56 protein-coding genes and 2 tRNA genes (2 of these 58 cut by a window edge) are annotated in these 56,579 nt (G+C 45.9%); 33 read left to right on the top strand and 25 right to left on the bottom strand.

Features of this window, described 5'->3' with window-relative positions:
• From BEL04_RS09740 to BEL04_RS09730, 3 genes are all read right to left on the bottom strand, one after another.
• Positions 1-107, bottom strand: the beginning of a protein-coding gene (locus BEL04_RS09740; protein ID WP_175404040.1) for a phosphatase PAP2 family protein. 667 nt of this gene lie to the left of the window's left edge; the window shows 107 of its 774 coding nt (coding positions 1-107); the start codon lies at positions 105-107; its stop codon lies beyond the left edge, outside the window.
• A gap of 70 nt (positions 108-177) precedes the next feature.
• Positions 178-432 carry a SemiSWEET transporter gene (locus BEL04_RS09735; RefSeq protein ID WP_066002770.1) on the bottom strand — a complete coding sequence of 85 codons (255 nt, stop codon included), beginning with the start codon at positions 430-432 and terminating at the stop codon, positions 178-180.
• 17 nt (positions 433-449) lie between these two features.
• Positions 450-2,195 (bottom strand): amino acid permease, encoded by a 1,746-nt coding sequence (locus tag BEL04_RS09730; RefSeq protein ID WP_066002768.1) that lies wholly within the window; start codon positions 2,193-2,195, stop codon positions 450-452.
• An 80-nt stretch (positions 2,196-2,275) separates the two neighbouring features.
• Here BEL04_RS09730 and BEL04_RS09725 point away from each other — a divergent pair, with 80 nt between their 5' ends.
• A complete protein-coding gene (locus BEL04_RS09725; protein WP_066002763.1) occupies positions 2,276-2,947 on the top strand; it encodes a phosphatase PAP2 family protein in 672 nt (223 codons plus the stop codon).
• On the opposite strand, the gene BEL04_RS24255 is transcribed toward BEL04_RS09725, so the two are convergent.
• From BEL04_RS24255 to BEL04_RS09710, 4 genes are all read right to left on the bottom strand, one after another.
• Complete coding sequence (locus BEL04_RS24255) at positions 2,944-3,117, bottom strand: hypothetical protein (protein WP_175404039.1); 174 nt, start codon at positions 3,115-3,117, stop codon at positions 2,944-2,946. The genes BEL04_RS09725 and BEL04_RS24255 overlap by 4 nt on opposite strands.
• Positions 3,101-3,595, bottom strand: coding sequence for a hypothetical protein (locus BEL04_RS09720; protein WP_139112969.1), 495 nt, complete (start codon positions 3,593-3,595; stop codon positions 3,101-3,103). The genes BEL04_RS24255 and BEL04_RS09720 overlap by 17 nt, the downstream gene beginning before the upstream one ends.
• Positions 3,596-3,852: 257 nt before the next feature.
• The gene (locus tag BEL04_RS09715) at positions 3,853-4,248 is read right to left on the bottom strand and encodes a DUF1634 domain-containing protein (protein ID WP_066002761.1); all 396 of its coding nucleotides are present in this window, start codon (positions 4,246-4,248) and stop codon (positions 3,853-3,855) included.
• The gene (locus BEL04_RS09710) at positions 4,245-5,081 is read right to left on the bottom strand and encodes a sulfite exporter TauE/SafE family protein (RefSeq protein ID WP_066002760.1); all 837 of its coding nucleotides are present in this window, start codon (positions 5,079-5,081) and stop codon (positions 4,245-4,247) included. The genes BEL04_RS09715 and BEL04_RS09710 overlap by 4 nt, the downstream gene beginning before the upstream one ends.
• A gap of 140 nt (positions 5,082-5,221) precedes the next feature.
• Between BEL04_RS09710 and BEL04_RS09705 the strand changes: the two genes are divergently transcribed.
• Entirely contained in the window at positions 5,222-6,589 is a 1,368-nt protein-coding gene (locus BEL04_RS09705) for a pitrilysin family protein (protein WP_066003613.1), read from the top strand.
• 15 nt (positions 6,590-6,604) lie between these two features.
• A complete protein-coding gene (locus tag BEL04_RS09700) occupies positions 6,605-7,909 on the top strand; it encodes a pitrilysin family protein (RefSeq protein WP_066002758.1) in 1,305 nt (434 codons plus the stop codon).
• Between the two features lie 103 nt (positions 7,910-8,012).
• Here BEL04_RS09700 and BEL04_RS09695 read toward each other — a convergent pair whose 3' ends face one another.
• The 3 genes from BEL04_RS09695 to BEL04_RS09685 all read right to left on the bottom strand — a co-directional run bounded on the left by BEL04_RS09695 (position 8,013) and on the right by BEL04_RS09685 (position 15,164).
• Complete coding sequence (locus tag BEL04_RS09695; protein ID WP_066002756.1) at positions 8,013-9,086, bottom strand: hypothetical protein; 1,074 nt, start codon at positions 9,084-9,086, stop codon at positions 8,013-8,015.
• A 13-nt stretch (positions 9,087-9,099) separates the two neighbouring features.
• Positions 9,100-11,685 (bottom strand): TonB-dependent receptor, encoded by a 2,586-nt coding sequence (locus BEL04_RS09690; RefSeq protein ID WP_066002754.1) that lies wholly within the window; start codon positions 11,683-11,685, stop codon positions 9,100-9,102.
• 179 nt (positions 11,686-11,864) lie between these two features.
• Entirely contained in the window at positions 11,865-15,164 is a 3,300-nt protein-coding gene (locus BEL04_RS09685; protein WP_066002753.1) for a TonB-dependent receptor, read from the bottom strand.
• 364 nt (positions 15,165-15,528) lie between these two features.
• Here BEL04_RS09685 and lpdA point away from each other — a divergent pair, with 364 nt between their 5' ends.
• A complete protein-coding gene (lpdA, locus tag BEL04_RS09680) occupies positions 15,529-16,917 on the top strand; it encodes a dihydrolipoyl dehydrogenase (protein ID WP_066002751.1) in 1,389 nt (462 codons plus the stop codon).
• A 107-nt stretch (positions 16,918-17,024) separates the two neighbouring features.
• Positions 17,025-17,864 (top strand): MBL fold metallo-hydrolase, encoded by an 840-nt coding sequence (locus tag BEL04_RS09675; RefSeq protein ID WP_066002749.1) that lies wholly within the window; start codon positions 17,025-17,027, stop codon positions 17,862-17,864.
• Here the strand turns inward: BEL04_RS09675 and BEL04_RS09670 are convergent, their stop codons facing one another.
• Genes BEL04_RS09670 through BEL04_RS09655 form a run of 4 tightly spaced genes read right to left on the bottom strand, consistent with a single transcriptional unit; the run spans position 17,865 to position 21,697 of the window.
• Positions 17,865-18,347, bottom strand: coding sequence for a histidine phosphatase family protein (locus BEL04_RS09670; protein WP_066002747.1), 483 nt, complete (start codon positions 18,345-18,347; stop codon positions 17,865-17,867). It abuts the gene before it with no gap.
• Positions 18,348-18,380: 33 nt separating this feature from the next.
• Positions 18,381-19,007, bottom strand: a complete 627-nt coding sequence (locus BEL04_RS09665) for a porin family protein (protein WP_066002745.1) — start codon at positions 19,005-19,007, stop codon at positions 18,381-18,383.
• A gap of 33 nt (positions 19,008-19,040) precedes the next feature.
• Positions 19,041-20,024: a glycosyltransferase family 9 protein gene (locus BEL04_RS09660; RefSeq protein WP_083227839.1), complete on the bottom strand. Its 984-nt coding sequence runs from the start codon at positions 20,022-20,024 to the stop codon at positions 19,041-19,043.
• Positions 20,021-21,697 (bottom strand): DNA polymerase/3'-5' exonuclease PolX, encoded by a 1,677-nt coding sequence (locus BEL04_RS09655; protein ID WP_066002744.1) that lies wholly within the window; start codon positions 21,695-21,697, stop codon positions 20,021-20,023. The genes BEL04_RS09660 and BEL04_RS09655 overlap by 4 nt, the downstream gene beginning before the upstream one ends.
• Before the next feature lie 479 nt (positions 21,698-22,176).
• On the opposite strand from BEL04_RS09655, the gene BEL04_RS09650 reads away from it, so the two are divergent.
• On the top strand, positions 22,177-22,716 hold the full coding sequence (locus BEL04_RS09650; protein WP_066002743.1) for a hypothetical protein: 540 nt from the start codon (positions 22,177-22,179) through the stop codon (positions 22,714-22,716).
• Positions 22,717-22,819: 103 nt separating this feature from the next.
• Here BEL04_RS09650 and sppA read toward each other — a convergent pair whose 3' ends face one another.
• Complete coding sequence (gene sppA / locus BEL04_RS09645) at positions 22,820-24,583, bottom strand: signal peptide peptidase SppA (protein WP_066002742.1); 1,764 nt, start codon at positions 24,581-24,583, stop codon at positions 22,820-22,822.
• 87 nt (positions 24,584-24,670) lie between these two features.
• On the opposite strand from sppA, the gene folK reads away from it, so the two are divergent.
• From folK to BEL04_RS09630, 3 genes are all read left to right on the top strand, one after another.
• Positions 24,671-25,147, top strand: coding sequence for a 2-amino-4-hydroxy-6-hydroxymethyldihydropteridine diphosphokinase (gene folK, locus BEL04_RS09640; RefSeq protein WP_066002739.1), 477 nt, complete (start codon positions 24,671-24,673; stop codon positions 25,145-25,147).
• A gap of 24 nt (positions 25,148-25,171) precedes the next feature.
• A complete protein-coding gene (locus tag BEL04_RS09635; protein ID WP_066002737.1) occupies positions 25,172-25,549 on the top strand; it encodes an Hpt domain-containing protein in 378 nt (125 codons plus the stop codon).
• Between the two features lie 89 nt (positions 25,550-25,638).
• Complete coding sequence (locus tag BEL04_RS09630; RefSeq protein WP_066002736.1) at positions 25,639-26,553, top strand: hypothetical protein; 915 nt, start codon at positions 25,639-25,641, stop codon at positions 26,551-26,553.
• A 91-nt stretch (positions 26,554-26,644) separates the two neighbouring features.
• Here the strand turns inward: BEL04_RS09630 and purS are convergent, their stop codons facing one another.
• The 3 genes from purS to rho form a co-directional block, all read right to left on the bottom strand.
• The gene (gene purS, locus BEL04_RS09625; RefSeq protein ID WP_066002735.1) at positions 26,645-26,896 is read right to left on the bottom strand and encodes a phosphoribosylformylglycinamidine synthase subunit PurS; all 252 of its coding nucleotides are present in this window, start codon (positions 26,894-26,896) and stop codon (positions 26,645-26,647) included.
• A gap of 2 nt (positions 26,897-26,898) precedes the next feature.
• Positions 26,899-27,606, bottom strand: coding sequence for a CDP-diacylglycerol--serine O-phosphatidyltransferase (gene pssA / locus BEL04_RS09620; protein ID WP_066002732.1), 708 nt, complete (start codon positions 27,604-27,606; stop codon positions 26,899-26,901).
• Positions 27,607-27,706: 100 nt separating this feature from the next.
• Positions 27,707-29,347: a transcription termination factor Rho gene (gene rho / locus BEL04_RS09615; RefSeq protein ID WP_066002730.1), complete on the bottom strand. Its 1,641-nt coding sequence runs from the start codon at positions 29,345-29,347 to the stop codon at positions 27,707-27,709.
• A 267-nt stretch (positions 29,348-29,614) separates the two neighbouring features.
• On the opposite strand from rho, the gene pyrF reads away from it, so the two are divergent.
• From pyrF to BEL04_RS09580, 7 genes are all read left to right on the top strand, one after another.
• The gene (pyrF, locus tag BEL04_RS09610) at positions 29,615-30,448 is read left to right on the top strand and encodes an orotidine-5'-phosphate decarboxylase (protein WP_066002728.1); all 834 of its coding nucleotides are present in this window, start codon (positions 29,615-29,617) and stop codon (positions 30,446-30,448) included.
• A 99-nt stretch (positions 30,449-30,547) separates the two neighbouring features.
• On the top strand, positions 30,548-31,837 hold the full coding sequence (locus tag BEL04_RS09605; RefSeq protein ID WP_066002723.1) for a DUF2851 family protein: 1,290 nt from the start codon (positions 30,548-30,550) through the stop codon (positions 31,835-31,837).
• Positions 31,837-32,058, top strand: a complete 222-nt coding sequence (locus BEL04_RS09600; RefSeq protein ID WP_066002721.1) for a PspC domain-containing protein — start codon at positions 31,837-31,839, stop codon at positions 32,056-32,058. Before BEL04_RS09605 ends, BEL04_RS09600 begins: the two co-directional genes overlap by 1 nt.
• 368 nt (positions 32,059-32,426) lie before the next feature.
• Positions 32,427-33,503, top strand: coding sequence for a hypothetical protein (locus BEL04_RS09595; RefSeq protein ID WP_066002719.1), 1,077 nt, complete (start codon positions 32,427-32,429; stop codon positions 33,501-33,503).
• A gap of 76 nt (positions 33,504-33,579) precedes the next feature.
• The gene (locus BEL04_RS09590) at positions 33,580-34,629 is read left to right on the top strand and encodes a hypothetical protein (RefSeq protein WP_066002717.1); all 1,050 of its coding nucleotides are present in this window, start codon (positions 33,580-33,582) and stop codon (positions 34,627-34,629) included.
• Positions 34,630-34,658: 29 nt separating this feature from the next.
• The gene (locus tag BEL04_RS09585; protein WP_066002716.1) at positions 34,659-35,726 is read left to right on the top strand and encodes a PQQ-binding-like beta-propeller repeat protein; all 1,068 of its coding nucleotides are present in this window, start codon (positions 34,659-34,661) and stop codon (positions 35,724-35,726) included.
• Between the two features lie 27 nt (positions 35,727-35,753).
• Positions 35,754-36,521: a haloacid dehalogenase type II gene (locus BEL04_RS09580; protein WP_066002715.1), complete on the top strand. Its 768-nt coding sequence runs from the start codon at positions 35,754-35,756 to the stop codon at positions 36,519-36,521.
• Between the two features lie 140 nt (positions 36,522-36,661).
• Here the strand turns inward: BEL04_RS09580 and BEL04_RS09575 are convergent, their stop codons facing one another.
• A complete protein-coding gene (locus BEL04_RS09575; protein ID WP_066002714.1) occupies positions 36,662-37,312 on the bottom strand; it encodes an ankyrin repeat domain-containing protein in 651 nt (216 codons plus the stop codon).
• Between the two features lie 95 nt (positions 37,313-37,407).
• Here BEL04_RS09575 and BEL04_RS09570 point away from each other — a divergent pair, with 95 nt between their 5' ends.
• The 8 genes from BEL04_RS09570 (at position 37,408) to BEL04_RS09535 (ending at position 45,046) form a co-directional block, all read left to right on the top strand.
• Complete coding sequence (locus tag BEL04_RS09570) at positions 37,408-39,975, top strand: DNA translocase FtsK (protein WP_066002712.1); 2,568 nt, start codon at positions 37,408-37,410, stop codon at positions 39,973-39,975.
• A gap of 17 nt (positions 39,976-39,992) precedes the next feature.
• Complete coding sequence (locus BEL04_RS09565) at positions 39,993-40,667, top strand: outer membrane lipoprotein carrier protein LolA (RefSeq protein ID WP_066002711.1); 675 nt, start codon at positions 39,993-39,995, stop codon at positions 40,665-40,667.
• A gap of 91 nt (positions 40,668-40,758) precedes the next feature.
• Positions 40,759-41,031 (top strand): hypothetical protein, encoded by a 273-nt coding sequence (locus BEL04_RS09560; protein ID WP_066002709.1) that lies wholly within the window; start codon positions 40,759-40,761, stop codon positions 41,029-41,031.
• A complete protein-coding gene (locus BEL04_RS09555) occupies positions 41,028-41,789 on the top strand; it encodes an MBL fold metallo-hydrolase (RefSeq protein WP_066002708.1) in 762 nt (253 codons plus the stop codon). The genes BEL04_RS09560 and BEL04_RS09555 overlap by 4 nt, the downstream gene beginning before the upstream one ends.
• 12 nt (positions 41,790-41,801) lie before the next feature.
• Positions 41,802-42,140, top strand: a complete 339-nt coding sequence (locus tag BEL04_RS09550) for a hypothetical protein (RefSeq protein WP_066002707.1) — start codon at positions 41,802-41,804, stop codon at positions 42,138-42,140.
• Positions 42,141-42,479, top strand: a complete 339-nt coding sequence (locus BEL04_RS09545; RefSeq protein WP_066002705.1) for a hypothetical protein — start codon at positions 42,141-42,143, stop codon at positions 42,477-42,479.
• Between the two features lie 152 nt (positions 42,480-42,631).
• On the top strand, positions 42,632-43,603 hold the full coding sequence (locus BEL04_RS09540) for a pepsin/retropepsin-like aspartic protease family protein (protein ID WP_066002703.1): 972 nt from the start codon (positions 42,632-42,634) through the stop codon (positions 43,601-43,603).
• 3 nt (positions 43,604-43,606) lie between these two features.
• Positions 43,607-45,046: a glycogen-binding domain-containing protein gene (locus tag BEL04_RS09535; protein ID WP_066002701.1), complete on the top strand. Its 1,440-nt coding sequence runs from the start codon at positions 43,607-43,609 to the stop codon at positions 45,044-45,046.
• A gap of 59 nt (positions 45,047-45,105) precedes the next feature.
• Here the strand turns inward: BEL04_RS09535 and BEL04_RS09530 are convergent, their stop codons facing one another.
• The 3 genes from BEL04_RS09530 to BEL04_RS09520 all read right to left on the bottom strand — a co-directional run bounded on the left by BEL04_RS09530 (position 45,106) and on the right by BEL04_RS09520 (position 46,386).
• Positions 45,106-45,831, bottom strand: coding sequence for a hypothetical protein (locus BEL04_RS09530; protein WP_066002700.1), 726 nt, complete (start codon positions 45,829-45,831; stop codon positions 45,106-45,108).
• Between the two features lie 289 nt (positions 45,832-46,120).
• Positions 46,121-46,204: transfer RNA gene (locus BEL04_RS09525), tRNA-Leu, on the bottom strand.
• A 98-nt stretch (positions 46,205-46,302) separates the two neighbouring features.
• Positions 46,303-46,386 (bottom strand) — tRNA-Leu (locus BEL04_RS09520).
• Positions 46,387-46,507: 121 nt separating this feature from the next.
• On the opposite strand from BEL04_RS09520, the gene BEL04_RS09515 reads away from it, so the two are divergent.
• Together BEL04_RS09515 and BEL04_RS09510 are read left to right on the top strand one after the other, a co-directional pair.
• Positions 46,508-46,945 (top strand): DUF2147 domain-containing protein, encoded by a 438-nt coding sequence (locus tag BEL04_RS09515; RefSeq protein ID WP_371327582.1) that lies wholly within the window; start codon positions 46,508-46,510, stop codon positions 46,943-46,945.
• Positions 46,942-47,988: a YCF48-related protein gene (locus BEL04_RS09510; RefSeq protein WP_066002698.1), complete on the top strand. Its 1,047-nt coding sequence runs from the start codon at positions 46,942-46,944 to the stop codon at positions 47,986-47,988. Before BEL04_RS09515 ends, BEL04_RS09510 begins: the two co-directional genes overlap by 4 nt.
• Here BEL04_RS09510 and BEL04_RS09505 read toward each other — a convergent pair.
• Positions 47,975-48,793 (bottom strand): MBL fold metallo-hydrolase, encoded by an 819-nt coding sequence (locus BEL04_RS09505; protein ID WP_066002697.1) that lies wholly within the window; start codon positions 48,791-48,793, stop codon positions 47,975-47,977. The two genes, BEL04_RS09510 and BEL04_RS09505, sit on opposite strands and share 14 nt — an antisense overlap.
• 73 nt (positions 48,794-48,866) lie before the next feature.
• Between BEL04_RS09505 and BEL04_RS09500 the strand changes: the two genes are divergently transcribed.
• The 7 genes from BEL04_RS09500 to BEL04_RS09470 all read left to right on the top strand — a co-directional run bounded on the left by BEL04_RS09500 (position 48,867) and on the right by BEL04_RS09470 (position 54,690).
• The gene (locus tag BEL04_RS09500; RefSeq protein WP_066002695.1) at positions 48,867-49,520 is read left to right on the top strand and encodes a YceH family protein; all 654 of its coding nucleotides are present in this window, start codon (positions 48,867-48,869) and stop codon (positions 49,518-49,520) included.
• A gap of 106 nt (positions 49,521-49,626) precedes the next feature.
• Positions 49,627-50,391 (top strand): SDR family NAD(P)-dependent oxidoreductase, encoded by a 765-nt coding sequence (locus BEL04_RS09495; protein WP_066002693.1) that lies wholly within the window; start codon positions 49,627-49,629, stop codon positions 50,389-50,391.
• 140 nt (positions 50,392-50,531) lie between these two features.
• Entirely contained in the window at positions 50,532-51,440 is a 909-nt protein-coding gene (locus BEL04_RS09490; RefSeq protein ID WP_066002691.1) for an AraC family transcriptional regulator, read from the top strand.
• Between the two features lie 77 nt (positions 51,441-51,517).
• Positions 51,518-52,480, top strand: a complete 963-nt coding sequence (locus BEL04_RS09485) for a glycoside hydrolase family protein (RefSeq protein ID WP_066002689.1) — start codon at positions 51,518-51,520, stop codon at positions 52,478-52,480.
• A gap of 74 nt (positions 52,481-52,554) precedes the next feature.
• Complete coding sequence (locus BEL04_RS09480) at positions 52,555-52,737, top strand: hypothetical protein (protein WP_066002687.1); 183 nt, start codon at positions 52,555-52,557, stop codon at positions 52,735-52,737.
• A gap of 39 nt (positions 52,738-52,776) precedes the next feature.
• Entirely contained in the window at positions 52,777-53,928 is a 1,152-nt protein-coding gene (locus tag BEL04_RS09475; protein ID WP_083227838.1) for a formylglycine-generating enzyme family protein, read from the top strand.
• Between the two features lie 33 nt (positions 53,929-53,961).
• Positions 53,962-54,690, top strand: a complete 729-nt coding sequence (locus BEL04_RS09470; RefSeq protein WP_066002684.1) for a DUF481 domain-containing protein — start codon at positions 53,962-53,964, stop codon at positions 54,688-54,690.
• On the opposite strand, the gene BEL04_RS09465 is transcribed toward BEL04_RS09470, so the two are convergent.
• Together BEL04_RS09465 and ligD are read right to left on the bottom strand one after the other, a co-directional pair.
• The gene (locus BEL04_RS09465) at positions 54,687-55,970 is read right to left on the bottom strand and encodes an NRAMP family divalent metal transporter (RefSeq protein WP_066002682.1); all 1,284 of its coding nucleotides are present in this window, start codon (positions 55,968-55,970) and stop codon (positions 54,687-54,689) included. The two genes, BEL04_RS09470 and BEL04_RS09465, sit on opposite strands and share 4 nt — an antisense overlap.
• A 56-nt stretch (positions 55,971-56,026) precedes the next feature.
• Positions 56,027-56,579, bottom strand: the 3' end of a protein-coding gene (gene ligD / locus BEL04_RS09460; RefSeq protein ID WP_066002680.1) for a DNA ligase D. It continues 2,135 nt past the right edge of the window; the window shows 553 of its 2,688 coding nt (coding positions 2,136-2,688); its start codon lies beyond the right edge, outside the window; its stop codon occupies positions 56,027-56,029.

The raw sequence follows: 56,579 nt of genomic DNA, 5'->3' as shown, positions 1-56,579 counted from the left end.
TTTACCGTATCGGGGGCGGTAAAAAGGTCTTTTTTAACGCTGTCAACAACCTGGGCCTGTGTATTTAACCCGGCGAAGCATAAGATAATAATTAATAATTTTTTCACAATGACATAATATAGATGTGATAGATACAACTATAAAAGGCAATTTTGTGTTTTTCCTGGAGAGAAATAATTACTTGTATTTAATTTTATAGATGAGGATGGTAACGGCAAACAAAAAAGTAATGGCATTGGCTGTTACTACAGGGTATTGGCCGCTTAAAACGCCATATATCAGCCAAAGCAAAGTACCCAGCGTAAAACAAAAATACATCGACAGCGATATACCCGTAGTATCCTTGGTGCGGATGGTTTTAACAGCCTGCGGTAAAAACGAAACCGTGGTGCCAAAAGCAGCCAGGTAACCAATAGTCTGGATGTAATTCATTTGCGCAAATATACGCTTTATCCCGCTGGGGGAGTGCTTTCTTTGGCCAGTTTACTTTTCTTTACACCGTAGGTAAAATAGATGACGAGACCTATCAACAGCCATATTAAAAAGCGCAGCCAGTTGGTGGTGCCTAATTCTGTCATCAGGTAGAAACACGACATTAAGCCGAGTACCGGGATAAGCGAGAAGTTTTTAAAGTAGCCGGCAACAGCTATGGCTAAAACCAACAAGGCGAAAACAAAATATGGCAGCTTTTCCATAAACACGTGTGTCGCCGAATGGGTGGCATCACCGTCAGAATAGTTTAAAAAGAAATTGCTGAAGAAACCGGGCGCCTGCCATTGCGTGAAGCCTACGGCTACGATGAGCAAAACCGGGATGATGAATTTACCATTGATATAGGGCAGCGTGAACTTGCCGTTGCCTTTTTCGGCCTTGGGTAATATCAAAATGCCACCGCAAACCAGCACGAACGCGAACAAGGTACCTATGCTGCAAAGGGCCGTGGCTATCTCCGAATCTAAAAACAAAGCGGGTATCCCCACCACCAAACCTGTAATTATGGTGGCAAATGACGGCGTTTGGAATTTAGGGTGCAGGCGCGAAAAACGCGGCGGCAATAAACCGTCGCGGCTCATGCTCATCCATATCCGGGGCTGGCCTATCTGAAATACCAGCAACACAGATGTGGTTGCCACAATGGCACTCAAGGCGATGATACCGCCCAGGAAATTCAGCCCGCGCTCATTGAAGGCATTGGCCAGGAAATCGGCTGTATTTAATTTTGAATAATGCACCATGCCGGTTAGTACCAGGGCTACCAGCACATACAGAGCGGTACAGATGATCAGCGAGTAAAACATGCCCCGGGGCAAATCGCGCTGTGGGTTTTTACATTCTTCGGCGGTGGTGGATATCGCATCAAAACCGATATAGGCAAAGAATACGGCCGATACGCCTTTCATCACGCCGGCAAACTTGTTAGGCATAAAAGGTGTCCAGTTGGCAGGGTTCACATAACAAAAACCGATAGCGATTACGGCTACAACCACCAGTAATTTAAAAGCCACCATCAGGTTACTTGCTTTGCGCGATTCGCTGATGCCGATGTAGACCAAATAAGTAATGAACGTGGTGATGGCCAGCGCGGGTATATTTAAAATGACAGGCAACGAACCAATATGCGGTGCATTAACCCATAGCTGGTGCATGTCTGCAAGGTCGGCAGCGCCTTTAAGGTCGTGCTTAGCTACCAGGTCGAGGTATTTGGCATTACTGCTCTTTACATCAAAAAAGCTGTTACTTAAAAAGCCGGGTATCTTTAAACCGATGTTATGCAGAAAACTCGTCAGGTTGCCCGACCATGAAATGGCCACGGTAATATTGCCCACGGCATATTCCATCACCAGATCCCAGCCGATGATCCAGGCAATAATTTCGCCAAAAGCGGCGTACGAGTAAGTATACGCACTGCCCGACATCGGTATACGCGATGCGAACTCCGCATAACAAAGCGCTGCAAAACCGCAGGCTATGGCGCAGATAATGAACAGGACGATCACACCAGGGCCGCCATCAAAACAAGCCTGGCCTACCGTACTAAAAATACCGGCACCTATAACTGCCGCTATACCCAGCGCGGTAAGGTCGCGCACGGTTAAAACTTTATTGAGCGATATGCCATGGCCATCGTCGAGCCCGGATTTGGAATCAGCGACTATTTTTTCGATAGATTTTTTGCGGAAGATATTTGTCGGCATGAGGTCGGTTTTAAGCTAAAACCAAACATAACCAAAAAATTTTATATTGATAACTAAGCATTACTAATTAACTTGCGCCCATGAAAACCAGCATCTATACAGTCCTGCGGCAGATACGAGTGTTTTTTATTTCATACCTGTGTATTTTGCTGCCTTGTCTGATCATTAAACTGCTCTTTACCAAATCGCAGATCTATTTTACTGTAAACAGCTGGCATTTTGATTTTGGCGATGTTTTTTTTGCCTGGTATACCCACATGGGCGATGGTTTAACCTGTGTGATCATTACCCTGTTGTTGCTGTTGTTTAATTACCGGTGGGGCTTTTTAATGGGTACCAGTTATGCGGTAACTTCCATACTGGCGCAGGTGCTGAAATTTATGTTCGATGCGCCGAGGCCGATTATCTATTTTAAGGATCAGGTAAGCCGTATGTACCTGGTAAAGGGCGTCGAGATGCTCGAAACACATAGCTTTCCATCGGGGCATAGCATATCTGCATTTTCGACGGCGGTGATCCTAACCTATATAACGCCCAAAAAAAGCTGGGGAATACTCTTTCTGGGCGCTGCGTTTTTGGTTGCCTACTCGCGTGTTTACCTGAGCGAACACTTTTTTGAAGATGTTACCGTAGGCTCGGCGGTGGGTGTGTTCGTTACCATCTTTTGGATAACCTGGATCGAGGGCAAAGCTTTCCTGCACTCAAAAAAGTGGAACGATGGTTTACTGCCGCGTAAAAGGCGAAACGATTAGGTTGCCAGGTTGGGCCTTCGCCTGAAGAATACGACCGCACCTGTTATGATCAATAATATACCGGCACTAACAATCACGGTAACTACCGGGAAATGACTGGGCGCGGTAATATACTGATCGGCCGTAGTTAATTCGGGCGATACGTTGATCGAACTAAAAAACGCCTTCATTTCCCATGGCCAGGTCTTTCCTGAAATCATCGTACAGATACTCAAAAGTATAACTCACGTTTTTGGTATAAACCAGGGTAAAGTGGCGCAATTGGCTACCGCTGCCGGTATCAACCTGCAAAACAAAATCGCGGGCGGTAAGCTTGCCTACGGTAGTATCATGGTCATTTACGATACTGCCCTGGGATAAGCTCTGCTGTACTTTTTTAACGTACTCTTTAAATACGTTATCCAGCCCATTGGGATTTTTTACGCTTTGCTGCGATGGGGGGTTAATACTGCGGATAACCAGCATCGACCCGTAACTGCCGTTAGCGGATAAGATATCCTGACCGCCGGAGCTGGTCCGGGTAAATTCAACCGGCAGCGACACCGTTACCAGGCTATCAATCTTAACCGGTTTTAAGTAATAGTTTTTTTGTGCATTTGCCTGCGCTGCAAACAAAATTATGCTGAAATACAGAATTAGCTTCTTCATAAAAAAATGTTTTGTGTTGGGCGACAACACCCATGTACTTGTAAGTTTTTTTATTCTTGTGAGGTTGTACATGGCTGCCTCACCGGTGTGATAACTCCAAAAACCGAACCAGAAGAAGGCGGAATGCGAATTTGCGAGGGTGACGACTACAAAACCGGCGAAATAGTGATGGCGATTTTAAGCTGTAAGCGGCTCAAAACAAGCGGTATATGCAAAAAAGTAGAGTGGTAAATTATGCTTTGTAAAAATATTGTGCCTTAACTGCCAAAACCACCAAACATACTGAACATGATGATGGCCAAAACCAGTACTGTTATGGCTACATAGAGGTAATCCTTCTCTAAAAAAAAACCGATGGCCGAAAATAATACCCGCATAATCGGCGTGGCGATGAGCAGCATAATGCCTAACTGTATAATGGCCCGGCCCTTGATGGCTAAAACGCCTTGTAACAAGGGCCATACCTCGCGGGTAAAATCGGGTTGAAGCTTGAAGGTAGAATAATCGCTGATATTGTGCCCGTGCCGGAACAGATAGATCACACCGCCGATAGTCACAACGATCATGGATAGCAGTACGCCCCATCGCAACAACGAGCCTATCAGCTGCTGGATATCTTTATCTTTAATCGATCCGCCCTCAGTTTCTTTCATATCCCTCCCGTTATTCCTTTATAAATCATCTGCACGGCCAGTATGCTCACAATCACAGCAAAAAAGTACCGTAGCCAGTTCGACTGTGCGTGCACCAGTATTTTCGAGCCTGTAAACGCACCCAGCAATACGCCTATAACAACCGGCATTGCCAGGCCCGGTTCGATATACCCGCGCTGCAGGTAAACCACTGCGCTTGCGGCAGCGGTAACACCTATCATAAAATTGCTGGTGGTGGTGGATACCTTGAACGGGATACGCATAATCCCGTCCATAGCCACAACTTTTAAAGCTCCTGATCCTATCCCTAACAAGCCCGACATTACACCCGCAAAAATCATCATGACAAAACCGCCTGCCACGTTGCGCACGCCATAAGTGATTTCGGTATTGTCGGCTGCCGGGTAGCTGCTGTTAAGCTTTAATTTTTGCGATAGGGGGCTTGGCTCGTTATTAATATATCCTGCCTTTTTTCGCAACGACATGATAGCCGAGAAGATGAGCACTGAACCAAACAAAATCGCTATGTATTTAACGGGAAGATATTTAGCTATCACTGCGCCGGTAATGGCCCCGCTGGTAGTGGCTATCTCCAAAAACATGCCCAGGCGCATGTTAGTGATACCCTGCCTTACATAAGCCACCGCCGAACCTGATGAGGTGGCGATAACCGACACCAAAGCGGCTCCAATGGCATAATGAATATCGACATGAAGCAGGATAGTAAGCAGGGGGATAATAACCACCGCGCCGCCCAAACCTGTTAGCGAACCAACAAGGCCCGCGGCGTAGGCGCCAATTAAAATAATAACAGTTAACACAAGAACCGACATGATCGGGGATTTGAGCGACTAAAGTAGCAATAAATTTCAGGCTTAAACAACATGGCAGCATTTAACATTTTGTAACATTTGCCATGCATATTTTTTTTATGGCCGATTTGTTATATTTATCGGCTGATGACCGAAAATTTATGATCAAAAAACTTTGCTGTTCTGCCGTTTTATGCCTGGGGGTTATCTTCGCGCAAGCGCAATCCAGGCTCCCGTCGAATATTTTCCTGAAAAAGCTGTCCAACGGGCTTGATGTGCTGGTTGTCGAAGATAACAGTGTGCCCCTGGCAACTATCGTGATAACGTGTAAAAACGGCGCTTATACCGAGTCGCCCGAGTTTAATGGCCTGAGCCACCTGTACGAGCACATGTTTTTTAAGGCCAATAAGGATTATGCCAGCCAAACTGATTTTATGAACCGGGTTAGCGAGCTTGGGATGGATTTTAACGGCGCTACTACAGTTGAAAATGTGCGCTATTACTTCACCCTTCCCAAAAAGAACCTGAAACAAGGGCTGAGATTTATGAATTCGGCTATACGGTACCCCAGTTTTAATGCCGACGAGATGGCCCGCGAAAATGTGGTGGTCGACGGCGAATTTCAGCAGGATGAGTCGAGCCCGTTCTATGCGCTCGATAACGCCATGGATCATCACATGTGGGGCGATCTGTACAGCCGTAAAAATACCATCGGCGATCACAATGTCATCCGCTCGGCCACGCCGGCCATGATGGATTCGATCAAAAACAAATACTACTATCCCAATAACTCGATGCTGACCGTTGCCGGCGATGTTAACCATGAAGATGTTTTCCGCGAGGCTGAAAATATTTATGGCGATTGGGCGCCTTCGCAGTTCGATCCGTTCAAAAAATGGCCTGTCCCGGAGTTTAAACCATTAAAGAAAACAGATTATTTTGTAGTCGAATCGAACCTGGCGCAGGTACCCGTAATTGAAATGGAGTGGCAGGGGCCGGATACGCGCAATGATATACCATCTACCTACGCCGCCGACGTTTTTTCGTACATTTTGAACCAGAACTCATCAACTTTAAGCAAAGCGCTGACGCAATCGGGCCTGGCGCTGCAGGTTAATATTGGTTACTTAACATTGGAGCATGTTGGCCCTATTAACCTTACCGTTGTGCCTAATCCCGCCAAGGTTAAAGAATGCCTTGCCGAGGTGAAGCGCCAGATAGCACTGTTCGACAGCCCGGACTATGTGACCGACGAACAGGTGGAAACAGCCAAACGTAAACTGGAGATACGGCAATCGTTCGAGCAGGAAGTTACTTCGGATTTTGTAGAAGTGTTGTCGTTCTGGTGGGCATCGGCTTCCATCGATTACTTCACCACTTATGTTGAGAACCTGAAAAAAGTGACCAAGGCCGACCTCCGCTCGTACGTAGGCAAATACATCAAAAATAAACCGTATTGCGCCGGTTTGCTGGTAAGCCCGCAAATGAACGCCGAGCTTAAACCGCAGGAGTTTTTTACCGATAAATAATACACCAGCTATAAAATGAAACAACTGATATTGACTATAAGCCTGTGGCTGATAAGCGCTGCGATGTTATTTGCACAACAGCACACCACATCTTTTGATGTTGATGGCATCAAGGTAATCTTTAAACCAACGGTTAAAGATGTGATCAGCGTACGGATGTACTTTAGGGGCGGGGTTGCCAACTACAGCGCCGAACAGGCCGGCATTGAGGGACTGGCAGTGGCCGGCACCACCGAATGCGGTACCCGGAAATACGACGCCAATAAATTCAGGGATCGGGCTGATGAGTATGGTATTGAGATCGGAGGCTCTACCGATTACGACTACAGCGATATAAACATGATTTGTGTATCGAAATACTTCGATCAGGGCTGGGACCTTTTCAGTGAGGCGGTGATGCATCCGGTGTACGACGATAACGAACTACAGCTTTTAAAAAACAAGGTCATCGCAGGTATCAAACAGGAACAAACCGACCCTGATGCGCATATAGCGCAACTGGTGATGAGGAACGCTTTTAAGGGTACTATTTATGCAGCCAATCCTAAAGGGACAGAATCGACAGTTTTAGCATTGCCAGCGAGTGTCATCAAAACTTATTATGAAAAACTGCTGAACAAAAACCGTATGTTTATTGTGGTGGCTGGCCGCATATCAAAAGACAACCTGGTTGCGAAAATTAAAGCTTCGTTTGCCAATATCCCCTCAATGCCATATCAACCGCCAACTTATGAGCCGCCTGTAATAGAAGGTAACAATGTGCTTGCCGAAGACAAGGCCTTGGCAACAAATTACGTGAGCGCGGTAATGAATGCCCCCCGGATGACCAGTCCCGATTATACTGCATTCCACCTGGGGATGTCGGGCCTGAGCGGAACGCTGTTCGCCGAGATACGCACCAAACGCAATCTGTCGTACGCGCCGGGGGCTTATGCCGCCAATCAGCAGATGCCTTATGCGGTGATGTATGTAAGTACGCTCTCGCCGGGGGAAGCTGTTTCGGTCATGATGGAAGAATTGAACCGTATCAAAGCGTCTGGGGTTACCGCATCGGGCCTGAAAGAGTTGAAAAGCAGTTATATTACCTCGAGTTATGTTAAACAGCAGGAATCGAACGCGATAACCGGTAACCTGGGCCAGGCCGAAATTATGGGCGATTGGAACTTATTCGAAACAGCTCCCGATAAGGTTGAAGAAGTTACAGCCGACCAGATATTAAAAGCTCTTAACAAATATATTGTAGGCGTACGCTGGAGCTACCTGGGCGATGTTAAGCTGGCTAACGAAGCAGCGGCGGCTTTCAAAATCCCGGTAAAATAATTATAAACCCTGGCCGGATTAAACCACTTATGTCTGAAAACAAGAGAGCCCGCGGAAAAATTCCGCGGGCTCTCTTGTTTGATAGTTATCTGAATAAGTACAGTTATTTAAGTATCCAGTTTGTGCCGTCGTACACATAAGTTCCGGTGACGTTGGATACGGTACCGGTATATACAGCGTAAGTAACACGGTATGGATTATTTACAACCGGGCTTGGTACTTTAGCTTTTAACATAAAAATGATGGCGGCTTTAAGGTCGGCATCGGTCCAGTAAGTAGTTGATGTCGGGCTCTGGATGTTAAAGTCGCCAAATGATACTACGTTGGCCCTGGCTGCAGCGGTACCCATGGTAGCATTTGCAAGCACAGCATAATCGGCTTTGCCAAAAATTACGGTGATAATCGGTATCCAAACACCATTTTGTTTGATGAACGATACCTGGTCGCGATCAACCCAGCTGGCGCCGTTCCACATCAAAGCCAAAACTTTTTGATAAGTAGTAGCATAACGGTAGCTGATGTATTTATAATCGCCAACATTGTTTACCGCTGTGCTAACCGTTAAATCGTTAGCCAGGAAAGAGCTTAACCAGGTTGGGATCTGTTTCAGATCGGCGGTGTTGAATGTATTGGTTAACCCACGGCCAACAGATGCGTATTGTCCCGGCGAAACGGTATAGATTTTGGTCCAGCTGCCGTTCAGGAACAAAAACGAATCGGTAGTTATCGATCCGGTGGTGTAACCTGATTCGAAATAATTGTAGGTTAAAACAGCAAGCTGATTATTTGCCGGAGTAGGATACTTGTACGCCAAAAATGCAAGAACCTGCGTTGCCGAAAGATTTGTTAATGTGGTATTACCGGCATAAGCATAGTCAGAAGGTACCAGGGTATAAGCCACGTGGCTGTATGTACTATCGGGCACAATAGGCTGCGACGCAGGTAAGGCGAAACTTACGTTTAATACCGAACCTTCGGGATAGGCATTATAAGTGGTATTAGCGGCAAGTATAGCCGGAATAGCCGTCTTTGCATCGGCGGTTGATTTAAAGGTATTGCTTAAGCTAACATTTACGGTTTGAGGCTGCGCATCAAGGTCCTTATATGTTTTGCTCAACGGATCGCACGAAGCAAATGCTATAGCGACGAATGCTAACAGATATATAATTTTTTTCATGGTCGTAATATTTTTAGAGTTTAACCTTTAACGTAGCTGTATAAGTCCTTCCGATACCGTAGTAAACACCGAAGCCTGGAGTTAACGGGCTTGGATTCGGGTTATTGGCATTCGGTGAGATATCATACGCATCAGAGAAGTATTTGGTATCTAAAACATTGTTCACGTTACCGATAAACGTAGCTTCAAAGCCATCTATTTTTAAACGGAACACTACGTTCAGATCCAAAAGACCATAGTTTGGTAATTTATAAGGGTTATAACCAGCAAAAGTTACCGGTATTGGGTTGAAGCTGGTAGTATAGTTACCGTAGTAATTATAAGTTCCGCCAATTTTAACTGACGACAAAACGTTTACGTCGGCACCGGCCGAAGCGGTAGTTTGTGCAGCGTCGCCCACTTTGGTGCCCTGTATCATTATACCCGGGATGGTGGTGGTAGTAGCTTTGCCGGTTGTTGGCGAGTTACCGTTGATGGTAATTGGGCCGGTGTTGGTTAAATAATGCCAGTCGCCCACCGATAACATGGTCCTCAGGGTTAAACCTTTAAACGGGCGGTACCTTGAATCAAACTCAACCCCCTGGTGCAATTCGTTCAAGCCGGTAATGTTGGCTGTTAACAATTGGCCGGTGGTAGCATCCACAACATCTTTTGGTGGTACCGAACGGTCTTTATAGGTTGCGCGGTAAAGATTGATATTGGCAGTAAACTCCGAACTGCGGAAACCGTAACCTAACTCATAGCTCAATAATTTTTCAGGAGATGCGCTGGGGTTTACGTCGTTTTTAAAATCCAGGAAGATGGTTGATACCAGCGGCGCTCTTTGTAAGTAACCGATGTTAGCATACACGTTACTGTGGCTGTCGAAGTTATAGTTCAAACCGCCTTTTGTCTGGTAACCCCAAAAGTTAACAAAATTGGTTTTGTAAGCAGGGTCGTTAGCCTGATAGCTGAAATAATCAATGCGTTGGTTGCCGGTATTGGTGGCGGCTAAAGCTATAAACGCCGAAAGGTCATTTTTAGCATACTCTGTTTGTAAGAACAGGCCTTCTGAGGCTATGTTATAAACATAGTTCTGATCGAACCTGTCGCCAACTTTCAGGTGGTAGTTAGGGTTTTTAACGTCCTGCTGGAATGGGTCGAGCATGTATTGACCGCCTAATAAATTTTGTACCTGGTTGTAATGCGCTGCAGTATAATAGCGCAGGTCGGCCCCTGCAAGGATATCAAAGTCGCCTAATTTTTTGCTGTATTTGCTGGTTGCTCCATACTGCTGGTGGTTATTCACCACGTTTTGGATGTAGTATTTCGAAGCACCGTCAACAGTTGATTCGTTGTATTGCTGAATGGCTGCGAAATCTATCGGCGAGTATGCACCGGCTACGCGCGGAACATCGGTCGAATTGTAGTTGTAAGGTTGCAAATACCTCGCAGCGCCCGCTCCGAACGAAGCGTAAAGTGTGCTCGAAAGGCTGGAGGTTTCGTTGATCACCCAGCTGTGCGTTAACGAAGCAAGAGGTTTGTTATAGTAGTTGATCTCGGCACTGGTCAGTGTACCGTTCAGGTAGCCCCAATCCGGGTTGAAGCGGATACCGTCGGGCGAGTTTCTGTATGCATTAACCGAAGCTTCTGTAAAACGCTGTCCGTGAGATTGTGCCGCTCCCAGTATATTAAATGATAAGTTTTGATGCGGGGTCAGTACCTTCGAAATATTTAAAAAGTAGCTGTAGCCGGTGTAGTACAGGCCGAATGCTTTTCCATCGCCCGATCTTTTGGCCAGCAGGAATGATGCTGCCCAGCCTTTATTGCTTAAACCTGTGGATAATGATAATGATGTTTTTTGGTCGCCGTAGCTGCCAATCGACTCGATAAACGAGCCGCCTTTTTGTGCATCGGTACTGCGGGTAATGATACCAATGGTACCGCCCAGCGAAGGTACGGCCAGTTTTGAAGCACCTATACCACGCTGTACCTGTATTGATGAAGTAACATCGATCAAACCGGCCCAGTCGCTCCAGTAAATTTTACCGGCTTCAACATCGTTGGCAGGAATGCCGTTGATCATTAAAGCCACGTTATTATTGCTAAAGCCCCTGATGCTGATACGCGAGTCGCCAAAACCGCCACCGGTTTCTGTTGCCATTACGCCCGGGGTTTCTTTTAATAACTCGGGCAGCTCCTGGCTGCCTGCTTTTTCTTCAAGATATTCGGCGTTAACTGTCGATACCGCGATAGGTGTTTTTCTGTCGATGGCCACATCGCTTGTAACGGTAACTTCATTCATTGTTGAAGAGTTTGCCACGAGGTTGATCTCACCGAGATCTTTTTTCTCGCCGATAACCACTTCTTTGGTAATGTAGCCTATGTATGATATCACAAGAGTTGATGTACCATCGGCCGGAACATTGATCTTGAAAGTACCATTTAACGCTACCGATGTGGCCTTGCTTGTTCCCTTAACTAAAACCGAAGCTCCGATAAGGGCCTCTTTAGTTTGGGAGTCAAGTACCTTACCGGTAACCTTAACTTCGGTACCCTGCGCAAACGCATGGCACACGGTAATTAATAAAGTAAATAAAATAAGTAAATGCTTCCTCATGCTGTTTTTTTAATTTGATAATGGAATGAACACTTTTTTGCAAATATACCAACCACGAATATAGCTAATATTAAGATAATGTTAACAATGTCAGCGGTTGAAAATAAATTAGCGATAAAGCAAAAAACCCGGCTTTTGGCCGGGTTTTTTGCTTTGTAATATTTTGGTTAGTTAAATAATTAATTAAATATGTAACGGATACCAAATTGTGCTTGCCAGCGTGAGAACTGACTTGAATCGTTTTTGTATGAAACAGTTACCGGTACAAGGTTGGTTTTATCCAGGTAAGGGAACGAGTAAGTTGGCCTTCCGGTTGTAGCGTCAATACCTTTGTACGACAACACAGTTACGCCACCGCTAAATGCGCCGTTGATTGCCGATACTTGCGACAGGCCCCAGTTTGGATCAAGGAAGTTGCCCAGGTTGATGATATCAAAGGTAAAGCGCAGGGTGTTTCTGCTTTTGCCCGATTTGATGTAGAAATCCTGGGTAAGGTTCAGGTTATACAACTGGAAGTAAGGCAATATAGCACCGTTTCTTTCGGCAAACTGACCTCTGTGTTTGCTCAGGTACGGATCCTGGCTGATGAATTTATCTAACTGGCTCCATTCTTGTGCAGCTGTACGGGTATCACCCACAAAATCGGGCACTAAAAGAATGTCAGACGAGGTTTGAGGGATAAACATCAAATCGTTGCTTGCGCCGTCGCCGTTAGGGTCGCCGCTGGTTAAATACGAGATAGCACCGTTGTTAGCGCTTTCCATAGTTAACCCGATCGAAGTAGCGAAGTTTTTAGCATACTCTTTACGGTAAGCTAACGAAGCGATGATGCGGTTAGGCTGTACGAAAGAGCTGTTAGAAATGTTATCGGCATTTGGGTTACCGGCTACATAGCGGGTGCTCCAGATGGTAGATGCGGTCGAACCGCCGTCGTTAACATCTTTCGATTGACTGTAGGTATAAGCCGCGTTGGCATAGAAACCGTTGAGGAAGTTTTTCTGCAATTGGGCAGTTACAAAGTATGAGTAACCGGCGCTGGTATTGGTCATGTAATACAAGCCGGTGATTTTAGGGTTAGCTGCGCTTAAAGTACCAGAGCCGGTTGTGTTTGATGCGTTGTAACGGATCTGGCCTTCGGTACCTGGCAGGGTTACAAAACCATCAGACAATACCAGGTTTTTGTGGTAGATGGCGTTGATATCCTTGGTATAAGCGGCTTCGATAGTACCGATGAAACCACCAGGTAATTTTTGGTCGATAGCCAAGTTAGTTCTCCAGATCTCCGGCAATTTCAGGTTAGGATCGGCAATATCCAATTCGTACGAAGTATTGGCAGCGCCTGCACCCGGGGCCGGGCGGTTTGCATCAACGTTAGGGTTGAAGATTAACCTCGGATCGGCTGGTGTTGCAGATTTGGTAACCTGGTACGAGCCGAATAACACACCGTTGTTTGAAGCCTGGTTAGATATCCACACAAACGGAACAGCGCCGGCAAATATACCCGACCCACCACGGATCTGGGTTGATTGGTCGCCTTTAACATCCCAGTTAAAACCTACACGCGGAGATACCAGTAATTTGTTGCTTGGCAACACGGCCGGGTCAACATGGGTACCGCCCTGGAAGGTTAACGGAGGTACGTTGGCATTTTGTTGCAGGGTAGTTGGGAAAACATCATAATCGGCACGGATACCGTAAGTTAACTTGAAGTTATCGTTAACCTGGAATTTATCCTGTACGTAAGCAGCGTAAACTGCGCCTTTGATACGGGCATAAGGGAAAGAGCCATCAGGCAAAGCCGAATAGCGGTAGGTGTATGATGCTGCAGGCAAGCCATTTTCGAAATCTGAGAATGAGTTGTACGCATAAACACCGTTATATTGGGTAGCGAAGCCGTTTACATAGCTTTGGATCTGGTCGTTGGTACCGATGGTGATCTCGTGTTTACCGGCATAGATGGTAAAGTCGTCCGAGAACTGCCAGATATTTGAGCTTAACAAGTTACCGGCAGTAAACTGCTCGTAACCGAACGAAGTAGCTGTACCGCTGGCAGCCGAAGTTACCACGCCGGTATTGGTTGAAGTACCGTTACCAATATCAACCATCGGAATCGTGGTGCTGCTTAATGAAGAACGGAAATCGCGCAAAGCCGAATAACCTGCTGTTAACCTGTTCGACATGGTATTGCTTACACGGGTATCCAACTCTAAAATGCCTATATTAAAGTTGTTGTTGATACGGTAGCCTGAACCAAAGTAAGGAAGGCCTGTTGTACCTGCAAAGCGCGAAGATGAACCATAGAAGGTTGAACTGGTGCTTGGCGGTTGATCTTTATACGACTTTAAGTAGAAGTATTTAGCACTTAACGTGTTGTTTTTATTGATGTTCCAATCCAGTTTTGTGGTCAACTTATCGCTGTAGGTTTGATAGTTAAAACCCTGGTATGGTCCCGGATCGTAATTGTAAGTTGTTTTTAGGTATTGTGTCAACGCATCCAGGTCGGTGGCTTTTACCTGCGAAACGTTAGAACCACTTTGGCCGGAGTTAGCCACAAAGCTGTGTGCAGGGGCGCTGATGCGCTCTTGCTCGCCCGATACAAACAGGAATAATTTGTTAGGGAGGATAGCGCCACCAATTGAAGCACCTACGGTATGGTAGGTAAACGGAGTAACGGTAATGCCTGTTGTACCAGCCTGGTAACCGGTTAAGCTTGTACCGCGCACATAGTAATAAGCGGTGGCTTTTAACTGGTTGGTACCCGATTTTACTACCGTGTTAACACCGGCGCCGGTAAAGTTACCCTGACGAACGTCGTAAGGGGCAATATCAACCTGGATCTGGTCGATCGCATCCAGCGAAATTGGCTGTGAACTGGTTTGACCGCCTAAAGTAGTTGATAAACCGAACGAGTTGTTGAACAAAGCACCGTCAACAGTGATGTTGTTGTATAAACCGCTGCGGCCGCCAAAGCTCAGGCCGTTGGCAGAAGGGGTTAATTTGGTATAGTCCTGCAGCGAACGGTTAATGGTAGGTAAAGCCTCTATTTGGGCGCGGGTAACGGTTTCGCGTGCACCGGTACGCGATGAGTTGATCACCTTACCGCCGGCACCTGCTACGGTAACCTCTTTTAAGGTGGTAGAGTTATCTTCCAGTTTGGTGTTCAGGGTTAAATCCTGGCCGATTGAAAGGGTAATGTTGTCCTGGGTGTAATCTTTAAAACCGATAAATGAAATTTTAAAAGTATACGGGCCACCAACCCTTAAGTTTGCCAAGTTGTAACGTCCGTCGGCACGGGTAGCTGCCGAATAAACGGTACCTGTTGGAAGGTGGGTGACAATCACCGTTGCCCCGGGCAACGTGCCACCTTTGCTATCGGTAACAACACCATGGATGGATGCTGTAGTAACACCCTGGGCAAATAAATTGCTCGTGGATGCCGCGCCGATAATGAAAAGACATAAAAGTAAAAACTTTCTCATACCTGCTTGTTTAAGTTAAATTAATGAAGTCAAAATTTGTCACAAATATAACTATCAGTAACACAGCTATTGTTAAGTTAATGTTAACAATTCGAGGTTTTTTATCAACATGATCGCAATAATTAGCATGTCTGGTTTGGGTTTCTGCAAAAAAGAGGTGCGAAATTGAAATTATTGTAAAATAAACAATTAATAACTGCAAAAACGGTAGTGTTTAAATTGTTGCTAACCAGTTGCATTTTACCGGGGTTATTGCCCGAATTTCACCCCAGTATCATACTTGGTTTTAATAGGTGCCTGATTGTTTACCATATCCATGTTTTTATTTAGCTTTGGCGGTAAATCGTAAAAGGATATCAGAATTATGAACTATGATCTAATTGTTATAGGCAGCGGTCCCGGCGGGTATGTTGCTGCAATACGCGCATCGCAACTGGGCCTGAAAACTGCCATTGTTGAAAAAGAATCATTAGGCGGTATATGTTTAAACTGGGGATGTATCCCAACCAAGGCTTTGCTGAAAAGCGCGCAGGTATTTGAGTACATCAATCATGCTGCCGATTACGGTATCAAAGTAGCGGGCGGCGAAGTTGATTTCGAATCGGTGATCAAACGCAGCCGTGGTGTTGCCGACGGCATGAGCAAGGGCGTTCAGTTTTTGATGAAAAAGAACAAGATCGATGTGTTGATGGGTTTTGGTAAACTAAAAGGCAAAGGCACGGTTGAAGTTAAGGGTACCGACGGTACAGCGAAAGAGTTTACCGCCAAACATATCATACTGGCTACCGGCGGCCGCTCGCGCGAGTTGCCTAACCTTAAACAGGACAATAAAAAGATCATCGGCTATCGCCAGGCCATGGTGTTGCCTAAGGCGCCTGCATCAATGGTGGTTGTAGGCTCGGGCGCCATTGGTATCGAGTTTGCTTACTTTTACAACGCTATCGGTACCAATGTTACTGTGGTTGAGTTTTTAGATAACATCGTTCCGCTTGAGGATGAGGACGTATCAAAACAACTGGCACGTAACCTCAAAAAGCAAGGCATCAACATCATGACCAGCTCTACCGTCGAATCTGTCGATACCTCGGGCGATGGCTGTAAAGTGAACATCAAAACGGCTACCGGCGATATCCAGTTGGAGTGCGACGTCGTTCTTTCGGCTGTGGGTATCTCAACCAATATCGAAGGTATCGGCCTTGAAGAGGTTGGAGTGAAGACTGACAAAGGCAAAGTTTTAGTCGACGATTTTTACCAAACCAACATTGAAGGCGTTTATGCCATCGGCGATATCGTCAAAGGCCAGGCGCTGGCACACGTTGCATCTGCCGAAGGCATCATCTGCGTTGAAAAGATTGCCGGTCATAATCCTGAGCCATTGAACTACAACAACATCCCCGGCTGTACTTACTGTTCGCCCGAAATTGCTTCGGTAGGCTATACCGAAAAAGCGGCTAAAGAAGCCGGTTACGAATTGAAGATCGGTAAGTTCCCGTTCTCGGCATCGGGCAAGGCAAGCGCTGCCGGTGCTAAAGACGGCTTTGTGAAAGTGATCTTCGACGCCAAGTACGGCGAGTTTTTGGGCGCGCACCTCATCGGTATGAATGTTACCGAAATGATTGCCGAAGTAGTTACCGCGCGAAAGCTGGAGGCTACCGGCCACGAGATCATCAAATCGGTACACCCGCACCCAACCATGAGCGAAGCTATTATGGAAGCTGCCGCTGATGCGTATGGCGAGTGTATACATTTGTAAGATAATTTATAGATTTAGTCCATGGTCGATAGTCAATAGACCATGGACTTTTTTATTTCACATAATTTAAACTATGGACTATTGACTATGGTCTATGGACTTCTCTCATGAAACTCTACACCATCGACACCGGCTTTTTTAAACTCGACGGCGGTGCCATGTTTGGCGTTGTGCCTAAAACATTATGGAACAAAACCAACCCTGCCGACGAGAACAATCTTTGTACCTGGGCCATGCGTTGCCTGCTGGTTGAGGATGAAGACCGGCTGATACTGATTGATAACGGAATCGGCAACAAGCAGGATGAGAAGTTTTTCGGTCATTATTACCTTCACGGCGATGATACCCTGGACAAATCGCTGGCCAGGCACGGTTTCCATCGCGATGATATTACCGATATGTTCCTGACGCATCTGCATTTCGATCATTGCGGCGGCTCTATCATCCGCGAAGGCGAAAAACTGGTACCTGCTTTTAAGAACGCCACTTACTGGAGCAACGAAAAGCACTGGAACTGGGCAGTATACCCCAACGATCGTGAAAAGGCTTCATTCCTCAAAGAGAACATTCTGCCGATACAGGAAAACGGCCGGCTGAAATTTGTGGAAGATCAGGATGGCGTACAGTTCAGTAAAAACATGCGCGTGCGTTTTGCCTACGGCCATACCGACGCCATGATGCTGCCGCAGCTTTACTATAAGAATAAAACCATTGTGTACATGGCCGATCTGCTGCCCTCGGTAGGACATATCCCGCTGCCATACGTTATGGCGTATGATATGTTCCCGCTCAAAACACTGATGGAAAAGAAAGCTTTTTTAACCGAGGCCGTTGAAAAGGAATACATCCTTTACCTCGAACACGACCCTGTGAACGAGTGCTGTACCCTGCAGCAAACCGAAAAAGGCATCCGTTTGAAAGATACGTTCAGGTTAGATGAGATCTGATCAAACGTTCTTTGGATAATCGTAATATTCGATAGTGCCCGTACTGTCGCTGATGTACTGCCACGATACTGCATTGAAATGGATAACCACCACTGCGCAGGTAGGCATTTCGTACATCTTATCGGTAAGGTAGTACACTAGATCGCTTATGCCCGGGTTATGCCCAAATAACGCTATATAGTTATATTCATCTGGCAGTTTGTTCACCACCGAAAGTAATGCCGAGGTGTTTGCCTCGTAAATGGCCATATCGTATTCGGGCCCGGCAAGCTTAAAGGTATCGGCAAAAATTTGGGCAGTTGCTTTGGCGCGTTCGGCCGGGCTGCTTACAATATATTGGGGTACAATACCTTTATTCAACAAACGCTGCGCCATTTCGGGTGCGGTTTCTTCGCCGCGGTGGTTTAACGGGCGTTCAAAGTCGGTCAGATCGGGGATATCCCAGCCAGATTTGGCATGGCGTACCAGCATTAGTTTTTTCATAAATCTTTTTAACAGCGGATTAAGTTAATAGTTTCAGAAAAGGAAACCTAATCCTATCGAAAAAACCCGGTTCTTTGTCGACATTACCGCGGTATTGGTGGCGTCGTCCGTTGCAATATTATTCAAACCCAGGGCATAGTTGGTATTGAATGTCAAATGGTTGTTAAGCTCAAAACCACCTGTTAAATTAACGCCTATATCAAACCGCTTGTAGTCCTGCGAACTGCCGAACTCCAGTTGCTGTCCGCTGGTATTATTGGTATTCTCAAATTGCACGTTACCGCTTAACCCTGCGGAGAGGTATGGCCCCGTACCTACATACAGCTTGCCCATACCGGGCAGGCTAAACTTGTACAGCACATTAAGGGGTACGTCAACATAGGTTAATTTGTAGGTCGATGTTTCTGCATTTTCGTACGTAATTACGCCTTTGCCGGTAAGGCCCAGAGCCGTCTGTAAATAAAAACTGTTTTTTAGCGGCTTTTCGGCAATGATAGACAGGTTGTAGGTAGTAATCGAGTTGGTGGAGATGATATCGGGGTTGCTGATGCTTTGCGATGCGAAACTTAAGCCTGCACGAATGCCGAACTGTAGATCCTGACCCAAGGAACGGCCGCAAACCAATACAGACAGAATCATCAACAAAGCTAATTTCTTCATTCGGCACACGTTTAAAATAATCAGTTCGCTATTTTACGCATTATTTGCAAAGCTTACAACAACATCCTCGGGTATCTGGTACATGCATTTAAAATGGCCAAGCGGGCATTTCTCCAGCCCGAACTTTGAACACGGCCTGCATGGTAGTTCAACCCCAATAACCAAAGCATTTTTCACCTTGTACGGTTGTACACCCAGCAGTTCGGGTGCGGTGCCGCCCCATATCGAAGCAATGGGTACGTTAAATGCTTCGGCAATATGGGTGAGCCCTGTATCAAAACCAATGATGTTTTTAGCCTTCGAAACCAAAAATACCGATTCATCTAACGTAGTATTGCCGCAAGTATTGTAAACTTTGCCGCCGATTGCCCCGGCTATTTCATCACCGTTGGCTTTAACATCGTTCCCGCCTAATAAAACAACCGGCCCGTTAATTTGATTGCAAATGCTGATTATTTTTTTGTTGGGCATGCGTTTGGTAAAATGTGTAGCGCCAATAATAAATGCGGTATAGTTACCCTGATGCGACGGCGGCAGCAGTTTTGTTAAACTATGATCGGCTTTGATAAAGTAATCGATAGGTTTGCCATCGTTTTGAATACCCAGAAATTTTACCGTTTGCATATACCTTTCGACCAGGTGCGTTGGCGCAACCAGGTTTTTAAGATGGAACCTAAGCGACAGCCATTTTTTGACGGCCAGTTTTTTATAGGTTGAAGCCGGGATGCCCGTACGGAATTTAATGATGGCCGTGCGCAGGTTGTTGTGCAGGTCGATAATATAATCGAACTTTTCGGCTTTTATACCGGCTATCGTTTCGCCCAGGCTTGGTTTAAGCAAATGCAGTTTATCCAGATACGGGTTGCCATCGTAGATATATTGAAAAGCCGGTTTGGTTAAAAAATGCACCTCGACGCCGGGCAATTGCTGTTTAAGGCAGCGCACAACTGGGGTGGTATAAATAATATCACCCATTGAGCTGAACCGGATCACCAGTATTTTAAGACTTTTTTTCACTTGTTTTTTCTTGCGGCAAAGATAGTACCGATCTCTTCGAGCGATTTTGCATTGAGGCACCTGTCGGCAGTTACCCCGCCTTTACGCGCTATTAATGTGCCGTAATACATGTCGTGGTAGCCTTCGTTGCGGTGCGCATCCGGGTTGATGGATAGCATTACGCCTTTATCCAGCGCATATTGGTGCCAGCGCCAGTCGAGGTCGAGCCTGAGCGGGTTGGCATTGATCTCGATGACCACACCATTCGCGGCACAGGCATCGATCACTTTTTTATGATCAAAATCGTAACCCTTGCGGCTCAGCAGTAACCTGCCGGTCGGGTGGCCGAGTATCGTGGTGTACGGGTTTTCAACCGCTTTAATCAATCGTTCGGTAGCTTTGTCTTCGGCCATTTTCAGGTTCGAATGTACCGAGGCCACAATAAAGTCGAAGCGTTTCAGTATCTCATCCGGGTAATCAAGCGAGCCATCGTTCAGGATGTCGGACTCGATGCCTTTAAAAATATGAAAGCCCGTAAACTTTTTATTCAGGTGGTCGATCTCCTCATGTTGTTGCAACACCCGCTCAATACTTAGCCCATTGGCATAAAAAGCGCTCTTGCTGTGATCGCAAATGCCTAAGTATTGCAGTTTCAATTCATCGCGCAGGTACAGTACAATCTCATCCAGGGTATTGATGCCGTCGCTCCAGGTGCTATGGTTATGCAGTGTGCCTTTCAGGTCGGCATACTCGATCAGCTTCGGCAATTGTTTTGCAGCGGCCTTTTCAATGAAACTGGTACCTTCGCGCAGCTCGGGTTCCATATATTGTAGGCCTGCTTTTTCGTAAACCGTCTCTTCGCTTGCCGCGATGAATGAGCCATCGTTTAGCCTGTCTAAAACAGTGGTAACATGTTCATCGTCGCCTGTATACTTCAATACTTCGGTATAAAAGGCGGTTTCGGCAACTGTGTGGATGCTTACCGCAACCAGGTTTTCGGTTTTACCTGTAATACGATTATGATCGATCGTAACCTCATTTAGCAGGCCGGCAGTCTGTATTTCGTTGATGATACCATTGGCATTCCCTGTGCCTATCACAAAACAAAGCTCGTTGATGATCTCGCATCTTCTTCTGAACTCGCCACACAGCTCAATCCGGCTTTCGCCGATGAGGGCGCTTAGTTTTCTGAGCAGTTCGGTGGCTGTTGCTTCAACCTGTGCGTATAAAAACTTGCCGCTGCTGGCCATCCTGAACTCGATTACCTTGCGGATCTCTTCCTGGGTTTTCAAACCAAAACCCTTGGCCTCAACCAGGCGGTTCTCGTTACAGGCATAATACAGCTCGCCGGTATTTTCGATGCCCAGTTCGTGCCATATCGTTGCGATTTTTTTCGGACCGATGCCTTTGATGCCCAGCATCTCCACAATACCGGGCGGGGTAGCGTCCAACAGTTCCTGCAACTCGGCTATATTGCCTGTGGTAAATAGTTCGACCAGTTTGGCGGCAATGCTTTTGCCTATACCGTCAACCTTTTCCAACTCGTCGTAAGGCTTGTCGGCTATCTTGAAAGGCAATTTATCTACTTTAAAAGCAGCGTTCGCTATTGATTTGATCTTGAACGGGTTTACCTCGTGCAGTTCCATCAGTTGCGACAGCAGGCGCAGGGTACGGGCGATAGTTTTATTTTCCATTACAAATTGCGAGTGGATAAAAATACAACTCCATTTCGGATTTACTGAGATTTCGAATTTCGAATTTTCGATTTCGGATTTATTGAAAAGACGAAATGTTATAGCTTTCAGCTTCGTGCTTCAAGCTTCCGGCTCAAGGCAGGGGGTATTTGTCGGTATTTTCATCCCACGCACTCGCTCGCATCCTGCGAGTGAGTAATATCCGTGCTGCTTCTGGCAGCTATTCCTTGGGGGGTGGGTATTTATGGGTATTTCTACAAAAATCTTGAGTAAAACCCCTTATATAAGCTTTAAATGCGCTTTTTTGCTTTTTGATACCCATAAAGCACATGGGGATGAGATGGGTAATCATGAGTGTCCCCATTTCCCGGTGTTAATGTCAGAAGCCTCGCGCTTGGTACATAATGCCTAAACTTACAATATACAAAAAATTGCTGACATTTGAAACGCATCATCACAATTGCATAAACTAATTTACGATGTATATATTCGCGCACCCCGAGCTAATCTTTTTCTTTTTTTCCTTTCCGATATTAGGATGGATACTTCAGGCAGGGCTCCCGACTAAGATCATTTCTTATGTATTATATACTTCGCTGGTTTTGTTGTTGCCGATATTCACTGGCTATTCCTACATAATCGAAAACCTATACGCCATTTTGGTTTACACCATCCTTGCCTGTGGCTACGGCTTGTTGCTGAAAGGAGCGAAACGCAAGATACTTACAAGTATACTATTATCGATAGTGCTTGTTTTTCCGTTGGGTTTCATTGCTTTTATAGGTGCAATGGCCGGTACCATAACGGTTGAACAACACTGGGAAATAAAAGATTATAGGGTCGATTACGTGCGCGATCAGGGTTTCTCCGGCGGGCCATTATTAACTTACCGATTAAAAAAATATGGCTTCATCCCCATATTCATTAAGGAAGTCGATTCGAAAGTAGATAACGATACCACTAACAATTGCACGGTAAAGTTTCAGTACAAAAATGTGAGCTTCAACAAGTGCAACTGAAGTTCTTGCACATCCGCCCGATAAAACGTCCACGCCTTACCAACACATCAACCACAAGCCTAACCATTCACCCAATCAACCACTCATCCAATCAACTAATTGATTAATTAAGAGTCACCTCATAAGGCATCCTGGCCAGTATCCCGCTCATCTGCGTGGCTTGCTTAACCTGTTCGTAGTATTTGTAATTATCGCCCAATTCGGCTTTGGTAAAATGGGTGCGCATTTCTACGCTGATGTTGCGGCCTATGTTTTTAAACGAACTTTCCTGCTCGGGGTAAGGCACCAAGCTGTAATCTTTGATCTTAGCTTTAGCGGCTGCCGAGCGGATGGCATCGTTAATGTTGCCTAATTTATCAACCAGGCCAATTTTGATGGCTTGCTGGCCAGTCCACACACGGCCCTGGGCTATGGTATTGATATAAGCCTGGGTTTTGCCGCGGCCGTTGGCTACGGCTTTGGTAAAATCGTCGTACCCGCGGTTGATCATGTTTTGCAGGATGTCCTTTTCTTCGGGGCTAAGCGGGCGGGTGCCGTTGCCCAGATCGGCATACTTGCCGGTTTTTACCCCGTCGAAAGTGAGGCCCAGCTTCTCGTTAAAAAACTTCTGCATGTTAGGGATAATGGCAAAGATGCCTATCGAACCTGTGATGGTATTTGGCTCGGCGTAGATCGAGTCGGCAGCGCAGCTGATATAGTAACCGCCCGAAGCCGCCACATCGCCCATCGAAACGATGATGGGTTTTACCTTTTTGGTGAGCATCACCTCGCGCCATATTACGTCCGAGGCGAGCGAGCTGCCGCCCGGTGAGTTAACGCGCAGCACTACCGCTTTTACCTTATCATCCAGCCGCACCTGGCGCAGGGTTTTCGATATCCTTTCGGAGCCTATGGTGTTGTCGTCGCCATCGCCGCCGGTAATTTCGCCCGAAGCATATACAATCGCTATCCGGCTGTTGGAGGTCGTGGTATCCTTATCATCGCTCGCGGCTTTGGTATAGTCGGCAATGTCAACCGATTTTACATTTTGTTTTTTACTCAGGCCGGTACGACCTTTCAGTTCGTCGAGCAGTTCGTCTTTATAACGCAGGCCGTCTATCAACCGAAACTTCACCGCGTCTTCTGCGTTACGCACCAGCATGTTGTTGGCGATGTTAAACAGCGAATCTTTACTGATCTTACGGCTGGCGCTGATCCCGGTAAGGAAATGATCGTACATCGAACCCAGGTACTCAGTTACCTGTTTGCGGTTGGCATCGCTCATTTTATTTAAAACAAAGGGCTCGGTAGCGCTTTTGTAGGTACCTACCTTGATCACCTGCGCTTCGATGCCCAGCTTATCCATCGCGCCTTTGTAAAACATAATCTGCGAGCTGAAACCGTGAAACTCAAATATGCCTTTCGGGTTCATGTAGATTTTATCCGCTACCGACGACAGGTAGTAAAACGATTGAGTGTAGATCTCGCCGTAAGCGATAATAAATTTGCCCGATCTCTTAAAGTCTATCAATGCGTTACGTATCTCTTCGGTAGTGGCCTGGCCGGCAAGCATATAGCTTTCATCTAAAAATATGCCTTTAATGTGGTCGTCTGTCTTAGCCTTTTTAATATTTGCCAGAATGTCGTTAAGCCCTATCGCCCTATGCTCATCAAATCCTAAAAAACCTAATGCTGCCAATGGGTTGTTCGGCGTACGCTCTTTGATATCGCTGGTCAGCGCAATACGCATTACCGAGTTTGATGGCACATCGATGGTTTTATCGCCGCTTAAGCCAACGGCAATACCGATCACGATAATAAAAAGCAGGACGGTGAGGATAATAATGCCGACGATGGTGGCAAAAACAAATTTGAAGAATTGTTTCATCTAATATTAAAAAACTTTATAACTATGCAAAGCTACTAAAACGCGGCATATAAGCTTAAGAGCATAGCGCATAATATTTGTTACAACATGGTTGATGTTTTTTTACTTTTAGGCAGTAACCTGGGCAACCGGCAACTATTTTTAAATGAGGCCTGTACAGGGATTGTCCTGCAGGTTGGCCGCATCGTCAAACGCTCGTCGGTATACGAAACGCAATCGTGGGGGAAGACTGATGAACCCGATTACCTGAACCAGGTTTTACAGGTGAGCACCGCCCTGAAGCCACGCGAAGTATTGGAGCGTATACTGGCTATCGAAAAAAGCCTGGGGCGCGAGCGGCTGGAGAAATGGGGATCGCGCACTATCGATATTGATATATTATTTTATGATAATGAGGTAATAAACCAGCCCGACCTGGTGATCCCGCACCCGCATCTGCACCAGCGTAAGTTTGTTTTGGAGCCGCTGGCCGAAATAGCCCCGCAATATATTCACCCGGTATTAAATAAAAATATTTTACAATTAAATAATTTTAAAGATAGTTTGATTGTGAAAAAATTGTAGTTTTACGTGTTTAAAGAACACGTTATGCCGGAATTGGAACTATCAGATCAGTACTTTGACCTTTCTTTTTTGCTCGAAATAGCTGACGGCAGCACCGAATTCATCGTCGAATCGATAGATATGTTTCTGGTGCAAACGCCCGAGCTGATGTGGGCCATCTATAATGCCATCAAGGCCGGCGATAGGACCCTCATTGCCCAATCCGCCCATAAATTAAAACCAAACTTAGGCTTTTTCGGGATGCTGACCGCTCAATCGATGATGCAGGAAGTAGAGGCTTTGGCCAAAGGCGATGCCGATTTTGCCGCCATCGAAGCAAAATATGTTTCGGTAAGAAGCATCATCGCCCCGACACTCGAAAAATTAAAGGTGATACGCGAAGCAAAAGCCGCAGAGTTGTAAGTACTACTCTCGTATCACCTATCTCTACAGTCCGGTTCCGCTGTTATATCTGTTTAAGAACCGAAGAATATTTTTGTTTTGAAAGAATCATGAAACGAACGTCGGTATTATTTGTGTTGATATTTTTACTCGCGTCGGTAGCAATTGCTCAAAGTAAAAAGGAAAAACAAGCTGCAGAGGAGCAAAGCATATATAATGCTGTAAAAAATGGCACTACCTATATTGTCGTAAGCGACCTTAATTTTCCTGACCATGAAAAATATTTAGCGTGGCTTCAAAAAAAATGGACGTTCACAAAAAACATCCAGTATATCACTATGCATAAAAACAGGTTTGATCTACCAGTGCTACCCGGTGATAGTTTTTTTAGTCTTGAGGACTATACGGTTAATGGGAGGTATGCGTCAATGACGTTTTATTACTTTAGCTTTTGGACCGTAAAAGATGATTATTTTAAGGAAAAAGCCAAAGTTTCCCAGTTTAGATATGTGATATTAAATACAAACTTTAACCATAGTTACTTTCTGTCTTCTTATGATGATCCTACGTTTGATAAGAGTCGTTTTTTTTATTCTAACGGTTATCCTGGTGTTGTCTTGAACATAATGCAAAATCTGGCAATGGAGCTAAACACCGCCGACCCCGTGGCTAAAACTGATTCAGCATCGACCAGGATATCAAGTCAAGATACTTTGTATATTCCTGAATTTAGTTTTGTTAAAGATGCAGCTTTTTCAGGTGCTCAAATGAATGATGCCCAAATAGAGAAAATTTTAAAAAACTATTCTTTGCCATACAAAATTTTGCCGCAAGCCGAGTTAGAAAAGAAAATAATTTTATCCGAGCCCCCTTTTTTCTACGTACTACGTACTGAAACTAATTTCTTAATTATGAATTCGAAAACAGGAAAAAAGGTATACAATACGGCAGCCGATTCCCGAAACATCAGTGCAAATGATTTTAAGAAACTGGAAAAAAGTCTGAAAGATATTAAGACTCGGTAAAACATCTTCACTATGCCCAGTTACATTTACAGGGTTAATGGTGATCACATTAACAAAGGCAGGGTTAATATGCAGCGAAAGCCGCCGAACTTTAAGCCTGTCTCAGCTCAAAGCTATAGCTTTCCATAATCAGGTTTGCCAGCAGGTTTTTGCAGGCCTGCTCAACTTTGGCGTGTGCTGCCTCGGTATTTTCTGCCTCAATTTCAAGCGAGATATGTTTGCCGATGCGTACGTTCTGGATTTCGGATAAGCCCAGGTTCTTCATACTGCCCGTAACGGCTTTACCCTGAGGGTCGAGTATCTCTTTTTTTGGCATTACATCAATTTCTGCTTGGAATTTCATTTTTATTTGGCGATTCTGAATTGTATGACGGATAAGGTGATATACATGAATAAGATGACCGGAACGGCCACAAATTTAAACACCACGATGGATATGGCCGATATCGAGATCAATACATAACGGTAAATGTTATTGTGTACATCGGTGTTTTTAAACTTGAGCGACATTAACGGTATCTCGGCCACCAGCAGCGAGCACATAATGAGCACAAAGCAGGCCAGGCCGTAAGGGTTCAAAATAAAGGTAGAGAAAGCAGTATGCTGCTGCAGAATCAGCGGTAACGATGCGATCAGGATAGCGTTGGCCGGGGTAGGTAAACCGATGAAGATCTCGGTTTGCCGTTCATCGATATTGAATTTAGCCAGCCTTAACGCCGAAAACACCGGTATCAAAAAGGCGATGTAATTTAAATATGGGCTAACATGCTCAATCTGCGGGGCCTGTAAAAACAGCTCGTAAATGATTACCGAAGGCAAAACGCCGAAGCTTACCATATCGGCCAGCGAGTCGAGGTCCTTACCGATACCCGAGAACGACTGTAACAGCCTGGAGGCAAAACCATCAAAAAAATCGAAAACTGCGGCCAGGAAAAGGGCGTAAGCGGCGTACAGTAAATTGCCCTGGAAAGCAAAAACTATACCCAGGCACCCGCTGAACAGGTTTGCGCAGGTAATGGCATTAGGTACATGTTTTTTTAGGCGCTGCCTCATTTTACTACAAATATACGGAAGCCTTCTTTACTATGAAACGAAAATATTACAGAAACACGTACTTTGTGTTTCCATAATATTTTCATTTGGTTAAGAAAGTTTAGGAGTTCATCGAAATCAGGAACTCTTCGTTGGTTTTTGTACCACGCATCTGCGCCTGTAAAAACTCCATCGATTCCTGCGAGTTCATATCGGCAAGGTGGTTGCGCAATATCCAGATGCGCTGCAGCACATCACGGTCGAGCAACAGATCGTCGCGGCGTGTACTTGAAGCAGTCAAATCGATAGCCGGGAAGATACGCTTGTTGGATAGCTTCCTGTCCAGCTGCAGCTCCATATTACCGGTACCTTTAAATTCTTCAAAGATCACCTCATCCATTTTCGAGCCGGTTTCGGTCAACGCTGTTGCGATGATGGTTAACGAGCCGCCATCCTCTATCTTACGGGCCGCGCCGAAGAAGCGTTTCGGTTTGTGTAAGGCATTGGCATCAACACCACCCGATAATATTTTACCCGACGCCGGGGCAACTGTGTTATAAGCACGCGCCAAACGGGTTATCGAGTCGAGCAGGATCACCACATCGTGGCCGCACTCCACCATACGTTTTGCTTTCTCTAATACGATGTTGGCAATTTTTACGTGGCGCTCCGCAGGTTCATCAAATGTCGAAGATACTACTTCGGCGCGTACGCTGCGGGCCATATCGGTTACCTCCTCGGGGCGTTCGTCAATCAGTAAGATGATCAGGTAAACTTCAGGGTGGTTTTTGGCTATGGCGTTGGCCACATCCTTCAGCAACATGGTTTTACCTGTTTTTGGCTGTGCCACGATCAAACCACGCTGCCCTTTACCGATAGGCGAGAACAGGTCCATGATACGGGTTGAATAATTGCCCGAGTCGGTGAACAGGTTCAATCTCTCCGATGGGAAAAGCGGCGTTAAGTGGTCGAACGGAACACGGTCGCGCACTTCGGCAGGCACACGGCCGTTAATAGCCTCAACACGCACCAGCGGGAAATATTTTTCACCTTCTTTCGGCGGACGGATACTGCCGCGTACGGTGTCGCCGGTTTTTAAGCCAAAAAGCTTGATCTGTGATTGCGATACATAGATATCATCCGGAGAGGTGAGGTAGTTATAGTCCGACGAGCGCAGGAAGCCATAGCCGTCGGGCATAATTTCCAGCACACCTTCATTAACGATCACATTATCGAAATCGAGGTTAATGGCAGGTTCCTGGGCTTTCTGCTGGTTATTGTTCTGATTATTATTGTTGCGGCGCTCAAACTTTTGCGGGCGGGCAGCAGCTTCTGGCGCCTGTACAGGAGCCTCGTCTGGTTGTGTAACCTCTTCCAATGGCTCGATACCGGCCTCAACAGCTGCTGGTACATTGCTTTCTGCATCCTGCGGACGAATATCATCGTCATCAAAACTATTAAAGAGGTTGGTATCATCCAGGCGTACGGTTTCGCGCGGTTCGGTTTTGCCTTTGATAGTACGCGTGCGTTTGCGCGGTTTATCGTCGGCCGGTTCGGCAGCAGCCGGAGCGTTATGCTCGGCATAATCGCGGGCCACGGTTTGTTGCTGTAAGCGTGCGGCTTCGATTAAAGTTTGCTGCTCGGTTATTTTAGCGATAAGCTCAGGCTTTCTTAAACCGTCGGCATCGTCTATGCCGAAACTTTTAGCCAGGGTACGCAGTTCAGAAACGAGTTTATCGTTTAATTCTGTTGTATTAGACATGTGATTGAATAGTATTTCAAAAGGGTATTTTGAGTGGAAAAAGTTTGCAAACCCGTACCTTAATTAAAAGGTCTGCAATTGTTAGTAAACGTCGGAAATTTTAAACTGATTGTTTCTTTAGTGCAAGAAATTCAGGAAAACACTACAATTTTAACCAATAAAATTAATACTTCAAATTTTTTTGAAAATATATTATCAAAATGTAGCTATCCGGGCTAATTTTCATTCTTTTGTAACGCAAATAATATATTGCTCAATACAAACTTCATGCCGAACCGCCAAGAACTGATTGATCAGATCAAACAAAAAAGATCATTTTTATGTGTAGGGCTGGATACCGATATCCAAAAGGTGCCTCAGTTTCTTTTAGATACCGAAGATCCGGTATTTGAGTTTAACCGTCGCATCATCGATGCCACCCGCGATTTGTGTGTAAGCTATAAACCCAATTCGGCTTTTTACGAAAGCATGGGCGTAAAAGGCCTGCAAAGCCTGGTTAAAACCTGGGAATACCTGCCTGAAGACTCCCTGAATATCATCGACGCCAAACGCGGCGATATTGGCAATACATCGGATATGTATGCCAAAGCTTTTTTTGATACTGCTGCAAGCGGGATGGGTTTTGATGCTATTACTGTTGCACCGTATATGGGTTATGATAGTGTTACCTCATATTTAAAATACCCCGATAAGTGGGTCGTCCTGTTGGGGCTAACATCCAACGAAAGCAGTAGGGATTTTCAACTGCTGCCTTGCGGCGATGGCCTTTTGTTCGAAGAAGTGATCAAAAAGGCCAACACCTGGGCAGGCAACGATCGCCTGATGTATGTGGTAGGTGCCACCAGGGGCGAAGCCTTTTTAACTATCCGCAAACATGCTCCCGACCATTTTTTACTGGTGCCCGGAGTCGGTGCGCAGGGTGGCAGCCTGGCCGAAGTTTGCCGGTATGGTATGAATAAAGATTGCGGCCTTATCGTCAATGCCTCGCGCTCTGTCATCTATGCATCCAACGGCCACGACTTTGCCGATGCAGCCCGCGCCGAGGCGCTCAAAATTCAACATGAGATGGAGGAAGAGTTGGAGAAAGCGGGGGTAATTTAGCCTTGAGTCAGGGGTCGTTAGTCCAGAGCCAGGATAATTCTGATAAATTTATTAATTTGCCGACTCAAGACTCAGAACTCAATACTCCGGACTATAAAAATGATGTTTAACGAAGACTTCCTGCAATACGTCTGGAAATTCAGGCTTTTTAATAAGGCCGGTTTGCTGACTACTTTGGGGGAAACCGTTGAGATTGTTTCGCCGGGCTTACAGAATATCGATTCGGGCCCCGATTTTCAGCATGCCAAGATCAAAATAGGCAATACCCTCTGGGCCGGCAACGTCGAGGTGCATTTATCCTCATCCGGCTGGAAGCAACACGGGCACACAACCGATGATGCTTACGATAACGTGATCCTGCATGTAGTATGCCGTGATGATACCCCTGTTTACCGTAAAGATGGCACTCGCATCCCAACTATCATCTTAAATGATCGTATTCCTGATGAGCTGTTCGCTAAGTACAACTGGCTGATAAACGAGCCTAAACAAATCATTCCCTGCGAGGCAAGTATCGGCAGTATCGATCCTTTGCTCATCCACAACTGGCTAACCCGTGTATTGGTGGAGCGTTTGCAAAAGCGCTCAAACCAGCTTGCCGCAGCCATCCAAACCAACAAAGGCGATTGGGAAGAAACTTTTTACCAATACCTGGCGGCCAACTTTGGCTTTAAAGTTAATGCCCTGCCTTTCGAACTGCTGGCCAAATCGCTTCCGCAAAACATCCTGGCAAAGCACAAAAACAACCCGATGCAGATCGAGGCGCTGATATTCGGGCAGGCAGGTTTTTTAACCGCCGATCTGAAGGACGAATACCCTGTAACTTTGCGGGCCGAATACCAGTTTTTACAGAAAAAATATAACCTTAAACCTCTGCAGAAGCATTTGTGGAAGTTTTCAAAGCTTCGTCCGCTAAATTTTCCTACTATCCGGCTGGCACAATTTGCTGCATTGGTTTATCAGTCCAACCATCTTTTTTCGAAGGTTCTGGATATCCGGAATTATGATGACTACGCCAAACTGTTTACCGATATCAAAATGAACAGCTATTGGGATGATCACTATCAGTTTGATAAGCCGTCAAAACCGGCGGCAAAAAACTTAGGCAAATCTTCAGTCGATATTTTGTTATTAAACACAATTGTATTATATTTATTTTCTTATGGTAACCAGCATCAGCAGGAGCGTTATGTTAACCGTGCCCTGCATTTACTTGAATTTTTACCTGTTGAGCAAAACAGTATAATTGCCGGTTTTGTTACTATGGGGGTAAAAGCTGGCACCGCGTACGAATCGCAGGCCTTGCTCGAGCTAAAAAACGTTTACTGCAATTATAAAAAGTGCCTGCAGTGCGGTATTGGGAATAAGATTTTAAAACCGGCTATGTGATGTTGCAGCGGATATTAACTTTTTTCGAAAAATACTCGTTTGGTGTTTGTACCTACCTGGGCGAACGCTTTAATATCTCTATCTCCAAGATCCGCCTGTTTTTTATTTACTCTTCTTTTTTGGCAGTGGGCTTCCCGCTCATATTCTATTTCTTTGCCGGTATCGTGCTCGATATCCGGAACTACGTTAAGCGTATCCGCACCCGGGTATCTGATCTGTAGTCAACCCGCCGATCTGCTTTTTTGACGTTGTTTGTAAATTAATTTGCTGATAGTGAGTTTATTGTGTGCTTTTCTGTAGCCTCTGGCAACCGTTTACATACTTCGCCCGTTTTTGAGTATGACCATCATCCGGCCATTATGTCCGAATGCTCAAGGCTGCCCCGGGTAGCGTTCTATTAACTAACTGCCACCGCCTGCTGTTTTAAATAATGGGTACCGTGCTTCCCTTGCGGATATACCTTAAAACAGTAAGCCCGGTACCCGAAGAACTTTTAAGTCAATAAGATGGACTTTTAGGTGCAGCCATTTAACATGGCAGGCTATAACTTTGTGTCCCTTAATTTATTTATTATACGATTGATAACCTAATGAAAACAGTAAAAAAACCAAAACCGATTAACAAAAAGAATGAAAAGATTATCACATTATTTAGTGTATGCCTCGCGTTACTGCTGGGTTTATCGGCTTGCCATAAATGTCATGATTATAGCCCCGATATGGGTGTCGCATCACCATCCGGCTGGACAAAAGTCGCATCGTTGTCATCCAACCAGGAGTTTACGGTACTCACAACATCAGGCAACACAGTCTACGCGGCAAGCAGCGCTGGTATAGTGTATATGAGCTCTGACCTGGGTGCTACATGGCAGCCGTCAGCGTTGGTAAAGCAAGGTACCAACATATCCGCCTTAGCGGTATTTAACAACATCATCTATGCGGGTACCGAGTTCGATGGCATTTTTGCCAGTGGCAATGGCGGCCAAACCTGGGTTAACCAGTCAACCATTGAGCTGGTTACCTCATTTACCGTTCTGAATAATAACCTGTACGCGTCAACAGAGCAAGGCAACACGCCGGGCGACGGCTTACAGATATTGAATAAAAACGCCGGTACCTGGGGGCCCTTCAATACCAGCGGCTTACCTTCTAATTTCGATTATACGGTAAAAAAGACGATTGCCGTAAATCAAAGCCTGGTATCCTTACGGGGCGGAAACGGGTTCTTTTATACCTGTAATACCTTAAATAATCAGTGGATAGCGACGGATTATTTTAACCCGCACCGTATGGCCATCATGCGCGATATAACCTATGGGCAGGGCACCCTGCTGGTAACGCCGGGCACTATGTTGTACGGCAGCACCAATAGCGGCCTAACCTGGGCCGCCGACACGCTCGGCCTGCAAAAGGAACCGGGCACCATTAATTCGAGCCGTATCCGGATGCTGTACACTTTCAATAATAAATTTTATGTGGTAAGCAACGTATTGACAGGTGGCGGTGTATGTATACAGCAGCGCGATGTGGCGGCGCCGATAGGCACAAGCTGGGCCACGAACAGCGAAGTTTTAGCTACGGCAGGTTTTGGCTACGACTTCTGTTACCTGAATAATATCCTGTTTTTAGCTACCGATAACGGGATCTATTTTAAAAAGATCGTATAGGTTAACGGCATTTTTAACACTTAATTAATAGTGACCCATACCGATAAATATAAAGCCGATTACTAATTAAAAAGATATGAATAAAAGAGCTTTAAAATTTTTCATTTGTTTTTTTATTGCCGGGATAGGGCTGACGGCCTGCCATAAAACGCCAATAACTGTGCAGTCTATTGGCCCCACATTGCAATGGGCAAGGGTAACTAACCTGCCTGCCGATAACTTCACGGCCCTTGGGGTATTTAATAATGTGGTTTACGTGGCTTCGTCCACATCCGACAGGATATACGAGAGCGCCGATAATGGCATCACCTGGACAGCTACCGCCCCGGTATCCTCGGGCAAACTGATATTCTCGCTCATCGTATATCAAAATAAATTGTTTGTAGGCACCGACTATGAAATTTACTCGAGCAGCGATAATGGTAAAACATGGATCGGGGCCGGTAATAATACCATGACCGTAAACTCATTTGCTGTGTGGAACAACAGTTTGTATGCAGCTGCCATCGATAATTCGGGCCAGGGGCTCCTAAAGCTGAATGCCACGGGGCAATGGGCTCCTTTCCAAAACGGCTTGACCAATGCGGTTCGTGCATCAAAAGTTTTGGTGGCTAATAATTATTTTGTTGCGGGTACCACCGATTTTTTTGCCGCTTACGATCAAACGCAGCAATTGTGGCAAACAAAGCAATATGTTGATATAACCAAAACCAGGTATAAAAACACACCGTTCCCTAACCTGGTGATCGATATGATCAACACCCCGGCCAGCATTCTGGCTCAGATCTATGTCGGCAATAATGACCATGAAACCATTTTGCGCAGCGACGATGCCGGCCTGACCATGAATTTTGATACCGTCGGCCTGAAAGCCGATACCTCTGACGATAAGTTTCTGATGTGTGGGATGTACGTGGGTAATAACAAAATGTATTCGATCATTGATCAGCAGCAAGGTACGAAAGGTATCTGGCTGCAGAGCCGCGATCAGAATGCAGTTTTGGGCACGACCTGGGCCAACGGTGAAGAGTTTCTGCCGGGCTTATATGGCCATGGGCTCACTGCGTTGACAGACGTATTGTTTTTGGCGACAGACAACGGCTTGTATTATAAAAAAGCACACTAATTTGGCGCTGTAAAAACCGATGATGTAGTATGTTAGTATTTATAAAGAAAATAATTTCAGGAGTTTGCCTGGTTGCAGTTGCGCTGTGCCTGGCATCCTGCCACAAAACCGGGACGAAAGATACCCCGGCGCCGGTTGCGGGCCAGTTGCCCGATCCCGGCCCGAACTGGACAAGGTTAACCGTTCTTAACGATACTATAACCGTACTGGAAGAGTTTAACCATACCCTGTACGCTGCGTCAAACAGTAATACGTTGTATACAAGTGTTAACGGAGGTGCGACGTGGGCATCGGTAAAAGTAGGTGCGCCCGATGTATCCATTAGCGCTATCCGGGTTTTTAACGGGCAGATTTATCTGGGTACAAACAACAACGGCATATTCAGCAGCAATGATGGCGGCCGCACCTGGAGTAATTATGTGTCTGGTTTCCGGGATTATAATACCTATGGTTTCCTGGTAGGTTATCCTGTCACATCATTCGCGGTTAAGGATAACCTTTTATACGCAGCCACCGAGGGTAATGGGGTTTATGCTTTAAACCAGGCAACTGGCAACTGGTCGGCATTTAACAATAACCTGCCGCAGAACTTTACCTCGTATAATGTTTTTAAATTATTAAGCTCAAACAACACGCTGGTTGCTGCGGGCGGTGTTAACGGTACTTTTTATTATTACGATTTTGCCAATAGCCGGTGGACCGAAACCCTGCTGCCTCATTGGGGCTCATATATTCAGAAAATGATTATCGATAATGGCGTTTTGTATGCCGTTACATCTGAAGGGAAAATCATCCGTAGCAGTAACAACGGTTTGAGTTGGGATTATGATACTGCCGATCTCTATACTGTGCAAGCGCTTAATTACAAGGATCTGTATAGCGGCACCACAAAAAATTACACTTTCACAGTGGTTTTCTCTTTCATCGATAGTGAAAATGGCACCACTATTCAGCAACGGGATAAAAACATAGCTATTGGCTCATCGTGGGCAAACGGCCAGCAGTTTTTAGAAGGCGTCCATGCACACGCTATCCTCGAATCAGGCGGAATACTTTTCCTGGGTACCGACCAGGGTTTGTACGCCAAGCATATTTAACTTAGTGGCGGTCTTCAAAAATTAAAAATGGATATCGGCAGATCAGAATTTATCGGTATGGCCGGCACCATGCTGGGCGCCTCGCTATTAACCAGGCCGTTGGATATTTTAACCACACAAAAACCATCATTCAAAGCCATCGCTTTTGATGGCCTGGCCATCTTCGACCCGCGCCCGGTTTTTAAAATGGCGCAGGATATGTACCCCGAACACGGCACACAATTGACAGACCTGTGGCGCACCAAACAATTCGAATACACGTGGCTGCGCAACCAGTTAGGCGCCTATACCGATTTTTTTACGGTTACCCGGGATGCATTGGTCTTCGCGACAAAAACGTTGAAGATCGATCCGGACGAACAGAAAAAGCAGCAACTGATGCAGGCTTACCTTAACCTGAGGGCCTGGCCCGATGTTGCCGGTGCTTTAAAAATACTAAAAAATGCCGGCATCAAACTGGCGCTGCTCTCCAATTTTACGGATGTAATGATGCAGAAGGGCATCGAAAACAGCAACCTGCAAGGCGTTTTCGACCAGGTGCTGAGCACCGATAAGGTCAAAAAATTTAAACCCGACCCGCGAGCATATCAAATGGCTATAGATGGTTTTAAACTCAGCAAACGCGATATGCTGTTTGTACCCTTTGCGGGATGGGATATGGCCGGCGGCAAACAGTTCGGCTACACCACATTTTGGCTGAACAGGCAAGGCGCAGTGGCGGAAGAACTGGCTGTAAAAGCTGATGCTGAAGGTAAGGGAATGGGTGACTTGCTTGCGTATTGTGGCTTGAAGTAAAAAAGTTTGCGTTAGGGATAACCCGGCCGCAGGCAACGCCCAAATAATAATGATTGAAGGATTGATTGACTGAATGATGGAATAACCGCATCATTATAGCTCACTTTAAATGATACTTCTTCATTATACTAATCCACCCCCTAATCCGACAATATCGCAGCGATATCATCAAACCCTTTTTCGGCCGCAAGGTCGGCTGGTAATTTACCCCCTTCCATACGGCTGTTTACCTGCGCCCCATGCTCCAGCAGCATGATGAGCAGCTCAAGGTTGCCATTCTGCGCTGCGGAATGCAAAGGCGTAACCCCCGATTTTTGTTTTACATTGACCTGTGCCCCATGATCGAGCAGCATGGCCGTAATTTCGGTCTGGTTGGCTGCCACAGATGAGTGTATCGGGTAGACGCTGAAGCCATTATCAGAAGGGATATTTACATCGGCGCCTTTTAAAACCAAAAAGCTGGCGATCTGCGGGTGCCCGAAGTAACAGGCCAGGCCCAGTGGGGTAAAACCATCGGGCGAAAACCCGTTCACCATTTCGGGATGATTATAGACCAGGTGGGCCACTACATCAAACTTACCGGCGGCACAAGCCTCGAACAGGTTGATATCATGAACGTAATTCAATAAAAGCGACACGACAGCCGGTTTTTTATAATAACAGGCCAGCATCAGTGGTGAAACATTGTGGCTGGTATTGGCTGTAGCCAGCTTCCTGTCCTGTTCCAATAGTTCGCCAAGGCTTTTTACATCGGCTGTTTGTATGTAGTACTCAAGTTTATCGGGGCCCATTTCAAATCAAGTATACTAAAAATTAAAAATGGATACAAACAAGTTGTTTTATCTATTAACTTTATATTTGCGGTTGAACGCCATTGAAATATAGAATGCCGGTAAAAGGAAATCAGTTTAAATCAAATAGCTTTAAGGACGATAATAAGCCAAATACTTCTTCAAAGACCGAAAAAGCCGCAAAGCAGAAGGTAGAGAAGCTTCCGTCTTTCGATTTAAAGGATGGCCGCTTTATCAAGGTTGCCGGCGCGTTCTTCCTGCTGATCTCTGTTTATTTCCTGGTGGCCTTTACCTCGTACCTGTTTACCTGGCAGGAAGACCAGAGCTATGTATCAAAAGCCAACGGCGGCTGGCACAACCTCTTCAAAACCCAGCAGGAACTGATCGAGAATGGTGTAAAAAACCCGGTAGTGGTTAATACAGCCGGTAAGCTTGGCGCGTTGTTGTCGAATCAATTTATCTACGAATGGTTCGGCGTTGCTTCGTTTATTTTTGTCGTGGTTTTCTTTATTATCGGCTACCGCTTTTTATTCAAGGTGCGATTGTTCCCCCTTAATAAAACATTGGCTTATGCGGTTTTCGCTATCATCTTTTTTTCGGTTGCGATAGGTTTTGTTCATGGCCTGGTTACCGAGTACCCACATTACCTCGAGGGAGAGTTTGGCTACTGGAGCAATCGGCTTTTAGATGCACAGATAGGCGAGGCTGGTACGGCCGGCCTGGTGGTTTTCGCCGCTATTACTTTTCTCATCATTGTTTATAATATCGACTTTAAGCTCCCCCAGCGTAAAAAGAAAGAGCTTGAGCCGGCCGGCGATGCCATATTGACCAATACGGTTTTCGATCCGTTTGAAGGGAGGTTTTCGGAAGAGGCAGCCGAAGATAGCGAACCTGCAGAAAGGCCGCGCATGCAGCAGAATATCGAGATCAATAAATCAAGAGAGCCTGAACTGACTTACACCGAGCCTGAAGAAGAACCTGAGGCCGACCTGCCATTGCCGGTTAATACTTTTCATAAACCGGTGGTTTTAACGCCGTCGCCAAGTGCCGATACCGATATCCCGTTAACTGTTGATGAAGAGCGCCCGCAGCCTGAACTAAGCATCGAAAAAGAAGATAAAGTAACCAGCGACGACCTGGTGGAGCAATTCGGTGCTTTCGATCCGAGGCTTGATCTTTCTTCTTACAAATTTCCCCCTCTGGATTTGCTGGAGAATTACGGCTCGAACAAAATATCCGTTAACTCCGAGGAACTGGAAGCCAATAAGAATAAGATCGTTGAGACGCTCAACCATTATAATATCGAGATCGATAAGATCAAGGCAACCATCGGCCCGACGGTTACTCTTTACGAGATCATTCCGGCGCCGGGTGTGCGTATCTCCAAGATTAAAAACCTGGAAGACGATATCGCGCTGAGCTTAGCCGCACTGGGTATCCGTATCATTGCGCCGATGCCTGGTAAGGGTACTATCGGCATCGAGGTGCCCAATCAGAATCCCGAAATGGTATCGATGAAATCGGTGCTCGAAAGCGATAAGTTTAAAAATACTACCATGGACCTGCCGGTTGCTTTGGGTAAAACCATCAGCAACGAAGTGTTCATTGCCGACCTGGCCAAAATGCCCCACTTATTAATGGCGGGTGCAACCGGTCAGGGTAAATCGGTTGGTATCAATGCCTTGCTGGTATCGCTGCTCTACAAAAAACACCCGGCCGAGCTGAAGTTTGTGCTCGTCGATCCTAAAAAGGTAGAGCTCACCCTGTTCCGCAAAATCGAACGCCACTTTTTAGCCAAATTGCCCGACGAGGCCGACGCCATCATTACTGATACCAAAAAGGTGATCAACACGCTCAACTCGCTGTGTATCGAGATGGATGCCCGTTACGATTTGCTGAAAGATGCGCAGGTACGTAACCTGAAAGAATACAATGCCAAATTTGTTAACCGTAAACTTTTACCTACCGAAGGCCACCGTTACCTGCCGTTCATCGTATTAATTGTAGACGAATTTGCCGACCTGATGATGACCGCCGGTAAAGAGGTAGAAACACCTATCGCGCGTTTGGCCCAGCTGGCCCGTGCTATTGGTATCCACCTGATCATCGCAACGCAAAGGCCGTCGGTAAATATCATTACGGGTACGATCAAGGCTAACTTCCCGGCGCGTATCGCGTTCAGGGTACAGTCCAAGATCGACTCGCGCACCATCCTCGATTCGGGTGGTGCAGATCAGCTGATCGGTCGTGGCGATATGTTGTTATCAACCGGTAACGACCTGATCCGTTTGCAGTGCGCCTTTGTAGATACGCCCGAAGTGGATAAGATCTCCGATTTCATCGGCGGGCAGCGCGGGTACTCCGAAGCTTACGCGTTGCCTGAATACGTAGGCGAAGGCGAAAGCTCCGGCCCGAAAGATTTTGACCCAAGCGACCGCGATCCGATGTTCGAAGAAGCGGCGCGTTTAATTGTAATGCACCAGCAGGGCTCTACGTCGCTCATTCAGCGTAAGCTGAAGTTGGGTTATAACCGCGCCGGGCGTATTATCGATCAGCTTGAGGCTGCGGGTATCGTCGGCCCTTTTGAGGGCAGCAAGGCGCGCGAAGTTTTAATACCTGATGACTATGCTTTGGAGCAGTTTTTGAGCAATATGGATGAGTAGCAGAGGATAAAGAATTTATGAAAAGAATAGCAATATATGTTTTAATGATGCTGGGCGCTGCTATGCAGGTTTATGCCCAGAAGGATGCGCAGGCTAAAGCGATTTTGGCCGAAGTAAGTAAAAAGTACAAAACGTACGATGTGGTAAAAACAAACTTTATGTACACTTTGGAGAGCCCGCAGGCTAACCTGAAGGAAACGCAGACCGGTACCCTCATCGCCAAATCAAAGGCTAACAAGTTTAAAGTGACGCTGTATACCAAGGGTAAAACCCCGGCTATTGCCCAGGAGCTGATTAGCGATGGCAAACAACAGTGGACCTACCTGAAAAAAGATAACGAAGTGCAGGTAAATGATGTGACCACCAATGAGGATGCCTTAAACCCGGCGCACATTTTTACCATCTACGAAAAAGGTTTTAATTATATCTATACCGGCGAGGTAAAGCAGGGTGGTATAACTTATGAAACCATCGACATGACGCCGACCGATGCCAAGAAAACCTTCTTCAAGGTTCGCCTGATGATCGATAAAGCCAAAAAACAGATATACAGCGCGCTGATCTTCGATAAGAACGGTAATAAATATACCTATACCATGCAAACCTTTACCCCGAATGTAAACGTGCCTGATGCCGTTTTTGCATTCGATGTAAAAGCGCACCCGGGTGTGGAAGTGGTTGACCTGCGGTAGTATTGAGTAATGCGTATTGCGTAGTGCGATACCATTTTTGTATATTTCGCTTTCAGAAATCTCAATACGCAATACGCACATCACAATACCAATGTTAACCTTCACCCAGCATACCCTCGAAAAGCTCGAAAACCTGCTCAAAGCGGCAGGTTATAAGATAAGGTACGAGAAAGGGAACTTTAAAACAGGTGCCTGTGTGCTGCAAAACAGCCGGATAGTGGTGGTGAACAAGTTTTCGAACCTCGAGAGCAAGATACATTCGGTTGTTGAGTTATTGCTCGAACTGGAGATCGATCATAAGTTGCTTGACGAAAAGCAGATCATATTTTTACATCAGATAACCCAAACCCGATTGCAACTGTGACCATTACCATCTTAGGAACCGGTACATCGCAGGGCGTACCCGTCATCGCCTGCGATTGCGAGGTTTGTACTTCGGCCGACCCGAAGGACAAGCGCCTGCGTTCATCGGTCATGGTGGAGATAGATGGTAAGGTATTTGTGATCGATTCGGGCCCCGATTTCAGGCAACAGATGCTGCGCGAAAAGGTGAAACGCCTGGATGCGCTCATCTTTACCCATCAGCATAAAGACCATACCGCAGGTATGGACGATATCCGTGCCTTTAACTTCAGGCAGCAATCGGCAATCGATGTATACGCTACCGAAATGGTGCAAACCGCCTTAAAGCGCGAGTTTATGTACATCTTCGAGGAGTTTAAATACCCGGGCATTCCGCAGGTAAACCTGCATACCATCAGCAACGGTATTTTCGAAGTGCAGGGCGTGCCTGTTATTCCCATTGAAGTTTTACATTACAAGCTGCCGGTCCTCGGTTTCCGAATAGGCGATTTTACCTATATCACCGATGCCAAAACTATTGCCGAAGAGGAGCGCCTAAAGATTAAAGGCTCCAAAGTTTTGGTGATCAACGCCCTGCAGCGCGATAAGCATATATCACACTTTACGCTGGAGGAAGCTATTGAATTTGCCCTTGAAATGGGCGCCGACCAAACCTACCTTACCCACATCAGCCACCGCCTGGGCAAACATGCCGATGTATCGCTCGAGTTACCGCCCAATATCCACCTGGCTTATGATGGGTTGAAGTTTGAGTTGTAGAGAAGATTATATATGTCAGAGGTAGTAAACCATATACAAAAAATTCGTGATGGTATTCTGGATGAGATTGGCGATAGTTGCGTTCACACAGAGCACGCCGAAACTTTTATATCACCATCTGAACATTTTCAGGCCGTAGCTACACCTGTTTCGACAAACAACAATAGATCTAATGTTGGCTTAACAAAAGTCGAAGTATATAGTACAATACTAAATGACAAGATTTTCGATTTCTTTGTAAACGAAGAATTCTTTTTTCATGGTTGGGTTACTACCGCCGACGTTGAGTATTTGATTTGTGCCGAGGATATTTTTGGAGGGCAAACCGTCATTGATTTAACTAACAATTAAATGAATAGCTACTCGCCTGGTGAAGACGGCTTTATCTGGACGAATTTTCATTTATCTCCTAAGGGGAAAATTCTTGCTACACTTGGTTGTTATTGGGCGTGCCCGACAGTAATAAAACTATTTGATTTTTCTAATCCCTTAACTTTGCCTCTAAAAGAAATTAAAGAGATAAGGTTATTGGATAACGACGAGATAATTATAGGATGGTTTGATGATGAAACGTTACAAATGAAAGGCGTTAAAAAGGAAAGAGTCCCTGAATATTTTGAAGATGGTTCCATGAGGATGAATATAGTAAATGAAACACCGATGGAACGTCAGATAAAGATTAACATCTGATAAATTATCGCTCCCACAGGGCGTTCCGATTGGGGATACCTTCCTGTTAAAAACCTGTTAAACTTCACACCTCAACATTATTTAAATCATATTTACTGTAACTTGCCTGCAGGTACCGGCGTCTATACCTAAACATTTACCTTATTATATCGATGTTACGCAGGTTTTATATGTTATTGCTTTTACTGGCTGTAAGCAGCCTTGCAATGGCATTTAAACCCGGCGGACCCGGTAAGATCAGTTTCCCGGGCGCTTACTGGACAGATCCGGAGCCATCGGGCGAGTTCGCTACCCTGGTTATCCCGATCAAACGGGTATCAAACCTCATTATCCTCGAAGCCAAAGTCGATACTATGGAGGGTAATTTTGTGCTCGATACCGGTGCACCTTACCTGGTTCTTAACCAAACTTACTTTCGCAATTACCCGCATTACAATGAGCAGGATGCCGGGGGCATTAACGGCGATGCCGGTGTGGCCTTTCGTACAAGCGTTCGCAACCTGGATATCGCCGAGCTGCATTACGACAGGCTGCTGGCCGACGTAACCAATCTTTCGGCTATCGAAAACAGCCGCAATATTAAAGTGCTGGGTTTACTGGGCACTAAACTATTTTCTAAATTTGTCATCACTGTTGACCTGTTTCAAAACCAATTGTATATCCACAAACTTAATAAAGATGGCGAGATACCCGCTGCCGAACAACTGTACCACGATCCGATACTAAAGATGCCATTTTACTATGCCAATAATGCAATTTTGTTTAAAGCTTCGGTAAACGATAACCAGTTATGGTTTGCTTTTGACACCGGCGCCGAAACTAACCTGATCGATTACCGGCAGGCTAAAAAGCTGCTGCCAACGTTACAGGTTATCAACCGGTCGAAGCTGACAGGTATTGGAGGCAGCACTTTTGAAGTAATATACGCTAAGTTTGAGAAATTGTCTGTTGGCGAGCGGGTATTTACCAATAACAAGGTGATCATTACCAGTTTGGAGCAAATGGGCAAGGCCTATGGCCGCGATATCGATGGCATGCTTGGCAGCGATTTTTTTGGCCGCGCGGTGTTCACCATCAACTTTGTTAAAAAAGAGTTTATCATGTATACCAATAAGAACGAATAGTAAATGGCAAAAAAGGGTTATATAGGCTTGTTGTTGCTGGTGTTTTGCACCATGTGGCCCGCCCTTGCCCAAATCAGGCAGAATGCCTTTACCATTACCGACGATCAGATGGTATTATACCTCGATCTGAAACTTAAAAAAGCAGATATTGATAGTTTACTGCGGATAGCCGATATTAAAGGCGTTACCGTTGATAACCTGCTGCGCGGTAATTTTAACCAGTTGCAAAAAGATGGCTGGACCATATCCCATATGGCCGATAATAAGCTGATGCTGTTAAAACCCCTGAACGAACTGGCGGCAAATGCACAAATGAGGCCCTTCCTCATCACCTCGAATATGGTAATGCACGATAAGCAGCCTGGTTACCCCGACGATGATATCAAATTCGGCATCAACAGCTTTTTAAGGCAAAATGTGCACGAACTGCCTTCGGGTGTTACGCGGTTTTTTCTCCCGTCTAATTTAAAGGCCAAAAAGGTTTTGGTATCGGGCAACTTCAACAGTTGGAGCACCTCCAAAGGGGTGATGATCAAAACCGATAGCGGTTGGATATACGATATTAAGCTCAGCGCCGGCGAGTACCTGTACAAATTTGTGGTTAACGGCCGCTGGATAAGCGATGCCGGTAATCTGCTAAAGGAGGACGATGGGTTTGATGATCACAACTCGGTGTATTTTAAGTACAATTATACTTTCAGGCTTAAAGCTTTCCCCAGGGCGTCGCGGGTAATGCTGGCGGGTAGTTTCAATAACTGGAACGCTAACCAGATTGTGATGATGCCTGTAAAAGGCGAATGGGTGCGCCCGATGTATCTGCACGAAGGCAGCCATATTTATCGTTTTTTGGTCGACGGAAAATGGACAAAGGACCCGTCGAACCCGAATACCCAAACTGATGCTGCGGGAAACATCAACTCAGTGTTGAACATCGGCGAGCCCGGTGTATTTAAGCTTAACGGTTTTGCCAATGCCAAAAGCGTTATCGTATCGGGCAGTTTCAACAAATGGAACACGAGCGAACTGCATCTTCACCGGTCGGGTAGCCAATGGGTATTGCCTTATGCGCTTCCGGCAGGTAACTACGGTTATAAGTTTATTGTCGACGGCCGCTGGATGACCGACCCGGCCAATGGCAATTATATGGAAGAAGACGGGCAGACCAATTCGTTCCTGGCGGTAAAAGCCAATCACACTTTTACTTTAAAAGGATACAATAATGCCAAACAGGTGCGCCTGTCGGGCACCTTTAACGATTGGAACGAACCTGGCTGGGCCATGGTACGTCATGGCGACACCTGGACGATCAGCGTATATCTGGCGCCGGGCAAAGCATTGTATAAATTTATTGTCGACGGTAACTGGATCATCGATCCCGGTAATAAGCTTTGGGAGCAAAACCAGTTTAATACGGGTAACTCGGTGCTTTGGATGGAGAGGTAGTTAGCCTGGGTTTTTAATTCTAATCAACAAAAATGGTGCATTAGTTGAACATAGCCTTGCTATTTATTCAATTCCTTATCTATTTCGGCAACTACATCGCGTATTTGTTTGGCCAGGGCCAGTTGCTGTTGCTTTCTTTCGTTAAAGGAGGTTACGTACCTCGATATCAGATATCTTACCGCCGGGTCGTTAAGCAGGCGCGAAATATGGGTGCCTGTCGAATCCGCGACTCCCTTTATGCCAACATACTTGTCGTAATCCGCACTTCTCTGCGCAAAAAGATTTTTATCTATCTGCTCCTGGAAAGGGATATCTATCGTATACAGGGTCATCAGGTCTTTCAGCAATTGCTGGTTTCGGATCAATCGTAAATAGCCCGATGATTTAAAGCCCTCAAAGCGGCCGTTATCTGCAACATAATAGGCAGTGTTGGTTAACTGGGTGCTGTTTCTGTCAAAATATGCTCCGTCAATCTTGTTGGTTTTTATTTGATGCCAGGCAGTATTGTAAAAATCGACCACCGGTTGAAAATCTCTGTTGCTGGTTTCGAGCTTATCAGCTTCGAGCTTAAGATCCTCTTTTACACCCTCTAAAAATTCCCTTTCAATATGATGCTCGTGCCGGGCGTCGTTCCAGTTATGCAGCACCAGCGTAACGCTTACCGCAAATATGATGATCGCCACTTCAAGCGCTATATCTTTTAATTTCTCTTTAAGAGGGCGCTTTTTATCTTTTATGATATGAACCGCTTTTTTGGTATGCTGTATTACTTTTTCTTCCGACATTACAGTTTTTAGTAAAAAGGTTTGATGTTCTATTTGTGCTGGTTAAGTTACGGCTGCATATCACAAAACATAAATAACCCGTGCCCGGATATCAGTTGTTAAGATAATGAAAGCAATTCAAAACAAAAAATTTGCTAAACGGATGCTAATTTCATGTGCGGTTTATCTACGTTGGTTGGGATTTGTAATCCGAACTTTGAGATTTGCGGATTTAAATCTGCATATGATATATATTTGCGGATAACAGACTCGAGACTAAAGACTCCTGACTCAGGACTAAGAAAAGAAGTGCCCAGGAGCAGATTCGAACTGCCACACCCTTACGAGTGCCACCCCCTCAAGATGGTGCGTCTACCAATTTCGCCACCTGGGCTTGTTGTGGTTCATTGGTTAGTTGGTCATTAGTTCATTAGTACATATCGGTGATAAGACAAATGAACTAATGAACCAATGAACTAATCAACTGATTAGTGCCCGAAGAGAGACTCGAACTCTCAAGAGACAATTCTCAACGGCTTCTGAGACCGCAACGTTTACCAATTTCGCCATCCGGGCAGGCAATGGGCTGCAAATATAATACGAATACACCACCCGTCAAAATAAATATATAATTCATTAATGTTTGATAATCCATCGTTAAAAGGCTATTTTAGTTTACCAATTAATTCAATCTTTTATGATGATGAAGAAAGCAAGTATCTTAACGCTGTTGCTAATAGCATCGTTAAGTGTGTTAGCGCAGGAGCCCAACGGCGACGCTATTATCGGTAAATGGTTAAATCCATCGGGCGAAGACCAGATATGGATATACAAGGTAGGGAACAAATATTTTGGCAAACTGGGCTGGATAAAGGTGCCCGATGAGAATGGTCACCCTAAAATGGATAAAAATAATCCCGACCCGGCGTTGCGTACCCGGCCCGATCTAAACCTGGAGTTGTTGAAGGATTTTACGTTTGACGGAAAGACTTATGAGGATGGTACCATTTATGATCCGAAAAGCGGTAAAACCTATAGTTGTAAAATGACACTGACGGGCAACACTTTAAAGATAAGAGGATACATCGGCATATCGCTTTTTGGGCGCACCGAGGTATGGACAAGGGTTAAATGAAACAAATCTATATAGCAGGTATCGGTGCGGCTGCACTGATGTTGTTCGTTTTTTTTAATGGTGCCATTGCACAAAAAATAACCGTTACGCAACAACCCGGCAGGGGTGCAAGCTTACGCGGATTATGCGTGGTGAACGATAAAATTGCCTGGGTAAGCGGCAGCAAGGGCACCGTGGCCATCACCAAAGATGCCGGTAAAACCTGGCAATGGCAGCAGGTAAAAGGTTTTGAAACTTCGGATTTTCGGGATATACAGGCTTTTTCGGATAAAGAGGCCGTGATCATGAGTTCGGGTACGCCGGCGCTCATCTTAAAAACAACCGACGGGGGTGCCAACTGGCAGGTAAAATACCATAACCGCGATACCTCGGTGTTTTTTGATGCCATGGATTTTAACGGCAAATACGGCAGCATTATGGGCGATCCGATAAACGGCCACTTCGTGATCTTCGAGACCGAAGACCGCGGCAAAACCTGGAAGCAGCGCGATGTGGCTAAATCGCCTGTAGGCCGCGACGGTGAGGCCTGCTTTGCTGCCAGCGGTACCTGTTACAGCATTTATGATAACGGACTGATGAAAACCGATGGCCTGCTCATTGTTTCGGGCGGCAGTGCGGCAAATTTGATCTATTCGCTTATTAACGGTAAAAAATGGTCGTACACACCATTGCCTATCGCCCACGGCACCAACAGTTCGGGCGCTTTTTCGTTCACGTCGGATAGTAAGCATTGGGTAGTCGTCGGCGGCGATTACCAGCACGATCAGCGTACCGATTCGACTGTTTGCTACTCCAATAACGCTGGTAAAACCTGGGCCCTGGCTAAAATTTCACCAGGCTTTCAATCATGTGTGCAATATTTATCAGGTAAGATCTACATTTCCACGGGTACTTCGGGTACCAACATCAGCAAAGACGCCGGCGTAACCTGGTCAAAGATCGACGGTACCAGCTTCAACGTTTGCGGTCATCACGGCAAATTCATCGTTTTTGCGGGCAACGGTGGTAAAATAGGTATCTACAGCGAAGTTAAAACAAAGTGAACTGCAGCCGGGTAGCATCCAGTTCCGAGGGTTGATCTGTACCGGTGACATGGTATACAGCTGTTTCTTCGTATCGCGACGCCACCACAATGCGGGTACCATCTGCGTAAGCGTCGAATAATTGCTGCACTAAAACCGGGTCGTTATTATCTTTCGACAGGTGCGCTAACAACAGATGGCTCATATAAGCCGGCTTGTGGCCCGTAAAAATATCCAGCGCCTGTTTATTGGATAAGTGCCCTTTGCTTCCGCGGATGCGTTGCTTCAGATGGTAAGGATAGCGCCCGTTCGTGAGCATGTCATCATCATAATTAGCCTCTAAAAACGCGGCGTGGCATTGCCCGAAATGAAAGATCACATGCTCGCAGGCTTCGCCGATATCGGTAAATACGCCAACCCTGATCTCTCCGCAGCTGATCATAAAACTGTGAGGCTCGATAGCGTCGTGCTGTTTGGGAAAGGCAGTAATACAAAGCCCGCCAATACAAACCTGCTGGTAAGCCAAAAATGGAACGATGTTATTGTCATCAATATGCAAACCACCATGTTGCAGCGTTTGCAAGGTAATATAAACAGGCAGTTTATACTTTTTGGCCAGCACTTCAACACCGCGGATGTGGTCGGAGTGTTCGTGCGAGATAAAGATGGCCCTTACCCTTTGCATGGTTAACCCAAGCCTTGCCATGCGTTTCTCGGTTTCGCGGCAGGATATCCCGGCATCAACCAGTACGGCATCGTGCTCGTTACCAATGTAATAGCAATTGCCGTTGCTGCCCGAATTTAAGGATGCAATGAATAAAGACATTTAACTGCAAAGTAACCTTATTTTTAATAAAAAATTGTTCTGAAATTTACATCTTGCGTTACTAATTATCAACATGGATACACCGATCACCCTGCCTGTTTTAGACGATACCGAACTGCGCGTATTAGGCGCCCTGATGGAGAAAAGCAAAACCACTCCCGACTATTATCCCATGACTTTGAACGGCCTCACCACCGCCTGTAATCAAAAAACATCGCGCCGCCCTGTGGTTGATTATGATGAGGAAACTGTGGTTTTAGCTTTAGATAGTTTAAAAAAGCGCGGCTTGATCTCGACGGCAACCGGCGGCTCCAGCCGCGCTACGAAATATAAGCACAACTTCGCCATTGTATTCCCGGTTGTACCTGCCGAGGTGGCCATTATTTGTTTATTGATACTACGCGGCCCGCAAACGCCTGGCGAACTGAATACCAACTCAGGTCGGTTGTGGGAGTTTGAGTCACTCGAAGAAGTGCAGCAGGTTTTGGAGCGTATCTCATCCGAAGAAATGCCTTTTGTGCAGCAGTTGCCGCGCCGTCCCGGCCAAAAAGAAGTTCGTTATATGCATTTGCTGGGCGGTACTTTCGATTTTACCGAAGATGACCAAGCCGAAGAACCTGCCCGCCGTCCGGTTGGCGAACTGGAAGGCCGCTTAACTAAAGTGGAAACCGAACTGGCCGAACTGAAAGAAGCCTTTGAAAAGCTGATGAAGGAATTGATGGGGTAGGAAGATCTGATACGATTGTTTGAATTTCGCAAATAATGGATTGATTGCTACAAACAGTCGCCGCATTTTCTGCACCATCTTTGTATCAATAAAATAAAAGCAGAAGATGGAAAAGAAAAATAAAATAGCCCTGGTAACCGGCGGCAGCCGCGGCCTGGGTAAAGACATGGCTCTGCGCCTTGCTGAAAAAGGTATCGATGTTGTTTTAACTTATCACAGTAAAGCAGATGATGCGCAGAAAGTTGTTGAACAAATTGAACAGGGCGGCCAAAAAGCCGCGGCCTTGCAATTGAATACAGGCAATATCAAAAGTTTTGATACGTTCGACAGCCAATTGAAAGACACATTAAGCTCAAAATTCGGGACAGATCATATCGACTTCCTGATCAATAATGCAGGTACCGGCGCCTATAAATTAATCGAAGAAGTAACCGAAGAAATTTTCGACGAACTGTTAAACATCCACTTTAAAGGCGTTTACTTTTTAACACAAAAAATGCTGCTGATGATGAACGATGGCGGTGGTGTAATTAATATATCCAGCGGCCTGGCCCGGGTATCTATGCCAAGGTCATCGGCTTATGCGGCAATGAAGGGTGCCATCGAAGTGTTTACCCGTTACATTGCTGCCGAATACGGCCCACGCGGCATCAGGGCCAATACCGTTGCTCCCGGCGCTATCATGACGGATTTTGGCGGCGGTCAATTACGGTCGAACGAAGAAATGCAAAAGCGTGTAAGCTCGTTTACAGCACTGGGCAGGCCCGGCGTAGCCGAAGACGTCGGCGGCGTGGTTGCCTTTTTATGCACCGAAGATGCACGTTGGGTAAATGGTCAGCGTATTGAGGTATCAGGCGGGATGCTGTTGTAATTCACGAGCACGTTTTAAAAACTAAATGCATATCAGGAGGCTCCAGGGGAGCCTCCTGATATGCATTTCCATGCGAAGACATAAGCCTTTGCTTTAGGCGGCTCAAATACCTAACTTTGAATTTTACAAACAAACAAACAATGCCTAACCCAACCACACTCGAAGAATTTTACCAGGACAGCGGTGCGCAGCTTCCGCAGGGTATCGCCAAAGAAATTGGGCACTTTAACGTTTTTGAAACCGAAAAGCTGTTTGCTAGAAAGGCAGAGGAACGAACCATGGTATATAACCGGCGGGCTTATTATAAAATAAGCTGGATCAGGGGGAGGAGCAGGGCGGAGTATGCTGATAAAGTGATCGATATCGAGCAAAATGCCCTGATATTCGGAACGCCCAAAATACCTTACAACTGGGTAGCCCTTGATGATGACCAAACTGGTATGTTTTGCATTTTTACACCCGATTTCCTCGCTTCAGGTAAATCGGGTGTAACTTTAGATGAGTTACCGATATTCCAGCCCGGGCAGGTCCCGGTCTTTGAGCTTTCGGACCAGGAGGTTGCCGAGATGGAATATATCTTTAGGAAGATGCACCGCGAGCTTACCGCCGATTACAAATACAAGTACGATCTGCTGCGCAACCTGGTGATGGAATTGATCCACTACGGGCAAAAATTACAGCCCATGTCGGCCCTGAGCACAACGCAAAATGCTTCGCAGCGCATATCTTCCTTATTTATCGAATTGCTGGAAAGGCAGTTCCCGCTCGAATCGGCTCATCAACGCCTGTCGCTGCGTTCGGCCAACGATTATGCCGACCGGCTTGCAGTGCACGTTAATCACCTCAACAAAGTGCTGAAAGAAGTAACCGGCAATACCACTACCGAGATCATCAGCAAAAGGATCATTCAGGAAGCTAAGATCCTGCTTAAGCAAACCAAATTGACTGTAGCCGAAATTGCCTACACACTTGGTTTTGATGATGTGGCACATTTCTCCAATTATTTCAAAAAGCAAACGGCCACCACGCCATTGGCTTTTCGAGCATAGCCGGAATACTCCAATACAGCTTAACCCTTAGCCAATCCTGTTGAATATTGCTGCTGTTTTTATGCCTTAATTGCGGGATGAAGATATTTCGTATCCTGTTACTGCAAAGCGTACTAAGTTTGATATTCGTCAGTGCCCGTGCGCAAACTTTAAAAGATGCCATACAACCGGCTATCAAAAGCGCCGGCTTTAAAATGGAAGGTTACATTTTGTGGTGCCCTTCGGTGATCAAAGTGGGCGATACTTATCACCTGTTTGCCTCACGCTGGCCCGAGCAATACGGCCTCGGCGGCTGGACGACCTACTCCGAAATTGTACGCGCCACCTCGAAGAACCTGTACGGGCCATATACCTTCCAGGAAGTAGTGATCCAAAAACGCCCCGGCCAATGGGATAAGGAGCGGGCGCATAATCCCAAAATAGTTAAAGCGGGTAATAAATATGTACTGTACTATATCTCCACTGCCAATAAAACCGGTTATGCCTGGGCAGATAACATTATCGGGCCATGGAATAGGATAGATGCCGAAGCCATGCCTTTTTCGAACCCGGCGCCGCTGGTAAAAAGCGACGGCAGCATCTATGTCTTCGGGCGAAAATCCATTAATAATATCCGTGTAGCTCAGGCTTATACCGCCCCTGCTTTTGATGGCAAATACACGTTGTTAAATGGCGGTAATAATTTATTGCCCGATAGCTGCCAGCTGGAAGACCCAACCATCTGGTGGGCACAAAATCAATATAATGTTCTGTTAAGTGATTTTGCAGGCAAGCTTACCGGTATATCTAAAAACGGTGGGCAGTATTATTCGGTCGACGGTGTCCATTACAAAACGGTATCGAAAGAATCAGTCTACACTAAAACAGTTACGTATGATGACGGAACTACGCAAACCTTTAAACGGCGCGAGCGGCCATTTGTCTATCCCAACGAAAAAGGCGAGATCACTGCATTCTTTTCGGCTTGTTTAACTGAGCAGGGGCAGTCGTGGATAGTGGTGAACCCTGTAAAAAACTATGTTCCGCCAAAATTTAAGTGAGGTAAAAAGTTATAAATAAATTTTTATTTACTAAATAATTTAGCATATTTTTGTTATCCCCAAAATGTGCTAATATGGAGAACGCAAAAGATCACGAGTTTGAAGAAGAGCTTTCATCGCAGGCAAAATCGCCCGAATCGGCGATAATTTTAGAAGCATTAACCCTTTTGCGTGAGGTTAAGCGTTATCGCGGTTTCTTTTATAAACAAAAAGTAGCCAGTTTGGAGGCTAAAGCCAGGAAGCTGAATATTGGCTGAAAATGCTGATATTGCGTCGCATTTCAATTACCTGTTAAAATGATATCGCGCAAAGCAATAGCCTGTACCCTTAGTCTGCTTATTCTCTTTTGGGGATGTTTGCAAAAGCAGCAAAAGCCCGTGCAGGTAATTGTGCCGGCAGTCAAAATAAATAACCCGCTCAAAAAAGCGGTTTGCTGCGAATCGGGTATCCCGTCAAGGTTTAAAGCTACTGCCGTAAATAACCCGGAGATAACACCGGCAAAAAACTCATCGCACAAAGGGATGGTCTGGATCAAAACCGGAACCTTTATGATGGGCGCCGATAACAAGCAAGCTGCTGATGACGAATATCCCAAACATAAAGTTACCGTAGATGGCTTTTGGATGGATGCTACCGAGGTAACCAACGAACAATTTGCTGCTTTTGTAAAAGCTACCGGTTATGTGACCACCGCCGAGCGAAAACCCGACTGGAACGAGCTAAAAAAGCAACTGCCGCCCGGTACTCCCAAACCGGATGAAAGTTTGCTGGTACCGGCATCGCTGGTATTTACTCCGCCCAATCACCCGGTAAACCTGAATGATGTAGGCCAGTGGTGGAGCTGGCAAAAAGGTGCCGATTGGAAGCATCCGCACGGGCCGGGCAGTAATCTTAAAGGCAAAGAAAAAGCGCCCGTTGTTCAGGTATCTTTTTACGATGCACAGGCTTATTGTAAATGGGCGGGCAAACGCCTGCCTACCGAAGCAGAGTGGGAGTGGGCCGCGCGCGGCGGGTTACAAAATAACATCTATCCCTGGGGTAACGAACCTGTGAACCAGGGCAAGCAAAAAGCCAATATCTGGCAGGGCAGCTTCCCTGACAAAAATACTTTGCAGGATAAGTTCTATTATGCCGCGCCTGTAGCCTCGTTCCCGGCAAACGGTTATGGCTTGTACGATATGGCCGGCAACGTTTGGGAGTGGTGTGCTGATCTGTACAACAACGAATATTACAGCCAGGTCAATTCGCCGCAAGGCGTAAAAAACCCGCAAGGGCCGGCTAAAAGCTTCGACCCCGATGAGCCTTATGCCCGTAAACGTGTAACCCGCGGCGGCTCCTTTTTATGTAACGATAGTTATTGCTCCGGCTTCCGCGTAGCCCGCCGTATGAAGACTACCGAAGACAGCGGTATGGAGAACCTGGGTTTCAGGTGCGTGCAAAATAACTAAGCAGTTTTTTGCGGCATTGCCTATACTTGCACCATGAAATACAAAATATTGCTTGTCATGCTGTTTTTGGCTCAGCTGGCACATGCACAGTTTAGCGATAGTACGCATTATTACACCAATCTAACCACTTCGGGTTCGATCAATAAAACCAACGATGCCATTGCCTACCTGATGAACGACGGCCTGAAATTCATCATCAAAAATAAACAGGTATGGTTCAACTTTGATAATAACTGGGTTTATGGCAAGCAGAACTCGGCTCTAACCAATAATGATTATTCGTCGGTTTTTGAGGTAAACATTTACGAAACTATCCCGCACTTTTTTTACTGGGGACTGGCCAATTACAATACCAGCTACTCGCTAAAAGTAAATAACGAACTGCTCGCCGGGGCGGGGATAGCCTACAGCATCATCGATCGTAAAAATGCCTATTTAAATCTGAGTGATGGTATATTGTATGATAGCAGCGATCTGACGCTGCCCGATAATAACCGCGATGTATATCATACTTATCGTAACTCTTTCAGGCTATCGTTCAAGTTTGCTATTGCTGATAAATTCGCGATAGACAGCAGGAGTTTTTTGCAGAACTCGTTTCAAAGTGGTGCAGACTATATTATCAAATCGACCACGAACGTGTCATTCAAGCTGAATAAATGGCTAAATCTAACATCGGCCCTCACCTATAACCGGCAAAATCGCACCCAGAGCGAGAATCTGCTGTTTACCTACGGGTTAACTTTCGAAAGATATTTTTAGAGTGTAAAGAACATCGCGATTGCCGCAGCGCCCATTGCTGCAAAGGTGAACCACAATAAGCTTTTAGAGAGTATGCCGCTGCTGAACTCGCCCATAATATCTTTATTGGAAGCGATACGAACGATCAGAAACAGCAATGGCACTGCTGCAACGCCATTCAGCACAGCAGCATAAACCAGCGCCTTAACCGGATCGATACCCACGAAATTGATCGTTAAACCTATTAAAGTGGAGATGGTGATGATACCGTAGAAACCATGTGCCTTATGCAGCTTTAAATTTAAGCCCGATTCCCAATTGAAAGCCTCAGAAACTGCATAGGCTGCCGAGCCGGATAGCACGGGCACGGCCAATAATCCCAGGCCGATGATACCTATCGAGAAAATAAGCTTGGCCAAAAAACCGGCATGAGGAAACGAATGCACCAGCGGTTCGAGGGCCCTCGCTGCATCGGCCGCTGTTTTAATATCGGTTACCCCGTTGTTATGCAACACCGTAGCGGCCACCAATAAAATACACCAGGTGGTGATCTCGGATATGATCATACCCGTATTATTGTCAACCCGCATGCGGCGGATAGATCGTAGGGATATTTTGGGTTTACCGTTAATTATGGCCACACCGCGTTCTTTCTCTTCTTCCACTTCCTGCGATGCTTCCCAAAAAAACATATAGGGCGATATCGTTGTACCCAACACGCCGGTAATGATAAATAGGAACGCAAAATTGAACTCGAAATGCGGCACAACCGTGGCTTTCAGCACGGTGCCCCAGGGTTGGTGCACAATAAACACGGTAATAGGATAAGCGAGCAGGGCAAGCGCGAGCCATTTTAGTATTTTGGAGTAAACTTTATAATTGGTGAATATCTCCAACACCAAAATGATAACTGTAAAAAACAAGGTTAACACGATAAGCGGGAGCGGTACCAATAGTTGTGCCGCAGCTGCCATAGCGCCAATATCTGCACCAATATTTATGGTGTTGGCGATGACTACCAGGCTAACCACGGCGTGTAATACACGTTTACTGTAATGCTCTTTAACAACGGCGGCTATGCCTTTGCCGGTTACCAAACCGATACGTGCGCAGGCCTCCTGTACTGCCGCCATAAACGGCAGCATGTAAAGCGCCGTCCACAGCTGCCCGTAACCAAACTGCGCCCCGGTTTGCGAGTAAGTAGCTATGCCCGATGGGTCGTCATCGGCAGCGCCGGTAGTTAAACCAGGTCCGAGTAAGCTCAAAAACTTCCAGAACCTTTTTTTAGGAGGCTGTTTCATTGTTCTGTAAAGATAAATTAAAACCTGGCATCCCGAACATGACCGTCGTCACTTGATCAGCCAAATACACTTTGCGCTTTTTTAATACATTTTTCTAAATCGATCCCTTTTCCGAACGTGCCCTTAAACAGGTCGCCGGTTTCTTTTAAGCGGTCTACCGAGTTAAAAATGTTAAAATCTTTCATGGCCAGCCCCGGCTTTACCTCGTTCCAGCTCAAGGGCATCGATACTGTGGCTCCCACCTTTGGCCGCAGCGAGTATGGCCCTGCAATGGTTGCCCCCGGCCGGTTCTGTAAAAAATCAAGGTACATTTTGCCACCGCGCTTGGCTACCATGCGTTCCAGGCTTGTATAGTCCGGTATTTGTTTGTGAACGAGGTTAACGATGAGCCGGGCAAACATTTGCGATTGATCGTAGTCATATTTCGCCGCAAGCGGGATATAAATATGCATCCCTGTCGACCCTGATGTTTTTGGGTACGACGGTACATCGATGGCATCTAAAACCTTTTTTACTTCCAGCGCAGCCGAGACTACCTGGTTGAAGGTATTTTTATCCGGATCAAGGTCGATCACGCAATAATCAGGGTTGTCGGGCGATTGTACCCGG

Source organism: Mucilaginibacter sp. PPCGB 2223, from assembly GCF_001705515.1.
Taxonomy (GTDB): Bacteria; Bacteroidota; Bacteroidia; order Sphingobacteriales; family Sphingobacteriaceae; genus Mucilaginibacter.
Note: the sequence above shows the minus strand (reverse complement) of the source record. Positions and strands in the feature narration are given on the sequence as shown.

What these genes read in the sequence shown, in the direction of transcription:
- BEL04_RS09735 (WP_066002770.1), bottom strand. Translation starts at nt 432, where the DNA reads ATGAATTACATCCAGACTATTGGTTACCTGGCTGCTTTTGGCACCACG.
- BEL04_RS09730 (WP_066002768.1), bottom strand. Translation starts at nt 2,195, where the DNA reads ATGCCGACAAATATCTTCCGCAAAAAATCTATCGAAAAAATAGTCGCT.
- BEL04_RS09725 (WP_066002763.1), top strand. Translation starts at nt 2,276, where the DNA reads ATGAAAACCAGCATCTATACAGTCCTGCGGCAGATACGAGTGTTTTTT.
- BEL04_RS24255 (WP_175404039.1), bottom strand. Translation starts at nt 3,117, where the DNA reads ATGAAGGCGTTTTTTAGTTCGATCAACGTATCGCCCGAATTAACTACG.
- BEL04_RS09720 (WP_139112969.1), bottom strand. Translation starts at nt 3,595, where the DNA reads ATGAAGAAGCTAATTCTGTATTTCAGCATAATTTTGTTTGCAGCGCAG.
- BEL04_RS09715 (WP_066002761.1), bottom strand. Translation starts at nt 4,248, where the DNA reads ATGAAAGAAACTGAGGGCGGATCGATTAAAGATAAAGATATCCAGCAG.
- BEL04_RS09710 (WP_066002760.1), bottom strand. Translation starts at nt 5,081, where the DNA reads ATGTCGGTTCTTGTGTTAACTGTTATTATTTTAATTGGCGCCTACGCC.
- BEL04_RS09705 (WP_066003613.1), top strand. Translation starts at nt 5,222, where the DNA reads ATGATCAAAAAACTTTGCTGTTCTGCCGTTTTATGCCTGGGGGTTATC.
- BEL04_RS09700 (WP_066002758.1), top strand. Translation starts at nt 6,605, where the DNA reads ATGAAACAACTGATATTGACTATAAGCCTGTGGCTGATAAGCGCTGCG.
- BEL04_RS09695 (WP_066002756.1), bottom strand. Translation starts at nt 9,086, where the DNA reads ATGAAAAAAATTATATATCTGTTAGCATTCGTCGCTATAGCATTTGCT.
- BEL04_RS09690 (WP_066002754.1), bottom strand. Translation starts at nt 11,685, where the DNA reads ATGAGGAAGCATTTACTTATTTTATTTACTTTATTAATTACCGTGTGC.
- BEL04_RS09685 (WP_066002753.1), bottom strand. Translation starts at nt 15,164, where the DNA reads ATGAGAAAGTTTTTACTTTTATGTCTTTTCATTATCGGCGCGGCATCC.
- lpdA (WP_066002751.1), top strand. Translation starts at nt 15,529, where the DNA reads ATGAACTATGATCTAATTGTTATAGGCAGCGGTCCCGGCGGGTATGTT.
- BEL04_RS09675 (WP_066002749.1), top strand. Translation starts at nt 17,025, where the DNA reads ATGAAACTCTACACCATCGACACCGGCTTTTTTAAACTCGACGGCGGT.
- BEL04_RS09670 (WP_066002747.1), bottom strand. Translation starts at nt 18,347, where the DNA reads ATGAAAAAACTAATGCTGGTACGCCATGCCAAATCTGGCTGGGATATC.
- BEL04_RS09665 (WP_066002745.1), bottom strand. Translation starts at nt 19,007, where the DNA reads ATGAAGAAATTAGCTTTGTTGATGATTCTGTCTGTATTGGTTTGCGGC.
- BEL04_RS09655 (WP_066002744.1), bottom strand. Translation starts at nt 21,697, where the DNA reads ATGGAAAATAAAACTATCGCCCGTACCCTGCGCCTGCTGTCGCAACTG.
- BEL04_RS09650 (WP_066002743.1), top strand. Translation starts at nt 22,177, where the DNA reads ATGTATATATTCGCGCACCCCGAGCTAATCTTTTTCTTTTTTTCCTTT.
- sppA (WP_066002742.1), bottom strand. Translation starts at nt 24,583, where the DNA reads ATGAAACAATTCTTCAAATTTGTTTTTGCCACCATCGTCGGCATTATT.
- folK (WP_066002739.1), top strand. Translation starts at nt 24,671, where the DNA reads ATGGTTGATGTTTTTTTACTTTTAGGCAGTAACCTGGGCAACCGGCAA.
- BEL04_RS09635 (WP_066002737.1), top strand. Translation starts at nt 25,172, where the DNA reads ATGCCGGAATTGGAACTATCAGATCAGTACTTTGACCTTTCTTTTTTG.
- BEL04_RS09630 (WP_066002736.1), top strand. Translation starts at nt 25,639, where the DNA reads ATGAAACGAACGTCGGTATTATTTGTGTTGATATTTTTACTCGCGTCG.
- purS (WP_066002735.1), bottom strand. Translation starts at nt 26,896, where the DNA reads ATGAAATTCCAAGCAGAAATTGATGTAATGCCAAAAAAAGAGATACTC.
- pssA (WP_066002732.1), bottom strand. Translation starts at nt 27,606, where the DNA reads ATGAGGCAGCGCCTAAAAAAACATGTACCTAATGCCATTACCTGCGCA.
- rho (WP_066002730.1), bottom strand. Translation starts at nt 29,347, where the DNA reads ATGTCTAATACAACAGAATTAAACGATAAACTCGTTTCTGAACTGCGT.
- pyrF (WP_066002728.1), top strand. Translation starts at nt 29,615, where the DNA reads ATGCCGAACCGCCAAGAACTGATTGATCAGATCAAACAAAAAAGATCA.
- BEL04_RS09605 (WP_066002723.1), top strand. Translation starts at nt 30,548, where the DNA reads ATGATGTTTAACGAAGACTTCCTGCAATACGTCTGGAAATTCAGGCTT.
- BEL04_RS09600 (WP_066002721.1), top strand. Translation starts at nt 31,837, where the DNA reads ATGTTGCAGCGGATATTAACTTTTTTCGAAAAATACTCGTTTGGTGTT.
- BEL04_RS09595 (WP_066002719.1), top strand. Translation starts at nt 32,427, where the DNA reads ATGAAAACAGTAAAAAAACCAAAACCGATTAACAAAAAGAATGAAAAG.
- BEL04_RS09590 (WP_066002717.1), top strand. Translation starts at nt 33,580, where the DNA reads ATGAATAAAAGAGCTTTAAAATTTTTCATTTGTTTTTTTATTGCCGGG.
- BEL04_RS09585 (WP_066002716.1), top strand. Translation starts at nt 34,659, where the DNA reads ATGTTAGTATTTATAAAGAAAATAATTTCAGGAGTTTGCCTGGTTGCA.
- BEL04_RS09580 (WP_066002715.1), top strand. Translation starts at nt 35,754, where the DNA reads ATGGATATCGGCAGATCAGAATTTATCGGTATGGCCGGCACCATGCTG.
- BEL04_RS09575 (WP_066002714.1), bottom strand. Translation starts at nt 37,312, where the DNA reads ATGGGCCCCGATAAACTTGAGTACTACATACAAACAGCCGATGTAAAA.
- BEL04_RS09570 (WP_066002712.1), top strand. Translation starts at nt 37,408, where the DNA reads ATGCCGGTAAAAGGAAATCAGTTTAAATCAAATAGCTTTAAGGACGAT.
- BEL04_RS09565 (WP_066002711.1), top strand. Translation starts at nt 39,993, where the DNA reads ATGAAAAGAATAGCAATATATGTTTTAATGATGCTGGGCGCTGCTATG.
- BEL04_RS09560 (WP_066002709.1), top strand. Translation starts at nt 40,759, where the DNA reads ATGTTAACCTTCACCCAGCATACCCTCGAAAAGCTCGAAAACCTGCTC.
- BEL04_RS09550 (WP_066002707.1), top strand. Translation starts at nt 41,802, where the DNA reads ATGTCAGAGGTAGTAAACCATATACAAAAAATTCGTGATGGTATTCTG.
- BEL04_RS09545 (WP_066002705.1), top strand. Translation starts at nt 42,141, where the DNA reads ATGAATAGCTACTCGCCTGGTGAAGACGGCTTTATCTGGACGAATTTT.
- BEL04_RS09540 (WP_066002703.1), top strand. Translation starts at nt 42,632, where the DNA reads ATGTTACGCAGGTTTTATATGTTATTGCTTTTACTGGCTGTAAGCAGC.
- BEL04_RS09535 (WP_066002701.1), top strand. Translation starts at nt 43,607, where the DNA reads ATGGCAAAAAAGGGTTATATAGGCTTGTTGTTGCTGGTGTTTTGCACC.
- BEL04_RS09530 (WP_066002700.1), bottom strand. Translation starts at nt 45,831, where the DNA reads ATGTCGGAAGAAAAAGTAATACAGCATACCAAAAAAGCGGTTCATATC.
- BEL04_RS09515 (WP_371327582.1), top strand. Translation starts at nt 46,508, where the DNA reads ATGATGATGAAGAAAGCAAGTATCTTAACGCTGTTGCTAATAGCATCG.
- BEL04_RS09510 (WP_066002698.1), top strand. Translation starts at nt 46,942, where the DNA reads ATGAAACAAATCTATATAGCAGGTATCGGTGCGGCTGCACTGATGTTG.
- BEL04_RS09505 (WP_066002697.1), bottom strand. Translation starts at nt 48,793, where the DNA reads ATGTCTTTATTCATTGCATCCTTAAATTCGGGCAGCAACGGCAATTGC.
- BEL04_RS09500 (WP_066002695.1), top strand. Translation starts at nt 48,867, where the DNA reads ATGGATACACCGATCACCCTGCCTGTTTTAGACGATACCGAACTGCGC.
- BEL04_RS09495 (WP_066002693.1), top strand. Translation starts at nt 49,627, where the DNA reads ATGGAAAAGAAAAATAAAATAGCCCTGGTAACCGGCGGCAGCCGCGGC.
- BEL04_RS09490 (WP_066002691.1), top strand. Translation starts at nt 50,532, where the DNA reads ATGCCTAACCCAACCACACTCGAAGAATTTTACCAGGACAGCGGTGCG.
- BEL04_RS09485 (WP_066002689.1), top strand. Translation starts at nt 51,518, where the DNA reads ATGAAGATATTTCGTATCCTGTTACTGCAAAGCGTACTAAGTTTGATA.
- BEL04_RS09480 (WP_066002687.1), top strand. Translation starts at nt 52,555, where the DNA reads ATGGAGAACGCAAAAGATCACGAGTTTGAAGAAGAGCTTTCATCGCAG.
- BEL04_RS09475 (WP_083227838.1), top strand. Translation starts at nt 52,777, where the DNA reads ATGATATCGCGCAAAGCAATAGCCTGTACCCTTAGTCTGCTTATTCTC.
- BEL04_RS09470 (WP_066002684.1), top strand. Translation starts at nt 53,962, where the DNA reads ATGAAATACAAAATATTGCTTGTCATGCTGTTTTTGGCTCAGCTGGCA.
- BEL04_RS09465 (WP_066002682.1), bottom strand. Translation starts at nt 55,970, where the DNA reads ATGAAACAGCCTCCTAAAAAAAGGTTCTGGAAGTTTTTGAGCTTACTC.